The sequence below is a fragment of the Ruegeria marina genome, assembly GCF_900101475.1.
Taxonomy (GTDB): domain Bacteria; phylum Pseudomonadota; class Alphaproteobacteria; order Rhodobacterales; family Rhodobacteraceae; genus Ruegeria_B; species Ruegeria_B marina.
This window is the reverse complement of record NZ_FMZV01000003.1, coordinates 220755-275666: the sequence shown is the minus strand read 5'-3', so window position 1 is coordinate 275666 and position 54912 is coordinate 220755. Positions and strand designations below refer to the sequence as shown.

The following is a 54912-nucleotide window of genomic DNA, read 5'->3' as shown; positions in this document are numbered from 1 at the left end:
GCTGTGCGCCGGCTTCCCACCAGACGATATCGTCCTTGATGCGGTCGAGAACGGCGAACGCGCGGTCGACGCCCTCGTCGGTGTCGAGCACGTCATAGACTTCGTTCGCCGGCACGCCATCGCCCATCAGGGCCATTTCGAGGGTTGCCTTGGCCGACTTGCGCAGGCCGCGCTTGCCCGGGATCTTGTCAGTGTCGAAGAAATCGGCGATCGAGGTCGGCGCCATCGAGACGTTGGCAGTGTTATAGGCAACCGCAGTCGACCACACGATGTTGGCCACGGCACAATCCTGGATCGCGCCTTCGATGAAGTCTTCGGTCGCGGGCGTTCCATCGGGAGCTGCGGACAGGATGGAGGTGTCGATCTCTTCCAGCAGACCTTCGTCGCAAAGGCGAACGGCGTCCGAGAATTCCACGTCGGCCACGTCGACCGACACGTTGCCGGCCTCGACCTGTGCCTTGATCGGGGTTGCCGGGTTGTCGGCGTCGACCGAGTTCACCTTGATGCCGGTCGCGGCGGTGAAGGGCTTGTGATAGGCTTCAACCTGGCTTTTTGTATAGGATCCGCCCCAGGACATGACGGTGACTTCCTGCGCCGAAACGGCAAATGCCGCCGACGTCAGAGCCGTTGCCAGCAATGCTGTCTTAAGTTTCATGTAGTTCTCCCATGTTGACCATTTAGGTTCGGTTTTCCTGGATCGGCCGAGACGATCACTGCGGCCATATCCGATCGTGATGCCCGCAGTTGGACTGGGGGCTTGCGGCGCTGGTTCAGGCGTCCAGCGCGCGGCAATCTTCGGGCAGCCAGCCGATCTCGATCTGGGCGCCGGGCTCCAGCCGCACCTGATCGGGCGCATTCCGCGTCTTGATGATGAATTCGTCGTTGCCGGCAACCCTGAGGCGGGTGCGGAAGATGTCGCCCATGTAGATGAATTCCAGCACCTCGGCCTTGAGCGTGTGCGCGCCCGGCTTGAGGCGGGATTTGTTGAATTCGACCCGTTCCGGGCGGATCGAAACGCGGGTCCGCTCGCCGGGTTTGCTCACGTTGATCGGCTTGCAGTCAATCAGCTCGCCATCGTCCAGCTGCACGACGGCAATACCATCGCGGATTTCCTTGACCTCGCCTTCGAGCGTGTTGTTCTCGCCAATGAACTGGGCCACGAAACTGTTGGCGGGCTGTTCGTACAATTCGTCGGGCGGGGCCAGTTGCTGGATAACGCCATCGTTGAACACTGCAACGCGGTCCGACATCGTCAGTGCTTCGGTCTGGTCATGGGTCACATAGACCACGGTGATGCCCAGATCGTGCGCAAGACGGGTGATTTCGAACTGCATCTTTTCGCGCAACTGCTTGTCGAGCGCGCCGAGCGGTTCGTCCATCAACACGAGTTCGGGTTCGAACACCAGTGCCCGGGCCAGCGCCACGCGCTGCTGCTGTCCGCCGGAGAGCTGCGCCGGACGACGCCCGCCGAACCGCCCCATCTCGACCATTTCCAAAGCACGCTTGATCTTGGCTTCCCGCTCGGACTTGCCGATCTTGCGTACTTCGAGCGGGAAGGCCAGGTTCTCTGCGATCGTCATGTGGGGGAACAGGGCGTAGTTCTGGAACACCATGCCGATGCCGCGCTTGTGCGGCGGAATGTTGTTGATCGGTTGCCCGTCCAGCTTGATTTCGCCATGGGTCGCGGTTTCGAAACCGGCCAGCATCATCAGGCAGGTGGTCTTGCCCGACCCCGAAGGCCCAAGCATCGTCAGAAACTCGCCCTTGGGCATGGTGAGGTTGAGATCCTTGACGACCAGAGTCTCGCCGTCATAGCTCTTTTGAACGCGTTCGAATTCAACGAACGCGTCGTTGCTGGTGCGTGTGGTCAATGCCAGCTCCCCGTCTAGAACTTGTTTGCGATCTGTGTCGCCATTGCCGTCAGGTTAAGCGCGCATGGTCGGGCGTTGCAACCGAATTGCGACAGTTTGGACACGGTTGCGACGGTTTCACGGGCTGTTGCGTCGAACATTGGCAAAAAAACGGGCCGCCGAAAATCCTGGCGGCCCGGTGATTCACTTGTTTGCGATCTGAGTTCAGGCGGCGCTTCTGAACAATCCGCGTTCCAGGATCTCTGCGTGGGCCTCGTCCAGAGACTTGTGGATCCGGACGAACATTTCGTCGATCTCGGCCGGGGTTATGACCAGAGGCGGCGAAATGATCATACGGTCGCCGACGTGACGCATGATCACGTTGTTCTTGAAGCAGCGTTCGCGGCAGATGTAACCGACGGTTCCCGCTTCGGCTGCGAATTTCGCACGGGTGCCCTTGTCCGGTGTCAGGGCGATCGAGCCCATCATGCCGACGATCTTGGCCTCGCCCACCAGCGGATGGACGAGCAGGCTTTCCCATTTCTGCTTGAGATAGGGAGCAGCCACGTCGCGGACATGGTCGATGATCTTTTCTTCCTCGAGAATCCGCAGGTTTTCCAACGCCACCGCCGCAGCTACCGGATGTCCGGAATAGGTGTAACCGTGGTTGAACTCTTCCATGCCGATCACTTCGGCCACCTCGTCGCAGATGATCGAGGCGCCAATCGGCACGTAGCCCGAGCTCATGCCCTTGGCGACGGTCATGATGTGGGGACGGATGCCGAGCGTTTGGGAGCCGAACCAGTTGCCGGTGCGGCCGAATCCGCAGATCACCTCGTCCGCGATCAGCAGGATGCCGAACTTGTCGCAGATGCGTTGGATTTCCGGCCAGTAAGTATCTGGCGCCACGATGACGCCGCCGGCACCCTGCACCGGTTCGGCGATGAAGGCCGCGACGCGGTCCTGGCCAAGCTCCAGAATTGCCTCTTCCAGTTCGCGGGCGCGGGCAAGGCCGAATTCGGCCGGGGTCATGTCACCGCCCTCGGCCCACCAGTTGGGCTGGTTGATGTGGTGGATGTTGGGAATGATGCCGCCCTGCGCGTGCATCCCCGCCATGCCGCCCAGCGAGGACGAGCCCACCGAAGAACCGTGATAGGCATTCTTGCGGCTTATGATGACGTTGCGGTCCGGCTGGCCCTTGTTCTGCCAATAGGTGCGGACAAGGCGGATATTGGTGTCGTTGGCGTCAGACCCGCCCGACGAGAAGAACACGTGGTTCAGGTCGCCCGGTGCGAGTTCAGCCAGCTTCTGCGCCAGCGCGATGACCGGAACATGGGTGGTCTTGAAGAAAGTGTTGTAATAGGGCAGTTCGCGCATCTGGCGGGCGGCAACTTCGGCAAGCTCTTCGCGGCCATAGCCGATGTTGACACACCAAAGGCCGGCCATGCCATCCAGGATCTCTTCACCTTCGCTGTCGGTCAGCCAAACCCCCTTGGCACGGGTAATCACCCGGACGCCTTCGCGGCCGAGTTCGGTATTGGCCGAAAACGGGTGCATGTGGTGGGCGGCGTCCAGCGCCTGCAACTCGGCCGTGGGCATGTGATTGGTAATGGTCACCATCGGGTGAGTCTCCTGCGAATTCCGATTGGCGGCAGAATATGATCAAATTTTTGGCTGTCAAATCGAATCGTGCCGTCCTTCGTTTTCGGACAGTACGCCGGCCATCTGCTCCATGCCCTGTTCGACGTCCTGTTCCATTGCCCGCGCCACGCCTTCGACATCGCCTGCATGCAGCGCTTTCAACATCTCCTTGTGCCTGTCGGGCAGGTTTTGGGTGCCGAACCGACCACAGACAACCCGAAGCGAGGGCCCGAATCGAAGCCACAACCGATCTGCCATCTCGGTCAGAATCGGGGCATCAGCGACCGAATAGAGCAAGGCATGAAAATCGTAGTTGGATCGCAGATACCCCCCCACGTCCCCGGTTTCGATGGCCTGATCCAAGGCCGCATCGAGCTTTTCCAACGCTTCCGCGGCGGTCGGAGTCATCTTCTGGGCCGCGCGGCGCGCCAGTTCGGCTTCGATTGATTTTCTTATGAAAATGACCTGGTGCAGATCGTCCTGGGTCAGGACGGGCACGCTGACGCGGCGATTGCCCTGAAACATCAATGCGCCTTCGGACATCAGGCGGCGGATCGCCTCGCGGACCGGGGTCATGCCTGCACCCAGCGAATCAGTGAGTCCCTGGATGGTCACGGCCTGCCCGGGAGCCAACTCTCCGAACAGAATCATGGCCCTCAGCGTCTGATACACCTGTTCGTGAACAGGTTGTTTTGCGTCCGTTTGGCTCGGCTTCAACGCCTGTTTTTTGATCATATTCAAAGGACTTGCCCCTATTTCAACATCTCGTCTTGTCAGGTGTTCTACTTGATGAATACATAAACGCTGTTGCCGTAGAAGGCAAAACTTGATCAAATCTAGGCAGGTGGGAGAATACCCGCCAGCTTGCAGGGAGACACTCAATGACTTTCAAAGCGCTGACACTCACAGCGGTGATGGCACTGGCCACTTCCGCCGCGTTCGCCGAAGAAGTGCGCGTCTACAACTGGTCGGACTACATCGACGAAGAACTGTTGACCAAGTTCGAGGAAGAAACCGGCATCAAGCTGATCTACGATGTGTTCGACAGCAACGAGGTGCTGGAGACCAAGATGCTGGCCGGCGGATCTGGTTATGACGTCGTGGTGCCGACGGCCGACTTCCTGCAGCGCCAGATCGAGGCCGGTGCCTTCCAGAAGCTCGACAAGTCCAAGCTGCCGAACCTGGTCAACATGTGGGACGTGATCCAGGACCGGACCGCGCAATATGACCCCGGCAACGAATACGCCATCAACTATATGTGGGGCACCACCGGATTGGGCGTAAACGTCGGCAAGGTCAAGGAAGTGCTGGGCGACGATGCGCCGATGAACAGCATGGACCTGGTGTTCAAGCCCGAGAACATGGAAAAGCTGGCCGCCTGTGGTGTGCATTTCCTGGATGCTCCGACCGAGATCATTCCCGCAGCCCTTCGTTACCTGGGTGAAGACCCCGACAGCCAGGACCCGGATGTCATCGGCAAGGTCGAGGAAACCCTGATGGCGGTGCGCCCGTACATTCAGAAATTCCACTCCTCCGAATACATCAACGCGCTCGCCAATGGCGAGATCTGTGTGGCCGTGGGCTGGTCCGGCGACGTTCTTCAGGCACGCGATCGCGCCGCCGAGGCCGACAACGGTGTCGAGATCGCATACAACGCCTTCAAGGAAGGTTCGCTGATGTGGTTCGACATGATGGCCATTCCAGTGGACGCACCGAACCCGGACGCGGCGCACAAGTTCCTGAACTTCATCATGGATGCGCAGAACATGGCGGCGGCGTCGAACTATGTCTATTACGCCAATGGAAACAAGGCCTCGCAGGAGTTCCTGGCCGAGGACGTGATCGGCGATCCGGCAATCTATCCCGATGAGGCGACGGTGCAGAACCTCTACACCAAGTCGCCCTATGACGCCAAGGTTCAGCGGACCGTGACCCGCCTGTGGACCAAGATCAAGTCGGGCACCTGATTTCCGGCTTGAATTGCGGGGCAGGCCGATCGGCCTGCCCCGTTGCGTTTACCCCACTACAGAACAAGACAGACGGGGGCTTGCCTTGCAATCTTCGAAATTTGCGCCTTGGGACGATCCCGACGCGAAACCGCTGATCCGTTTCAGGAACGTGACCAAGCGGTTTGGCGAATTCACCGCCATCGACAATCTCACGCTGGATATCTACGAGCGTGAGTTCTTTGCCCTGCTTGGCCCCTCGGGCTGCGGCAAGACGACGATGATGCGCATGCTGGCCGGGTTTGAAAACCCGACCGAAGGTGTGATCGAACTGGCCGGACAGGACATTGCCCCGGTGCCGCCGAACAAGCGGGCCGTGAACATGATGTTCCAGTCCTATGCGCTGTTTCCGCATCTGTCGGTCTGGGACAACATTGCCTTTGGCCTGCGCCGCGACCGGATGTCGAAACAGGATATCGAAAAGCGGGTGGACGAGATGCTGCGCCTCGTGCGGCTGGAGAAGTTTGCAAAGCGCAAGCCGCACCAGATCTCGGGCGGACAGCGGCAACGGGTGGCGCTGGCACGGTCGCTGGCCAAGGCGCCCAAGTTGCTGCTGCTGGATGAACCGCTTGGCGCGCTGGACAAGAAACTGCGCCAGGACACCCAGTTCGAACTGATGGACATCCAGGAAAAGACCGGCACGACTTTCGTGATCGTGACCCATGACCAGGAAGAGGCGATGACCGTCGCCAGCCGGGTCGCGGTGATGGATCAGGGGCAGCTGATGCAGGTGTCGACCCCCGACCGGATCTACGAGACCCCGAATTCCGTCTACGTGGCCGATTTCATCGGCGATGTGAACATCATCAAAGGCCGCGCCACGCCCGATGGCGAAGAAACCTATCGCATCGACTGGGCCGAGGGCCAGCAGCCCTTGATCGCGAAGTCCTCCAACGGGTTCGCCTCGGGTCAGACCTGCCATCTGGCCATTCGCCCCGAAAAGGTGACGATCAGTTCCGAACGCCCGGCGGACGCCGCCAATGCGCTACAGGGCCGGGTGCATGACATTGCCTATCTGGGCAATCTTTCGACCTATCACGTGGAATTGCCCAACGGCACGATCATCAAGGCGCAGACTTCGAACACGCGCCGGATCTCGCGCCGAACCTTTACATGGGAAGACACCGTCTGGCTGTCCTGGACTGCCACGGCGGGCGTTCTGCTGGCCGACTGATGCGCCGGTTTCTTCTGATCGCCATTCCCTATGCCTGGCTTACGGTGCTGTTCCTGGTGCCGTTTGCCATCGTGTTCAAGATTTCGCTGTCGGACTACGCCGTCTCGATCCCGCCCTACGTGCCCCAGTTCGACTGGGCCGAAGGGATCATGGCCTTTGTCCGGGAACTGGATTTCGAGAACTTCATCTTTCTCACCGAGGACGACCTTTACTGGAAAGCCTACCTCAGCAGTCTCAAGATCGCCATTTCGGCGACCTTCCTGACGCTCTGCGTCGGTTATCCGATCGCCTATGGCATGGCGCGCGCGCCCGAGGAATGGCGTCCGACGCTGATGATGCTGATCATCCTGCCGTTCTGGACTTCGTTCTTGATCCGCGTCTACGCCTGGATGGGCATCCTGTCGAACGAAGGCTACCTGAACCAGATCCTGCTCTGGACCGGGATCATCAACGAGCCCTTGACCATCCTGAACACCAATACGGCCGTCTACATCGGGATCGTCTACACCTATCTGCCGTTCATGATCCTGCCGATCTATTCCGCGCTCGACCGTCTGGACGGATCGCTGATCGAGGCGGCCGAGGACCTGGGCTGTTCCCGGGCACAGGCATTCTGGCTTGTGACCATTCCGCTGTCGCGGCCGGGCATCATCGCGGGCTGTTTCCTGGTGTTCATTCCGACGCTTGGCGAATTCGTCATCCCGTCGTTGCTGGGCGGATCGGGCACGCTGATGATCGGCAAGGTTCTGTGGGAGGAGTTCTTCTCGAACCGCGACTGGCCGGTCGCCTCGGCCGTGGCGGTGATCCTGTTGCTGATCCTGGTGATCCCGATCGTGCTGTTCCAGCGCAACCAACAGAAACAGGCGGAGGCGGATCAATGAACAGGCTGAGCTGGTTCAACACCGTATCCCTGACGCTGGGATTTGCCTTTCTCTACATCCCGATGGTCATCCTGATTGTCTACAGTTTCAACGAAAGCAAGCTGGTGACGGTCTGGGCGGGGTTTTCGACCAAATGGTATGGCGAGTTGCTGGGCAATGACGCGTTTCTGAGCGCGGCCTGGGTGACGCTGAAGGTGGCGGTGCTGTCGTCGACATTCGCCACCGTCCTGGGCACAATGGGGGCCTATGTGCTGGTGCGTGGCGGGCGCTTCATGGGCCGGACGCTGTTTTCCGGCATGATCTATGCGCCGCTTGTCATGCCCGAGGTGATTACCGGCCTGTCGCTTCTGCTGCTGTTCATCGGCATCGGGATCGAACGGGGGGTGATGACCATCGTTCTGGCCCATACGACCTTTTCGATGTGTTACGTGTCGGTGGTGGTGTCGTCACGCTTGGTGACCTTCGACCGCTCGCTGGAGGAGGCGGCACTGGATCTTGGCTGTTCTCCGGCCGAGGCCTTCCGTCTGGTCACCCTGCCCATCATCGCGCCCGCGGTGATCTCTGGCTGGCTCCTGGCTTTCACCCTGTCGCTTGACGATCTGGTCATCGCGTCCTTCACCTCGGGTCCCTCGGCCACCACCCTGCCGATCAAGATCTTCTCGGCGGTGCGTCTGGGCGTCAGCCCGGAAATCAACGCGCTGAGTACGATCATGATCGGGATTGTCACTGTCGGGGTCATATCGGCCTCGTTGATTTCGAAACAGGCGCTGGTGCGCCAGAAGCGTGACGAACAGGCCGCGGCCCGCGCGCAATGAGGCGGATATTCTCCGATTTTGCCTATGGCGCGGGTCCACGCCAGGGCTGCTGGTGGGACGAGACCATCGCTGCCCCGGACTGGCCGATTGCCACTGGCGACATCCAGACAGATGTCGCCATCGTCGGGGCCGGGTTTACCGGTATTTCGGCGGCCCTGCATCTTGCCGAAAGCGGGGTGGCTGTAACCGTTCTGGAAGCCGGGGCGCCCGGTTGGGGGGCCTCGGGGCGCAACGGCGGGTTCTGCTGCCTGGGCGGAATCAAGCTGAATGACGCTCAGAAACGTCGACGTTTTGGCAAGGACGGGGCAAAAGCGTGCGATGAGGCCGAGGTCGAGGCGGTCGACCTGGTCGGCAGCCTGATCGCGCGCCACGGGATCAATGCCGACATGCATTCCAGGGGCGAGACGCGGCTGGCGCATTCCACCCGCGCCATGGATGCGCTGCGGCGCGAGGCCGACAAGGGTCATGGCCGTTTGCACGAGAAACATGACCTGGAGGCCGAGGGGCTGAACGGACAGTTTCTTGGCGGGCTGACAAGCGATGTCGGTTTTGCGCTCAACCCGCGCAAATACCTGTTCGGACTCGCTGATGTGGCCGCTGCAATGGGGGTGCGCCAGTTCCGCGACAGCGCCGTGCTGCGGCTGGAACGCGGTCGGCGTGGCCATGTGCTGCACACAGCGCAGGCCCGGATCGAGGCGGACACCGTGCTGATCTGCACCAACGGCTATTCCAGCGAGGACATGCCGCCCTGGCTAGCCGGTCGTTACATGCCCGCGCAGTCGAGTGTCATGGTGACCCGGCCGATGTCCGACGCGGAACTGCGGGCGCAGGGCTGGACTTCGGACCAGATGGCCTATGACACCCGGCACCTGCTGCATTATTTCCGCCTGATGCCTGACCGGAGGTTTCTGTTCGGAATGCGGGGCGGGCTGTTTTCCTCGCCCCGCGTCGAAGCCAGGATCCACGCCCGCATGCGCCGTCATTTCGACGCGATGTTCCCGGCCTGGGCAGAGATCGAAGCCACCAACTTGTGGTCCGGGATGGTCTGCCTCGGTCGGGACCTGGTGCCCTATGTCGGGCCGGTGCCGGGGACGCCCGGAATGTTTGCGGGGCTTGCCTATCATGGCAACGGGGTTGCGATGGGCACCTACTCGGGCCGGGCGCTGGCGCGATTGGCGCTGGGCGAACCTGCCGGGTTGCCGGTTGCCATGCAGGGTCCGCTGAGGCGGTTTCCGCTGGGCCGTTTCCGTCGGGTTGTGATGCAGCCGGCCTATCTGGCCTACGGGCTTGCCGATCAACTCTGAGCCGCCTTTATCGGGTAAGAGCAGCGGCCTCCAACCTGTAGGCGGGTGCATAATCGGGTGCGCCGTTCTGGGCCCGCCAAAGGCAATAGGCGGCCATGCGCCAGTGAAACCAGGGTTCCAACGCCCTGTACCGGCCCGTGATCTCGGGGTCGGCGTAAGCCGCAAGGAACGCCTGTTCCTCGTCGTGGGTCAGCGCCTTGCCGCGATAGACATGTTGCATGGCCGGAGAAAGAAAGATCGCGATATCCTCTGCCGGGTCTCCGATGGCGGGGCATTGCCAGTCGATGAGCACGACCCCGTCACCGTCAAACAGGAGATTTCCCGGTACCGGATCGCCATGGATCAGGCAGGTTCGCCCCGCTGCGATCGCGGGTCCATCCGGGCGCAAGGCTTCGATCTCGGCGCGTGCCGATGGTGTGCAGGATGACAGGATCTCTTCGGTATGGCAGGTCAGGTCCCGGCTGCCATTGCACCCCTCGGGAAGCTTCAGGCCGGGTTTCAGCGCGTGCAGCATGGCCAGCGCCTCTGCCGCACGCCGCGGGTTGGTCCGCCAGGGCGCACCCGGCGCGTGATCGTAGAGCGCCCAGGCCTGATTGGCGAATTCGCCGGTGGCCCGCAGCCGCGGCGCGAGGCCTGTTTCGGAAAGCCGTTTCAGGCAGGCCATCTCGGAAGCCGGGTCGTTGCGGAACAGGGGATTGTGGAAATCCGTCCGATAAAGTTTCAGGACGAGGTCACTGCCATGCCCATGCAGCCGCCAAACACGGTTGGTGCGGCCCCCATACAGGGTTTCGAACCTGTCGCCGGGACCGGACAGACCGCGCGCGTTCAGGTCGGCGACAAGCTCCGCTGGCGGATTTTGGTCTTGCTGTTCCAGGTCGGGCCTCGGTCATTTCTGTCGGGCCGGATTGCCCTTTGCGACGGCCCGGCGCAAGGCTCAACCGTTGGCGCGCACCCCGGTTACCATCGAGGCCAAGATTGCCTGACCGCCTTCGAGGATCAAGATCACTTCGTTCCCTTCGATCTGAGCCTCGGTAACCGGATGATAGACGGCGCTTGCTTCCTCGAGCAGCAGTTCCTCGGCCTCGTAACTCTGGATCGCGAAGCTGTACAACCCTTCGGGACGCAGGGATCCGGTTTCATCCTGACCCGACCATGTAACCGGTTCCGCGGAAATCGGCACTTCGAAACGATCGACGATCTCGCCCGCGGAATCGCGAACCACGATGAAGGCCTTGTCCGCAGCCGCCAGGGGGGCGGGTGAAATTGTGATCGGCTGTCCCGAGAAATGGGCCGGCGCGATGGCGCGTGCCTCCTTGCCGATCCAGCTCGAGAGTCGGGCCATGTCTGTGGCGCCGAGTTTTTCCACCAGCGCGACGAGCGTGTCGTTGGTCTTTGTCTGCTGCTCGACCATCGAAAACTGCGCCAGCTGCGACGCATATTCCGAGGAATCAAGAGGCTCCAGCGGGTTCTGGTACCGGGCCTGGGTCGTAAGCATACGGATGAACGTGTCGAAATCCGAGACACCGCTTTTCTCTGGGCGCGCGGAAGACGCTGGCATTTGCACTGCGCTGTAGGCGGCGGGGGCAATCGGTGGAGTCATTGTCAGAGCCTTATGTCCAAAGTGCCGGTGGAGATCTTCGAGCGGCCTGCATCCGCTTCACCATGTTCGATATCCGCGCCTGACGAAATGACTTGCGGTCTGTCTTGCGTTTCCTGGCGGGAGGAGCCGGCCCCGGTATCCCTGTTGCCAAAGCTGAACGCCACATCGCTGTAGCCCATGGCGCGGAACTCGGCCGAGAGCTGGTCTATGTGCCGGCGCATCAGGTCCAGTGTTTCCGGCCGTTCGGCGAGAATCGCCAGCGCCAAGCCTCCGTCCTGCGCCTTCAGGGTCATCTGGACCGAGCCGAGTTCCTTCGGATTCAGCCGGACATCAACCGTGCCAGCTTCGCGGCTGTCGACGAATGCCGAAACCATCTGATGTGCAATCCGGTGCGCGGTTTCGTTTGGCGCAGCGGCGGCGGTTGGTGCCACAATCGGCCCGTTCCCCTGAACTGCCTGAGATCCCGGGATGCCGTGCCTTGCGTCATCCCAGGAAAGCGCAAGTTTGTGTTCGGTTGCCGCGCGTTTTGGATCCTGAGCAAGGATGCCCTCAGATTGTACTGTAACAACCGGTATATGTTTCGGCTGTCCCATCGGGACCGCGACCGGCCCATCAGGCCGCCGGGCGGAAACGATGTCCATGTGTTGCGCATTTTCACTGCGGGACTCGGTTACCCGGCCCCGGTCAGCGCGGATCGCGGCTGACGGTTCTTTCAGGCTGCCCGCGATGGTGGCCTGTTGCGGTTGAAAACGGTCCAGCGGGTGCTGTCTTGCCTTTTCGCCGGTCCGGCCATTGACCGCGGTCATTGCGTCGGGCGGCATGGAATTCGCCGGCGATACCGGCGCATCCGCAGCAAACCGGTCTTGTTTTGTGCTTTCCGAATGGCCCGCCGAGGATGTGCCAATCGGCGCGATTTGCCGAAAGGGATCGGCCGGGGATGACGGACGCGCCTGTTGCCCGGCATTCTGCTTGAATTCGGAAGCTGCGGCCGCGACTGCCGCGCGACTGTCACTGTTTCGTCGAGAGAGTTGCGTTGCCACGCCGGGGGCAACGGGTGCAAGCAAATCGTCCGACACGCGTACCCGCCCCGCTTTTTCTGGCGGTCCAACAGGTTGTTCCGGGTCTTGCCGAGCCATTGTCCGGTGGCCGGGCCAGACGGTCGACTGAAGGGTTCGATTGCCGGTCAGTCCCCGTTCATCCCGTGTCGCGCCATTTGGCAATCCGTTCTCTTGCACTTTTACTTCAAAAGGGCCCCCTTCCTCAGGAACGTCCGCCCGAGAATCGGCCTCTGCCTTGGCCTGCGGTTGGCCATGGTCCAGATCGGGGTCCGCTTCGGGCGCGTGGCCGTTCGTCCCCGTGACCTGAACTGCAAAGAAAACCGCGGAAAAATCCGGGCCGATCTGATCAGGGGGCCGTGCCTGATCTTCCGTTTTGCCGTCCAGGACCCTGGTGTTTCCTGTCGCCGGCGAAAGTTGGGAAAAGGTCAGTGAAGTCATGCGAAACCCGTTTGTTCTACCGCTGACCATTGCCCAATTCGGTTACGATTAATTTAACCGATTTTCGATCTGATCAGGACAGTTCGAAATGATTTCGAGGTTACTGATGGAACTTCTTCCCACTATGAAACCATGGGGCCGGGCAAGGCCGGAAACACCCGCCTCGGCAATTCGGGAATCCGCCGTCCAGCTGGAGGCGGTTTTTCTGGCAGAGATGCTCAAGGCTTCGGGCCTGGGGCGTGCGCGCGATGGATTCGGCGGCGGCGGCGGCGAAGAACAGTTCAGCTCGTTCCTCGTCCAGAAACAGGCGGAACAAATGGCACGGGCCGGCGGTGTCGGACTGGCAGAAGCATTTTTCAACGCAATGGCGGAGAGACAGGATGAAACATGATGACTCGGGCGCACTTCTGAGGGCGCTGGACGATTTGCTCGATCAGGAGAAGACGGTTCTGATCAAAGGTGACTTGGAGCGACTCGGGGCATTGAGCCAGGAAAAGGAAAGACTGGTGACGGGGCTCAACGCGATGCCCGACCTGAGCCGCGAACAACTCGAGCCGCTGCATCGCAAAGTCGTGCGCAATCAGGCGTTGCTGAAAAGCGCGCTCGACGGGATTCGCACCGTCGCCAACCGGCTGGCCGAGCTTCGTCGGGTGCGCCAGGGGCTTGAAACCTATGATGGCGCTGGTCAGAAACGCCGGTTCTCTGCCTTGCGCAGTTCGCAGCTGGAAAAAAGGGCCTGAGGTGGAATTGAGTCAAATTCAACGAATGGGGCCGGGGCGTCTTAGCGATCCATTAGGAGATCAGGGGCAATTGTGGCCACGCACCTCGAAGTGAGAGTGGCGCGAGACCGGCTTCGGACTTTCGCAGTTGTCAGAAAGACGTTCCACATCGCCTCAACGGGCGGATCCAAACATGGGCCAAAGGCCCGCTAGATCAAAGGATGATGCTATGTCCAGCATTCTGACGAACAATGGCGCCATGGTGGCGTTGCAGACCCTCAAGTCGGTGAACATGAACCTGGGTCAGACCCAGAACGCGATCTCGACCGGCAAAAACGTGTCCACTGCAAAAGACAACTCTGCCGTCTGGGCCATTTCGAAAGTGATGGAATCCGACGTCAAGGGGTTCAAGGCGATCAAGGACAGTCTGAGCCTTGGGGAATCGACTGTCGCCGTCGCCCGCAATGCGGCGGAAACCGTGACCGACCTTCTTACCCAGATGAAGGGGAAGATCGTTGCGGCTCAGGAAGACAACGTCGACCGCACCAAGATCAACGCCGACGTTACCGCGCTCAAGGACCAGATCGCTGCGGTTGTTGGCGCGGCCCAGTTCAACGGACTCAACCTGGTCAACGGTACCGCCGCGTCTGCCTCGGTCCTCGCCTCGCTCGACCGTGACAATGCGGGCAATGTGACCGCATCTTCGATCACCGTAGCAGGGCAGAACTTGTCCACCGGTGGCTACACCGCCAAAGCCGTGTTCGATGCCACCAATACCAACGGTGTTTCCGCGGACGGGCAGGACAGCTTCGGCTTCTCGCTGGATGCCAACGGGGGGACCGACGACAACGGCCAGATCGAGTTCGAACCGCATGGCACCGCATCTTACGCTGCGGGCGACAGCTTCACAATCCGCCTGGGCGATACAGAGGTGAGCTATACTGTCACCGCTGAAGACATCGCCTCGACCTCTGCGGCAGATGTCATCGCGGTAGGTATGAAGGCGGCGATCGAGGCTTCGGGTGCCAATGTGACGGTGGATTACAACGCCGCGAACTCGGGGCGGCTGGTGATAACAAATGGCGGCACCGACAGCTTGCACGTGTCCGGCCAGTTTACCAATGCCAACTCCGGTGGCTTGGGCGCGCTGGCGGCGATCGACGTGTCGAACTCGGCCGGTGCGGCAGCCGCTCTGGGTTCGATCGAAACCTTGATCGACACCGCGATCGATGCGGCCGCGGCCTTTGGTTCGGTGCAAGGTCGGATCGAGACCCAGAATACCTTCATCTCGAACCTGACCGACTCGTTGAAGTCGGGTATCGGTTCGATGGTGGATGCCGACATGGAAGAGACCTCGGCGCGCCTGCAGGCGCTTCAGGTCCAGCAGCAGCTGGCCGTTCAGTCGCTGTCGATCGCCAACCAGGCACCGCAGTCGATCCTGTCGCTGTTCCGCTAAGCGTTCCGGCCGGGGCGTTCGCGCCCCGGCCCCTGCCCGATATCTCCCAACAGTAAGGACATCACGTGAACGCGCTTTTACAGGCACGCCAGGCCTATTCGGCCGCTTCCGCCCCGATCCGGACGCCGCGGAACATGGAATACCAGGTCTTGTCCAGGATCACGCATCGTATGCACAGCGCCGCAAAGCGCGGCAGTGTCGGGTTCGGCGCCCTGGTTGAGGCTTTGCACGACAACAATCGCTTTTGGAGCGTTCTGGCCGCAGAGGTCGCGGACGGTGCCAACGGCCTGCCAGCCGATCTTCGGGCGCGTCTGTTCTATCTGGCCGAGTTCACCCAGGTGCATACCAGCAAGGTGCTGCGCCGCGAGGCGTCCGTGCGGCCGCTTCTGGAAATCAACACGGCCGTTCTGCGCGGTCTTCGTCACGGAGGGTCAGCGACATGAGCGGCCTTGTTCTCAAACTCGCGCCAAAGGAGCGGGTTCTGATCAACGGTGCGGTGATCGAGAATGGAGACCGCCGCGGGCGGCTCTCGATCATGACGCCCGACGCCAACATCCTGCGTTTGCGGGACGCAATCCATCCCGAGGAAGCGACAACCCCGGTGCGCCGCGTGTGCTATGCGGCACAGCTTGTCCTCTCCGGCGACAGCGACCCGTCCGCCGCCAAACTGTCGCTGTTGCGTCGGATCGAGGAGTTGAGCCAGGTCTTCACCGATCGCGACAGCCGCAAGATTCTGGCCGAGGCGACGGAGGCGTTGCTGGCTGAACATCACTACAAATGCCTCAAGGCCCTGCGCGGACTGCTCCCGCGAGAGGAGCGCATTCTGGCGCTGCGTCCGCTATGAGTTTCCAGCCCGTCCTCGTCGCGAACGGGATCGCGGGCTGGCGATTCCTGCAGCGAACCTATGACAGTCAGCTGCACAATTTCTCGAATTCGACCACAAGAAATCGCGAAACCAGTTATTTCATGGAGAAAATCGGCACGGTGAAAACGGCCGAGGATCTCGTGTCGGACAGGCGGCTGTTGCAGGTGGCGCTGGGGGCGTTCGGGCTTCAGGACGATGTCAACAACATCTATTTCGTCCGCAAGATACTCGAGGACGGCACCGCATCGCCGGATGCGCTGGCCAACAAGCTGTCCGACAAGCGCTACCGCGAGTTCTCCAAGGCGTTCGGCCTGGGACCGGGAGAGATCCGTACCACCGGGTTGGTGACCTTCATGGAGGATATCGTCGCCCGTCATGAGGCTGCGGGCTTTGAAGAGGCGATCGGTACCCAGGACGAGAGCATGCGCATCGCGCTCTATGCCCGGCACGAGCTGAAGGCTCTGGCTCAGGACAGATCGGGCGAGAACGCGAAATGGTTCAGCCTGATGGGGACGCCGCCCTTGCGGCAGATGATGGAAACCGCGTTGGGTCTGCCATCGGGACTGGGCCGGATCGACATCGACAAGCAGCTTGAAATCTTCAAGGACAAGCTGCAGGCACTGACCGGTTCCGCAAACGTGTCCCAGTTCACGGACCCTGACATGGTGGAAAAGGTCACGGTCGCCTATCTGGCGCGGGCGCAGATCAGCAGCCAGTTCCCGGGAACCTCAGCCGCGCAGAATGCCTTGACCCTTCTGGGGGGCTTTTCGTGACGGATGGCAGCATCAGGCACCGGCGTTGACTTCGCTCGCGACCGTTGCCGCCGCGGACGACACTGCGTAACACCTGACCGGTTCGGCCACATTGTGCAGCATTACCGCCCCCAGCGGCAGGCAATCGCGGCAAATCGGCTGGAAATCGTCCGACACGACGACCCGGTGACCGGCTGATTTGCCGTAGTCTCCCAATCGGGCCGCAACATTGGCAGCCTGGCCGATAACAGTGAAATCCAGCCGTTCGCGTGAACCGACGTTGCCGTAGGTCACCTGGCCATAGGCAAGGCCGATGGCGCAATCGAGCTTCGGCCCGTCACCGGCATCGCCACACAGGGTCGCCACGATTTCGGTTGCCGCGGCCAAGGCGTTGCGCTGTGCGGTTGCGGGGGCCTCGGCGCCTGGAAATACGGCCAGCACCGCGTCGCCGATGAATTTCAGGACCTCTCCGTCATGGGCATGTACGATGTCCGAGACGGTTTCGAAAAACCGGTTCAGCAAGCCGATGTAGGGCGCACGGCCCAGCTCCGACTCGAGGCGGGTCGAGCCGCGCAGGTCGCAGAACATGATGGCGGCATCGATTTCGTCGCCATCCCCACGCCGGATGTCGCCACCCAGAACCCGCGCGCCGGTGCGTTTGCCGACATAGGTTTCCAGCAGTGACCGGGCATTCTCGTGCTGCATGAAGACCTCGTAATAGCGTCCGATCACCGCCACGCATTCGAACACCAGACCCAGATTGGCGGTGGAGAACCCGTCCGGCTGATCGCAGGTCAGGGTCAGGACATTGGTGCGGCCATCCGAAAATGGCAGAGGCATTGCGACATAGTCGGTTGCGCCCCGCGCCCTCAGATCTTCCATGATCGGAAAGCTGTTTTCGGGGTTGGTGACGGTCAGTCGCTGGCGCACGCCGCCCAAGCCGTTCGAGACATGCCGCAGCGGGCTGTTTTGATAGGCCGGGCTGTCATGTACCTCATAGGTCGGGGCATAGGTCGAGATCTCGGTCTTGTCCTTTTCCCAGATGTAATGCTTGCCGGCGATCAGGGGATGCAGCGACCAGACCATCACCCCGATGCGAGACACGGGAATGCCCTGTTCGAGCATCTTTTCGGCCAGTGCCATGGTGAACGCCTCGGGACTGCGGATATGCGACGCCCCGCGCAAGAGCCAATCCACCAGCGGGCCGCTGATATGGCCGGGGTCGTCCTGATGCAGTTCGTTCTCACCCAGTTCCATCCGCGTGTAGACGCCCTGCATGAAGCCGACGTGACCGCGAATGCCCTCGCTTTCGGGCAGTGGATTGTCATAGGCCCAGACGGCGTTTGCCACGCGGTCGCCATCGATCAGGATGTCTTGGTAGGTGGCCGTGCCCTTGAAAGGGCAGAAGGTCTGCAACCCGGAACTGTCCTCAAGGCGCACCAACACGTCTTCGCGCGGAACGTAGACGGTCGGGGAAAGCCGGGTTTCGTACATCACCTTTGCGCGGGATGTCGCCGCCAGCAGCGTATTGCCCCGGTAAATCTCGACGCGACCCTTGAGCGGTTCGGTCCGGATGCCGTAACCTTGACCGGGCGGCGTGGCATGGACGTTCATGAGCGGCCTCCTTTTTGCCCGTCCCTACAAAGGATGGGCGACCCGGCTCCGAAATCCAAGGGCCCGCGCGGGGATTTTACCGGCGGATAGTGGATGCGACTTGTACTGATGACATTTATTGGCCTGGTCTTGGCCGGGTCGGCGTCGGCGCAGGGCCGTAAACTGCTGCAACCGACACGTGACCAATGTATCTGTATCGCGGTGTGTCAGGCGCGCGAAAATCCGGGCCGGCTGATCAGCCAGCCGGGCTATGGCTGCCCGCATATCCGGGATGAACTGATTCTCGACAACATGGCGCGCTGCAAGTGCCCGGCCTGGCCGCCGAACACACGGTCATCCCCTGCGCAGGGCCGCCCGTCGCCCAATCACTGAGTGTCAGACCATCTGGATGACGGATTTCTCTATCGCCAGCATATAGCCGCGCTTGGCGATGTTCTTGACCAGAAGGGCGCTGATCATCTGGTTGCCCAGCGTATCGCGCAACCGCTTGATTCGGGTGGCGCCAGCGGCCTCTTCGCAATCGGAGGCATCCCGGCCCGAGATCACGGCCTCGATCTGCGCGCCCGACAGCACTTCGTCGTCCATCCGCGCCTCGGCCAGCACGGCAAGGGTCTCGATGGCGGCTGGGGTCAGCTGAAATTCCATGTTGTTGAGATAAACTGTGTTCTCGTCGCGGCTGATCAGCAGCGATGTGACCTGGATTCCCGTGCGCTCGATCTGGGCCATGCGCCGGTTGATCAGCACCAGCATCGCCAGAAAGACCAGCGCTGCGATCATCATCGCACTGGCAAAGACCAGCAGAACGAAGATCACCATGCGATAGCTTGACAGCGTATCGGCAAAGGCAGTGCCGGACTGGGCGAGAATTTCGAGCAGGCGAACTTCAGCCTGGGTGGTCAGGTCGTTTTCCACGAACACGCGCTCGACCCGCGCGTTGAACGCGTTGGCGTCGGGCAGGGTGAGAAACAGAAAGGTGGCAGCCGTTGCCAGGATCGCCACGATCGCCGCGATCCCCATCCCGATCAGCCGTGTGCCTGAGCGCCGCGCTTCAGAAACGGAGAAAATTGGGTCCGGCATCGGCCTTCCTCTTGTCGAGGCCCTCGGGACCGAAGACCGAAATCACGTTCAGCAGGGTCCAGCCGGCAGCCTGCAGGCGGGTGGCAACCTCTGGCGCTGCCTGTTCGGCCGAACAGGCCGTGACCTGCATGACTCCGTAATGAAGGCGAAGGGGTTGCTCCTGCTTGGCCTTGTAATCGGCATAGCAGTCGGCAGCACGAGCCGGAACCGGCAGCAGGAGCAGGGCCAGCGCGGCCATGGTGGGGATGATGTGTCTCATGGTTGTGATCCTGCGCCTGCAACGCAGGATATTCAATAACAACAGGGCGATGCGCAGCCTGATATCCGATAACAAGGCGGCGATATTGCTTGTCTGGCGGGACCGGCCGCAGGTTGGTGCCATCAGGATCGCCCGTCTCTCGGCGGCTTTCGCAACTCCGCCTCGAAAGGAAACAAACAATGCATCGCAAGTTCATCGCCTTTGTGGTCGCAAGCGCAATCACAGTCACCGGCATATCCGCAAGCCAGGCCCGGGCGGCCGACGCGCACGACATTCTTGGTGGGCTTGCCGCAATCGCCATTCTGGGCGCTGCGATCCATCACTATGACAAGAGAAAGGACCGGCGCGAACAGCAAGAGCAGCACGTCTCGCGCGACCATGGCAAACCTTACCTGGCCCCGTACCAGGGCAAACCCTATCCCTTGCCTCCACGGCCCTTGCCGCAGGATGTGGCGCGCTTCAACCTGCCCTCGCAATGCTTGCGGCAGGAAGACGGATACCGTGGCAACGGCCCTGTGCTGGGGGCCCGCTGCTTGTCGCGTAGCTACGGCCATGCGGACAGCCTGCCGCAACAGTGCAAGGTGTCCTATTGGAACGGCGAACGGACCCGAACCGGGTACGAACCGAACTGCCTGCGCCAGTTTGGCTACCGGATTTCCCATAACCATTGACCCGAGCAGTACGGCGCGCATCGCGCCCGCGGGCAGGGGGGATACCCCCCTGCTCATTTTTTCTTGTCTTGGGCGTTCAATTGCGATTTGCCAATGACATGGAATATCCGGATTTCGAATTGGAAAAGCACCTTGCCGGGCGTGGGTTTCTCCGCATTGCCGGGGTCGACGAGGTGGGGCGCGGTCCGCTGGCCGGCCCGGTGGTGGCCGCCGCTGTCATCCTGAATGTCGATGCCATTCCCGAAGGGTTGAACGATTCCAAGAAGTTGACTGGCAAGCGGCGCACCTTGTTGAATGATCTGCTCAGGCAAGCCGCCGAGGTTGCAGTGGGAGAGGCCACTGTCGAGGAGATCGAACAGTTCAACATCCTGCGTGCCTCGCATCTGGCAATGCGGCGCGCGGTCGAAGCGCTGGATCCGGCGCCCGACTTCCTGCTGATCGACGGTAACATGATTCCCCAGGGTATCGCCATTCCGGCGCAACCTGTAGTCAAGGGCGATACCCGGTCCGTGTCGATCTCTGCGGCTTCAATTGTGGCGAAAACATGGCGCGATCGGCTGATGGTGGATTTGGCGCAACAGCATCCGGGATACGGTTGGGAAAGAAATGCCGGATATCCCACAGCTGAACATCGTGCGGCCCTTCAACATCTTGGCCCAACCCCACACCATAGGCGTTCGTTCGGGCCCGTGCACAAGATATTGTATCAAGAGTAATTTGTAACCCGCTGATTCAAAAAAGAAATTGACCGGGAATCCGGTTTGACTCATCCTGTCGTTAACCAAATGAGCGCAAAAGCGCCGTGGAACCTGAGGCAGAAGATGACGACCACAAAGACACAGGGCGCAACCGCGCTCCCGTTAAACACGATTCTTTCCGGCGATTGCGTCGAGGTGATGAACTCATTGCCGGCGGCGTCCGTCGACCTGATTTTTGCGGACCCGCCGTACAATCTGCAACTCAAGGGGCAGTTGCACCGCCCGGACAACAGCCAGGTCGATGCGGTCGACGACCACTGGGACCAGTTTTCCAGCTTTGCCACCTATGACCGGTTCACCCGAGACTGGCTGAAGGCCGCGCGGCGTCTGCTGAAACCGAACGGCGCGATCTGGGTGATCGGTTCGTACCACAACATCTTCCGGGTCGGATCGGCGCTTCAGGATGCTGGCTACTGGATTCTCAACGACGTAGTCTGGCGCAAGTCGAACCCGATGCCGAATTTCCGCGGCAAGCGGTTCACCAATGCGCATGAGACGATGATCTGGGCCTCGAAATCCGAAGGCGGCAAGTACACGTTCAACTACGAGGCGCTCAAGGCGCTGAACGAAGGTGTGCAGATGCGCAGCGATTGGGTCATGCCGATCTGCACCGGACACGAACGGCTCAAGGATGAAAACGGCGACAAGGCGCATCCGACGCAAAAGCCCGAGGCGCTGCTGCATCGAATTCTGGTGGGATCGACCAACCCGGGCGACGTGGTGCTCGACCCGTTCTTCGGCACCGGTACCACCGGCGCGGTCGCCAAGATGCTGGGACGCGAGTTCATCGGCATCGAGCGCGAGGACGCCTACAGGCAGGTTGCCGAAAAACGCATCGCCAAGGTGCGCAAGTTCGACCGCGAGGCGTTGCAGGTCTCGGCGGGCAAGCGGGCAGAGCCGCGCATTCCCTTCGGCCAGCTGGTCGAGCGTGGCATGCTGCGTCCGGGCGAAGAGCTTTACAGCATGAACCAGCGCCACAAGGCCAAGGTGCGCGCCGATGGCACCCTGATCGGCCAGAATATCAAGGGCTCGATCCATCAGGTCGGCGCTTTTCTGGAAAACGCGCCCTCGTGCAACGGATGGACCTACTGGTGCTTCAAGCGCGACGGCAAGGTCGTGCCGATCGACGTGCTGCGCCAGCAGATCCGGTCGGAACTGGAAAACTGAACTTCTGAAAATTCCAAGAATACCGCCGGTGCCTGTGGCCTGACACAAGGCACTACACCTTGCCCCGCCGTTGTCCGGCGGGGTTTTTTTCTTTGTCGCAAACGGTTTGTGGATAAGGCTATCATGCCTATCTCGACCGCAGGAACGAGGAGCTGCCTCAAATGGCCGACAGCACAGCACCGGCACGCCGACGCGAGCGCTTTTTCTTCACGCAACCGGACGAGTTCGATCTGGACAACCGGTTCACCGAGGCGGCGCTGGAACGGCACAAGCGCGAGGGTCTGGAACTGGCGGTGCGTGCGCGCTGGGTCGCGATGGCGGTCATCGCGGTGCTGCTGGTCTTTGTCAATCCGCAGTGGGAGGTTGTCTATTACCACTGCATCCTTGGCCTGATCGCGCTGAACGGCTGGTTCATCAGGCGCGCCGGCCGGGTGGGCCAATCGCGAACCGAGCTGTTCCTGATTTTTGTCGACCTCTTGATCATGACATTGGGCATGATCGTACCAAACCCGTTTTCCGATGACGTGCAGCCCCTGGCGATGCAGTACCGGTTCGACAATTTCCAGTATTTCTTCGTGATCCTCGCGGCCGGAACACTGGCCTATTCCTGGCGCACGGTCTTTGCCATCGGAAGCTGGACCGCCGGCATGTGGACGCTGGGATGGATCGCGGCCTGGTGGGTTGCCACGCCATTTCCCGACCTGTCCGCCCGCGCGGCAGAGGCGTTTTCAGGATTTCCCGATGTGGCCAAGTTCATGGACCCCGGCAGCTTCATGCCCGCCATGCGGGTTCAGGAAGTGGTTGTGTTCCTCATCGTCGCGGTCACGCTTGGCGTATCTTCGCGCAGGTTCAGCCGCCTGTTGATGACAAACGCCGGACTGGAGCGCGAGCGGGCCAACTTGTCGCGCTATTTCTCGCCCAACGTGGTCGATGCGCTCAGCCAGAACGACGAGCCGCTCAAACAGGTGCGGCAGGCGGATATCGCCGTCCTGTTCATCGATATCGTTGGCTTCACCCGCTTTGCCTCGGGCCGCGATCCTTACGAGGTGATCGAGGTTCTGCGCGGGTTTCATGCCCGGATGGAGGGGCAGGTGTTCCGCCACTACGGGACGCTCGACAAATATCTTGGCGACGGGTTGATGGCGACGTTCGGGACACCCGTGGCGGGTGAGCATGACGCCACCAACGCGCTGGCCTGCGCCCGGGACATGGTGGCCGAGATCGAGACCTGGAACCAGGAGCGGCGACAGGCGGACGAGCCCGAGATCCACATTGGCATCGGCCTGCATTTCGGCCCTGCCGTACTGGGCGACATCGGTGCGAACCGGCTGGAGTTCGCGGTGATCGGCAATACCGTGAATGTCGCGGCCAAGCTTGAGGCGCAGACCCGCATTTGCAGAGCGGATATCGTGATCAGCGACGGGTTGTACGACCGGGTCTTGTTTGAAACCGGCGGCAAGAGCGCCCTGCTGGACGGGTTCCGCAAACACGAGAACGAGTGCCTGCCGGGCATCGCCGAGCCGATGACGGTCTGGACGCTCTGAGGCCGGCGCCTCTCCCGCCCGTCGGTCGGCGCATCGCAGATGCGCCGCCTCCCGTTGGGCCGGGCGGCGCGCGTACCGCGCGCCGAGGGTCAGCGCGGGGCCGGATTCAGCGCCTTGTTATAGGGCTTCCAGTCGGCAATCTCGGGATAGTATTGCCGCCGCCAAGCCCGCACGCGAGGGTTCATCACCCGCCGCCAGAGCGGCGGGATCAGCGCCGCCACCGTCATCACCGGATAGCCATAGGGCAGTTGCGGCGCGTCGGCCTCGGTGTGGTTCTGCAAAAGCGGAAAGCGGCGGTCTGGCTTGTAGTGATGGTCGGAATGGCGTTGCAGGTTGATCAGCAGCCAGTTCGACGCCTTTTGCGCCGAATTCCAGGAATGGCGCGGCTTGACATGTTCATACTTGCCTTCGCCCAGATATTTGCGCGTCAGCCCGTAGTGTTCGACGTAGTTGACCAGTTCCAGTTGCCAGACAGCCACCCCGGCCTGCACCAGGAACAGGCCCACGCCGGCCCAGCCGCCCAGCAGACCGGCCAGCAGGATCATGACAGACTGAAGCGTCCAGTAGCGCCAGAACGGGTTGGATGGGTCGCTCCACCGCCTGTCCCGGCGCGCCAGCATCTCGCGTTCGGCGCGAAAGGCCGAGCGCAGGCATTGCACCAGAACCCGAGGATAGAACCGGTGAAACCCTTCATTGTAGCGCGCGGTCACCGGGTCGCGCGGGGTGCCGACATAGCGGTGATGCACCAGCAGGTGTTCCGACCGGAAATGCGAATAGAGCACCATCGCCAGCAGGATATCGCCCAGCCAGCGTTCGAACCGGTCCTTCTGGTGCATCAACTCGTGGGAATAGTTGATCCCGATGGTCCCAGTGATGACACCGACGCCAAAAAACAACGCAATCCGTTCTCCAGTGGAAAGGTGGTCGGCGCGGGTGGCGTACCAGATCAGGCCGTAGAGTGTGATGAACTGCACCGGCACCCAGAGCCTGGTCAGCAGGATATACCAGCCCAGTGCCTCTTCGCCGGTGTCCGGATCGGCGTTTTCCAGGTTCGGCCCGGTTGCCTGATCGAGGATGGCAAAGGTCCACCAAGTGGCCAGCGGCACGGCCAGCAGCCACCAGCCGCCTTTAAGCGCAGCAAGCCAGACCAGTGGCACCAAAAGGTAAGAGATCCAGAAGGGCAGGGCGCTTTGCCAGCGCGACAGTTTCTCAGGGGCGATCATCGCATGCTCCGCAACGGACTGCCTGAATCCTAGACGTATTTCCGGCCCCTGCCCATCGGTCTATTGGCCGCGCCACAGGTCATATGCCTTGCGCATCACGGTTGGCAGCTCCGAGGGACGAAACGCGTGCTTGCCCACCACATGCAGGCCTTCGGGGGGCGGTCCATCGGGCAATTCAGCGGTGTGAATGCGCAGGATCAGGTGGAAATGGGTAAAGGTATGCCGCACCTCACCCGCCAGTTCGCGCCATTGCGCCGCGAAGGGTGGCGCAGGGTCGGGAGCCTCGGACCAGTCCGACCCGGGCCAGCCGAGCATTCCGCCCAAGAGGCCGCGATCGGGCCGCCGCTGCATCAGCCAGCCGCCATCGGCATGCCGCGCTAGGTAGACATGGCCCAGGCGTACTGGCTTGTCCTTCTTCGGGGCCTTGCGGGGCAGGTCGGGGGCGGTGCCGCGTGCACGCCCAAGGCAGGGGTCACGTAGCGGGCAGATGCCGCAGGCGGGCGATTTCGGGGTGCAGATCGTGGCGCCCAGGTCCATCACCGCCTGCGCATGGTCGCCGGGCCGGTCCAGGGGCGTCAGCGCGGCGGCATGATCCTTCAACACCGGCTTGGACCCCGGCAGCGCATCGTGAATGTCGTAAAGCCGCGCCATGACCCGTTCGACATTGCCGTCGAGCACTGTTTCCGCCCTGTCAAAGGCAATGGCGGCGATCGCGGCGGCGGTATAGGGGCCGATGCCGGGCAGGGCGATCAGCCCCGCGTAAGTGTCGGGGAACTGGCCGCCATGGTCACGCGCCACCACCCGGGCGCATTTCAGCAGGTTGCGGGCGCGGGCGTAATATCCAAGGCCGGCCCATTCGCCCATCACCGCTTCGTCCGGGGCGGCGGCAAGCGCCTCGACCGTGGGCCAGCGGGCAGTGAACCGCCGGAAATAGTCGCGCACCGCCGCCACGGTCGTCTGTTGCAGCATGACCTCGGACAGCCACACGCGATAGGGGGCGGGGCGCACCCCGGCGGCGCGCGCCGCCGGGCCAACCCGCCATGGCATTTCCCGGGCATGCAGGTCGTACCAGGCCAGCAATTGCGCACTCACGCCAATGTGTTGTTCATCGCGCACGGAAATTTCCCCCTGACCGTCCGGTTTCGCTGGCGCCGCCGCGCCCGGGACTTAGAATAGCGCCATCAGAGTCGGATACCAGATGACAGACAGACGTTCCTCGACCCGCGGTTTCAAGCGCACGGCAATCCTGCTGGGCGACCAGATCCGCCGTGCCGGCGAAAGCCGGGGGTTTGCGGTGAGCCGGGTGCTGACCCACTGGCCCGAGATCGTCGGGCAGGATCTGGCCGCCATCGCGCGCCCGGTCAGCATCGGCTATGGCAAGAACGGGTTCGGCGCGACACTCACGGTGCTGACGACAGGCGCGCAGGCTCCTATGCTGGAAATGCAGAAGGAACAATTGCGTGAACGGGTCAACGCCGCCTACGGCTACAATGCCATCAGCCGCGTGCGCATCACCCAGACCGCGCCGACGGGTTTTGCCGAAGGGCAGGCCACATTCGAGCACCGGCCCAAAGCCGCCGCCGCCGGACCTGCGCCGGAAATCGCGACCGAAGCGGCCCGCGTGGCGCAGGGCGCGAAAGATGAAGAATTGCGTGCTGCCCTTGAAAGACTGGCGCAGAGCGTTTTATCGAAGCAGAAATCATAAGAAAGGGGCTGAAATGAGCCGTATGGGAACCGTGATCTGCGCCGCCGTGGCAATTGCCGCCGGCGCCTATTGGCTGAGCCTGCCGTCATCGTCCGGCAACCTGCCGGCCTCGCCGCTGATCGGCAGCGCCGACGCGCAGCAGGCCGAGGTCGATACCTCGAGTATCGCCGACATGGTGCAGGGCGCCGAGGACGCGCCGGTCGAGATCATCGAATACGCCTCCTACACCTGCCCGCATTGCGCCCGCTTTCACGAGGATGGCTACAAGCAGCTCAAGGCCGATTTCATCGACACCGGCAAGGTGCGCTTCATCTATCGCGAGGTGTATTTCGACCGCTACGGCCTGTGGGCCTCGATGGTCGCGCGCTGCGGCGGGCCCGAGAAGTTCTTTGGCATCACCGACCTGATCTTCAAAGGGCAATCCGAGTGGTCGCGTGCGGGCGGCCCGGCCGAGATCGCCGACGAGTTGCGCAAGATCGGGCGTCTGGCGGGGATAGACAACGACAAGCTCGACGCCTGCCTGGGCGATGCGACGATGGCGCAGACCCTTGTCGCCTGGTACCAGGAACACGCCACTCGCGACGAGATCAACTCGACCCCCAGTTTCATCGTCAACGGCAAGAAGGTGGAAAACCAGCCCTATGCTGATTTCAAGGCCCTGATCGAGGCAGAACTGGCGAACTGATGACCAGGGCAGCGCCGCTTGCGGGTCTGAAGGTCGTCGAACTGGCGCGCGTACTGGCCGGCCCTTGGGCCGGCCAGACCCTGTCGGACCTCGGCGCCGAGGTGATCAAGGTCGAAAGCCCCGCAGGCGACGATACCCGCGCCTGGGGGCCGCCCTTTGTCACCCGGGACGACGATGTGTCTGCCGCCTATTTCCATTCCACCAATCGCGGCAAGGCGTCGGTGGTTGCCGATTTCGCGACTGCCGAAGGCCAGGAGAAAGTGCGCACATTGGTGCGCGACGCCGATATCCTGATCGAGAATTTCAAGGTTGGCGGGCTGGCCAAGTACGGGCTGGATTACGCATCCCTGTCGGCGATCAACCCCCGGCTCATCTATTGCTCGATCACCGGGTTCGGGCAGGACGGCCCCTATGCGCATCGTGCCGGATACGATTTCATCATCCAGGGCATGTCCGGGCTGATGTCGATCACGGGCGAGCCCGAAGGCCAGCCGCAGAAATCGGGCGTGGCGATCACCGACATCTTTACCGGCATCTACGCGGTGGCCGGCATTCTTGCCGCCCTGCACCAGCGGGACCGTACCGGTCGCGGGCAGCACGTGGACATGGCGCTGCTGGACGTGGCCGTGGCGGTCACCGCCAATCAGGCGCTGAACTTTCTCACCACCGGCGCGGTGCCGCCGCGCATGGGGAACGCTCATGTCAACCTTGCGCCCTACCAGGTGTTCGACTGCGCCGACGGCCATATCATCATCGCCACCGGAAACGACCGGCAATACCAGCGGCTGTGCCGGGTGCTGGGTCTCGACGACATGGCCGAGGCGCCCGAGTTCCTGAAGAACCGCGACCGACTGGCCAACCGCCGGGTCATGATCGCGCGCCTGAACGGCGCCACCGCCACCCGTGCCAAGGCCGAGTTGCTCGCCGCCTGCGAGGCGCAGGGCATTCCCGCCGGGCCGATCAACGACATGGCCGAGGTGATGGCAGACCCACAGGTGATCGCGCGCGGCATGCAGATCGCGCTTCGGGGCGTGCCGGGTATCCGCGCACCGTTCCGGTTCTCGGATGCCGACCTGGCCCTGCACCGGCCTGCTCCGAAACTGGGCGAGGACGGCTGAGCCTCAGGGCGCGGGCGCAATCGCCAACAGCATCTCGCGCACCCGGTCCGAATCCGCCATTTCCAGCCGAACCGGCAGGGTGATCACCTTGGACCGGAATGCAGGTGGCAATCGCACGGCGTCCTTTTCCGTGGTCACCATCTGCGCGCCGAGTTGCCGCGCCTCGGATTCGAGCCGGGACATCAGCGCCGGGGTCAGCGGCTGATGATCGTCAAGCGCCTCGGCCCGCAGCACTTCGGCCCCTTCCTGCCGGAGTGTGCGAAAGAACTTGGCCGGGTTGCCGATACCGGCAAAGGCCAGCACAGGGGTTGCCGCCCAATCCATGCCTGTTTTCAGCGGCTTCAGTTCCGCCGTGGCATGCGGCAGGTCCACGCGCGCGCCCCATCGGGCAAGGAACGCGGCCTGGGCCGTGGCATCCCCCAGCGACAGCACCAGATCGGCGCGCTTCAACCCGACATCCACCGGTTCGCGCAGCGGCCCGGCCGGAATGCACAACCCGTTGCCGAACCCCTGCGCCGCATCGACCACGATGACCGAGAAATCCTTTACAACGGCCGGGTTCTGAAACCCGTCGTCCAGCACGATGACGGTTGCGCCGGCAGCTTCCGCCGCCCGCACACCGGCGGCACGGTCCTTGGCCACCCAGACTTCGGAAAATGCGGCGAGCAGCAGCGGCTCATCGCCCACCTGTTCGGCCCGGTGGCGTCCCGGATCCACCTGCACCGGTCCCTGTAACGCGCCCCCATAGCCGCGCGTGACGACATGCGGCTCGTGGCCCGCATCGCGCAGCCGCTCGACCACCCAGATGGCGGTCGGCGTCTTGCCGGTGCCGCCCGCGTTCAGGTTTCCGATGCAGATCACCGGCACTCCGGCGCGGATCGGTCGACCGGTTCGCAAGCGGCGGGCCGTCGCCCCTGCGTAAAGCGCTCCCAGCGGCCGCAGCGCGGTGGCGCGCCAACCCGGCTTTGCCGGGTCGTCTTGCCAGAAATCAGGTATGCGCATGTTCGGCTCTCTCTCGGTCGAGCAGGTCCTGGACAAGTTCGATCAGTTGATCGGTCAGATGTGCAGTTTCGGTCACCGCCTGCCACCCGGCAAGCGCCATTGCGGCCGCCGCGTCCGGCGCCAGCAGATGCACGACCTCCGATCCCAGCGCTTCGGCATCGCGGACCGAACGTGCCGCTCCGGCCGAGGCCAGCCGGACATAGGTGTCGATGTGATTGCGCACATTCGGACCGTATAGCAGCGCCGAGCCCAATGCGACGGCAGTCAGCGGATCACGGCCACCGGCGCCCGGTTCCAGGGAACTGCCCATGAAGGTCAAGGGCGATACCCGGTACCACAGACCCAGATCCTCGGGGTCCGCGCTGATCACCACCTGTGCATGGTCGTCGATCGTGGTCCCGTTGTCCCAATCGGTGCACCGCAGGTCCATGCGCTCCAGGCGTTCGCGCAGCGGCGCGGCTTCGTCGCGATCGGCCACATGCACGATCAGCAGTGCCCGGTGCAGCAGCCGAAGGGCGAAGCGGTGGGCCGTCAGAACGGAAATGAATTCCTTGGCCTGGGTCCAGGCCGACAGCCAGACGGGTCTTCCTCCGAGCGCGGCGTTGACGGTGGCCAGTTCGTCCTCGGGCCAGGGTGCAGGATTGGCACTGACCTGCAATGGTTGCGCAACCCGAACCTTGGTTGCGGCGATGCCGGAACGGCGCAGATGCCGGGCGGTCGCTTCGTCGCTGGCGAGAATGACCTCGAAACAGTCCAGCACCGTTCGGGTCAGGTCCGGCAACCAACGGTGCCTCCGCGTGGTCAGGTCGCGCTCGGTCACGTCGATCAGGAGCATGGGCAAACCTGTCTGTTCCGCTTCGTCGATCAGGTTCGGTTGCAATCCCCCCCCCGACCACAGACACATGTCGGGGGTCCAGTGGTTCAGGAAACGTCTTGCCGCTACCGGGTGATCCTCGGGCAGAACCGAAACCAGCCCACTGGGTATCTGCCAGTCATCCGTCCGGGTATCCGCCGGGATGGTGAAAAGCAGGGAAAGTCCGGGTCGAACGGTCGTCAGCCGCTGCGCAAGGTCGCAAAGCGCCGGAAACCGGTTGCGGTTGTTGACATGGATCCAGAGCAACTCGCCTTCGGGTCGCGTCGGCATGTCCTTGCCTGGAGGGTGTGCGCCCCTCCAACTGAGCACGCGATAGGCGGCAAGGCTGAGAGACCGCGCCACGACCTATCTGCCCGCTGCTTCAGCAGGCCCGGTGAACCGATGATGGTCAGGAAAGGCGCGGGACATTGGGTGGTTCCGGTAGTTGGGCATGGAAATTCGCGGCAACCTACGTCTTTCACCGTTCAGGTCAAGGATGGGTTGACCACGCGCCATGCCGTCAAAGGGCCGGAAAGCCCGTGCTTTCCGGGTCGAGCGCCGCGCTCAGGCTTTCGTGCACCATAGTTCCGCCCGCGATGACACCGGCAAGACGTGGCAAGTTGTTGTTGAACCGCAAGGCGGTTCCGAACCGGTCGGTGCACAAGCCGCCCGCTTCGCGCAGGAGCAGGTCGCCAGCAGCGATATCCCATTCCCAGCTGGGCCGCAGCGTCAGCATCCCGTCGAAACGTCCCTGCGCCACCAGCGCCATCCGGTAGGCGAGCGATGGCCTGTATTCGCGCTGAAACACAGGCGCGGCGCGCCCGATCCAGTGATCGGGCAGCAGGTTCGGGCGCGCCGCGAGGATATGTGCGTCAGCCAGCGTTTGCGGTTCCGAAACCCGGATCGGCGTGTCGTTCAGGAAGGCGCCTGTACCGGTGGCGGCCGAGAACAGAAAATCGCGCATGGGAAGGTAGATCACCGCCGCCGTCACCACGCCCCGCTCGGCCACCGCCAGCGAATGGGCCCAGGTAAGTGAACCCTCGGCAAAGCTGCGGGTACCGTCGATCGGGTCGACGATGAACACCCGGTCACGGTCCAGACGGTCCGGGTTGTCCTCGGTCTCCTCGCTCAGCCAGCCGTATCCGGGTCGGGCTGCGGGCAGCATTTGCTCCAGCAGCGCGTTCACTGCCAGATCCGCCTCGGTCACCGGCCCCGCTCCGTCAGGCTTGTCCCAGCGCTGCGCCTCGCGACCCGAATAGCGGGTGGCGATAGCTCCGGCCGCCCTTGCGGCGCGGATCAGCAGTTCCAGGTCAGTTTCCGGCAAGCGTCATCCCCTCGATCAGGATCGATGGAACCACCCGCGACAACCAGGTCCGGGCATCGTTCGCGGGCACCATCCGCAGCAGCATGTCGCGCAGGTTGCCCGCGATGGTGCATTCGTTGACCGGATAGGCGATCTCGCCGTTCTCCACCCAGAACCCCGAGGCCCCGCGTGAATAGTCGCCGGTATTGGGGTTGATGGTCGAGCCGATCATGGATGTCACCAGCAGACCGGTCCCCATGTCGCGCATCAACTCGGCGCGGCTGGCCGTGCCTTGCGTCATGGCGATGTTCCAGTTGCTGGGCGAGGGCGGGCCGGAAATGCCCCGCGCCGCGTTCGCGGTCGAACGCATCCCCAGCTTGCGCGCGCTGGCCAGGTCCAGCGTCCAGCCGGTGAGCACGCCATTTTCCACGATGGCACGGCGGCGGGTCGGCAGCCCTTCGGCGTCGAAAGGGCGCGAGCCCGAGACGCGTGGGCGATGCGGGTCCTCGATCACCGACAGACCGGCGGGCAACACCTGTTCGCCCAGCGCGTCCTTGAGCCAGGATGACCCGCGCGCGATTGCCGCGCCATTGGCCGCACCCAGCAGATGCCCGATCAGCGAGGAAGAGATGCGTTCGTCGAACAGAACCGGAAAACTGCCGGTCGCGGGCTTGCGTGCGCCCTGCGCCGCAACGGCGCGTTCGCCGGCGATGCGCCCGATTTCGGCAGGGTCGCGCAGGTCCGCCTGCCAGGTGCGGCTGTCGCCGTCATATTCACGCTCCATGCCCGTTCCGATTCCCGAAATCGCGACGCAGGAGATCGAGCGCGATGTGCGACGGTAGCCGCCGGAAAACCCGTTTGTGGCGGCGATATGGATGGAATTGGCCCCGTATCCGCCGCCTGCGGCCGAAACCTGGGTGACGCCGGCGACGGCCAGCGCCGCGGCCTCGGCGGCCAGCGCGTCCTGCATCAATGCCTCGGCGGAGGGTTCGGGGGTCGGATCACAAAGCTCCAGCGCGCCCGCATCAAGGCTCTGGCAGATCTCCGACGGGTCAGCCAGCCCGGCATAGGGGTCTTCGGGCGCCTCACGCGCCATGGCCACCGCCCGTTCCGCCATCGCGGCCAGTGTCTCTGGCCGACTGTCGGAACTCGACACTATGGCCTGCCGCTTGCCGATGAACACCCGCAGCCCCAGGTCGGTGCCTTCGGAGCGTTCGGCATGTTCCAGCTTGCCGCTCCGCACCTCGACCGAGACCGATGTGCCTTGCGTGACCATCACGTCGGCGGCTTCGGCCCCCGCTGTGCGGGCAGCATCCAGAAGTGCGTGGCTGATTTCTTCTGCGGTGCGCGGCATGGCCCCTCCTGTCATCCTGTCACCGAGGTAGCCGCCGACCGGGCCTGCTGCAAGCCCCGCGCCGCGAAATGGCAGAACCGGGCAGGTTTCGCGCCCGGTCCCGACCTGTTCAGGTCACTTGATCCGCTGGCCGTTGGCCATGATATGGCCCTGCTCGTTGATCTCGATCGTCGAGTTCAACGTATCCGGCGCATCGCCCGGAACCGCCAGCATGCCCATCATCATCCGCGCGCCCATCGCATCGTCTTCGGATATGAAGCCCATGGCGGTCAGCTTGTCGATCAGGGCATTCGCACCGACCAGCGTCAGATTGGCGACACCCGAGGGCGCTGGCATGCCGTCAAAGCTTTCCAGATCGCCGTTGTCGAATTCGAACTCACCGGTGCCGGACAGCTTGGCGCCCACCAGGGACACCAGCAACTGGTTGATCTTCAGCGTGTTCAATTCGCCCGGCGCAGCGCCTGTCGCCTCCAGTGTCTCGGCGACGGTGGGGTCAAGGAAGTCGACAAACACCCTGGCCGTACCCGACACGTCAAGCGCGATGGTCGCCGGGTCGCGCGGCAGCCCGCCCGCAGGATCGAACATGCCCCAGATCATGTCGGACATGGTAAAATCGGTCAGGTTCATTCCGAACGCAAAAGGCTGTGGCGCATCGCCCGCCTGTACAGGGATATCCAGCTTGAAACCCGACCGCGCCATGGCCAGATCGACCGGGAACGGCAATTCCTGCGTGACCAACGAAATCTCGGCCCCTTCGCTCGACAGGTCATAGACCACGTGCGAGGCATCCATCGCGATGCGGAATTTGCCGCCCTGCGATTTCGAGCTGAAGGCAACGGTTTCACCGTCGCCGGTGCCATTGAGCGTCCCGTTGCCGGCGGTGTAGCTGAGCGTGCCGTCAAAGGCGAAGCCCGATTCCAGCATGTTCGAGAAATTGTCGGCATCGAAATCGGTCGGGATGGTGCCGCTGCCGGCATAGGAAATTCCGCTGAGACTGCCGTTGAACGTGCCGGCGTCCTCGGATTCGGGATCGTCGAAGGACAGTGCATAACTCAGCCCGTCAGCGGTAAAGCCCTGCACCATCTCGCGCATCGCGCTGATCTTCATCTGCGAGGTTCCCGCCACGCCGGTCATGTCCAACACTGCGGCCAGCGCGCCTTCGGGCATCGGCTCGCCATCGGCTTCCAGCGCGGCAAGGCTCACCGTCACCTGATCGGCCGAATAGGTATAGGTCATGTCCTCGGGCGCGCCGGAAACCACCATCGACATGTTGCGGTTGAGGTAGTTCACCGTGCCCTTGACCGTGCCTTCGCCTTCGGGCGTTACCATGAAGCCGATCGGAAATTCTTCGGGCAGGCCAATGCGCACAGTGCCGTCACCCTGATCCGTCAGGCTCATTTCCGGCAGTGTCACGGACAACGCGCCCTCCGCTTCGGGGATCTGCATGGCCATCGACATGCCGGAGATCGTGAGCGTGTCGCCCGACCGGCTTTCGTTGCCCGTGATTTCGTACCCCATTCCGCCAAGATAGGCTTTCCAGTCGGCCCAGACCTGATCGGCGGTCAGATCGGCCCAGGCGCACTGGCTTGCGATGGCATAGGCAATGATGGCGCCTGACGTGCGGCGGAGGAAAACAGACATTCCAAGAACCTCTCTGGTCAAATTTCGCGTCCATCGTCGGTTGCGGGGCGGCAGGCGTCAAGGGGCTACTACTGGACCCTTTTCGCATACCGGAGTAGGACTTGATCGAGATTCAAGGAGATCTGAATGACCGACATGCAGGGAAAAACCGTTCTGATCACCGGCGCAAGCCGCGGGATCGGGGCCGAGGCCGGGCGAATCTTTGCCGCGGCCGGCGCCAATGTCGTGCTGCTCGCCCGAAGCAGCGATGCGGTGGCGACGCTGGCCAGCGAACTGGGCGACCGGGCCATGCCACTTGCTTGCGATGTCGCCGATGCGGGACAGATGGCCGGCGCCGTCAATGCCACAGTCGCCCGGTTCGGCGGTCTCGACGTGTTGATCAACAACGCCGGCGTGATCGAGCCGATCTCGCATCTCGCCACGTCCGACCCGGCAGGGTGGGGCCAGGCGATCGACATCAACCTCAAGGGTGTCTACCACGGCATGCGCGCGGCGCTGCCGGTCATGCGCAAGGCCGGCGGCGGCAGCATCCTGACGGTCAGCTCGGGCGCGGCGCACAACCCGGTCGAGGCCTGGAGTCATTATTGCGCCTCCAAGGCGGGCGCGGCGATGCTGACGGCCTGTCTCCATCTGGAAGAGTCGCACCATGGCATCCGCGCCATGGGCCTGTCGCCGGGCACCGTCGCCACCCAGATGCAGCGCGAGATCAAGAGTTCGGGCATCAACCCGGTCAGCCAGCTCGACTGGTCGGCGCATATCCCCGCCGACTGGCCCGCGCGTGCGCTGCTCTGGATGTGCAGCCCGGATGCGGATGAGTTTCTGGGCACCGAGATCTCCTTGCGGGACGAGATCATTCGCCGTCGGGCGGGCCTGACATGATCGAGCTGGAGCAGGACGGCGGCCTGTGGACCGTCACGTTGAACCGCCCCGACAAGGCCAATTCGCTGACCGCGGACATGCTGGAGCGGCTGGTCGAGATCGCCGAGGCCGCAGGCGAGGCGCGCGCGCTGATCCTGACCGGAAGGGGCAAGGTGTTCAGCGCGGGTGCCGATCTCGACGCCGCGCGCGCTGGCCTGGCGACTTCGGACCTGTGGGAGCGGCTCTCGGGCGCGATTGCGGCGCTGCCCTGCCTGACGGTCGCGGCGCTGAACGGCACGCTTGCGGGTGGGGCCAACGGCATGGCGTTGGCCTGCGACCTGCGGATCGCGGTGCCCGAAGCGAAATTCTTCTACCCGGTGATGAAGCTCGGGTTCCTGCCGCAACCCTCTGATCCGGCGCGCATGGCTGCCCTCATCGGCCCGGCACGGACCCGGCTGATCCTGATGGCGGGTCAGAAGATCACCGCGCAGGAGGCGTATGATTTCGGTCTGGTGGACCGGATCGTGCCTGCTGACGCGCTGATGGACACCGCCCGCGCGCTGGTGGCCGATTCGGTTGCCGCCGATCCCGTGGTCGCGGCCGGTATCGCCGGGCTCTGCCCTTGAAACCTGCCGGGGCGGCCTGATCAGCGGCCCCGCCGATTGCCCGGAACTTTTGATCGGAAACCGGGCGGGCGCTTGCGCACCCAAGCCAGGAATTTCTCCAGCCGGGGATGCGTACGCAGGGCCTCGACCGTGTGAAAGCTGCGCGCCAGTTCCGCCTCGGTCAGGGTTGCATGCACCTCCTTGTGGCAGATCTGGTGCAGCAGGACCGTCGGTCCGCCCTTGCCACCCTTGAGCCGCGGGATCAGGTGATGCAGGCTGCCGCCGCCATCCGGGATCGGACGGTCGCACAGCGGGCAGACGGGCGCGCTCTTGTCTTCGATCTCTGTCATGGGCAAGAGGATGCACCACCATTTGACCGGCGCAAGTAGGGACGGCAGGAAAGGCAACATGCGAATATCGTCACCACCCGCGAGGAGACGCGCAGGATGACACCGGCCCTGGTCATCGGGGGCGGACCCACCGGGTTGATGGCGGCGGGCGAGCTGGCCCGCGCCGGTCTGCCGGTGATCGTGGTCGAGGCGAAACCCTCGGTCGCGCGCAAGTTCCTGATGGCGGGAAAGTCCGGGCTGAACCTGACCAAGGACGAACCGTTCGAACAATTGATCACCGCTTACGGTGGCGCGGCGGACTGGTTGCGCCCGATTCTGGCCGATTTCGATGCAGGGGCGGTGCAGGACTGGGCGCGCGATCTGGGGCAGGATCTGTTCACCGGCTCGACCGGGCGGGTGTTTCCCAGGGTCATGAAAGCCTCGCCGCTCTTGCGCGCCTGGCTGGCGGAACTGGCCGGACGGGGCGTCGCGATCCGAACCCGCTGGCGCTGGACCGGCTGGGACGGGGCCGCGTTCCTGTTCGACACGCCTTCTGGCATTCAGAGAATCGAACCAGCCGTCACGGTGCTGGCACTCGGCGGGGCAAGCTGGGCGCGGCTGGGGTCTGACGGGCAATGGGCCGGTCTGCTGGCAGCGCGCGGGGTGGACCTGTCTCCGTTCGAGCCAGCCAATGCCGGGGTGCTGGTCGACTGGTCGAACCACATGACCCCGTTCATGAGCCAGCCGCTCAAGAGCGTCGCCTGGCATGCGGGCGCTCTGTCCAGCCGGGGCGAGGCGGTGATCTCCGTGCGCGGTCTCGAAGGCGGTGGCATCTATTCAGTTTCGGCCGCCCTGCGCGACGGCGTGGCGTTGACCGTTGATCTTTTCCCCGACCTTGCAGAGACCGAACTGACCCGCAGGCTGGCGAAATCGCGCGGCAAGGCCAGCCAGTCGGCCCATCTGCGCAAGTCACTGAAACTGGCGGGCGCGCGGGCGGCGCTGCTGATGGAATTCGGCCGCCCCCTGCCGCAGGATCCGGCTGCCCTGGCCGCGCTGCTCAAGGCGCTGCCGGTCCGCCATGCAGGCCCGCGTCCGATGGACGAGGCGATCTCGACCGCGGGCGGCGTGGCGCGCGGGGCGCTGGACGACACCCTCATGCTCCGCGCTCTGCCGGGCGTCTTCTGCGCCGGCGAAATGCTGGACTGGGAGGCGCCGACGGGCGGCTACCTGCTGACCGGCTGTTTCGCGACCGGCCGCTGGGCCGGTCGCGCGGCGGCAAGATGGGCTCAGGCCGGCATCAGCGCGCCCATGCGCTGAAACGCCGGACGTGCGCGCATTTCCTTGGCATAATCCTTGATCTTGCGCGATGTGACCGGAAAGCCCGCGCCATGCGCCCAGTTCAGGCAATGGGTCAGCAGGATATCGGCGATCGTCATCTTCCCGCCTTGCAGGAAGGGGCCCTCCAGCCGTTCTTCCAGCCGTGCGAGGTTACGCTCGAACTCCCATTTCGTGCTGTCCACGATGGCCGGAACCCGCTTGTCCTCGGGCAGGATGAACCCATGCCGGGCCGCGACCCACAGCACCGCGTCAATCTCGTCAAGTATGGTATGGAACAGCGCGTCCTGTTTCGCCCGTTCGACCGTGCCGGCGGCATAGGTGAAATCGCCATGCTTGTCGGCAAGATAGGTCATGATCGCCGAACTGTCGGTAATCACATGGTCGCCATCGACCAGAACCGGCACCTTGCCGCTGCCGTTCAGGGCCAGCACCTGGGGATCATGCGGGCCGACATCGACATGCTCGTAGGGCACGCCCATCTCTTCGAGCAACCACAACACCCGCGCCGCGCGGCTGCGGACCCGGCCATAGACCTTGTACATTCGGAACCTCCGTTTTCAATTGTGCTGCAGAATGGCCCGCGCGCTGTCCGCGTCAAGGGCGAGAATACAGGCGTTCACATCAGCGCGGGCGCGCCAGCATCGCCAGCCGGATCATCGCGCGTTCCACCAGCGGCATCTGCGGCGCCGATCGCCCGGCCGAACGCAGGGCAAGGTCGGTATCGGTCAGCACCGTCAGCGCGTTTTCCAGCCGCCGCGCGTCCCAGGCCTGGGCCTGCCCCAGAATGCGGTCGCGGCGCTGGCCATAGACCGGCGGGCGCAACCGGTTGATGCCCTGTCCCGGCCCGCCCGGGTCCGTGGCACAGGCATAGAGCGTGCGAAAATGCCGCGCGGCGGCGATGCACAGTCCGGTGGCGTTGGTCCCTTGCGACTGCAACCGCCTCAGCAAGGGGTCGACCGAGGCCAGTTTGCCCTCGGCCACGGCGTTCAGCAGATCGTCCAGCCCCGCCTCGGTCGAGCGAGGCGCACAGGCGGCGATATCCTCCAGCCCCAGCGGCGCGCTGTCATTCAGCTTGTAAAGCGCCAGCTTTTCCAGCAGCTGCGCAAAATCGCCCGGACCCAGATCGCGGGCCAGATCGGCAAGCAACGACATCGGCTCGGGCGACACGTCGCGGATACCCGCCTGCGCCAGCATCCGTTCGATTTCGGCCCGAGACGGCGGGTTGTCGTAGACGCCGACGGCATAGGCGTTCGGATGGGTCTCGAACGCCTTTCGCAGTTTCGACGTGGGCTTCAGCTGCCCGGCCGTCACCACGACCTGCGCATCGCCCGGCTCCCAATCTTCCAGCGCGGCCAGAACCGCAGGTGCGGAAAGCTCGGGGCAATCCTCGACAAAGGCCACGCGCGGGCCGGGAAAGAACCCCACCGCCTTTATCGCGTCCATCAGTTGCGCAGGATCCTTGCGCAGATCGCCACCCGCCATTCGGGCCAGGCGCATCTCTTCCTCGCCATTGGGGCCCAGCAACGCCGCGATCACCTGCTGGCGTTTCAGCGCGACCCGCATCGCGTCGCCGCCATAGATCAACAGCCCGGTCCGGCTCGCGTCGGGCTTCGCGAAATACCCTTCGGCCTCGCGCGAACTCAGTTTCATGCCGGCAGGTCCAGCGTGGAATAGAGCCTGGTCGTCAGCATGTCGGACAGGATCGCCATCAGGCGCCGTCGCGCATCGCGTTCCCCGGCCAGCGTATCCACCGTCGACCCGGTCGCGGAATAGCCGGTGAAACTCTCGACCTCGCCCGAGGCCAGGACAGCACCGCTTTCCTTGTCGCTCAGCTTGTAGGTCGCGGTGCCCACGATGGCATAGCGCGTGGTCTCGTTCGAGGCGGTGATCGCCTGCCCCTGCGAGACGGTGCTTACCTTGACGTCAAGCTTGTAGTCGGTTCCCGCAGCCGCGCTCCGCCCCAGTGTCTGTTCCAGATCCTGCACCAGCCAGAAGCTTTCGACATCGTCGGGGGCCGAAACCTCGACCCTGCCATAGAGCGCATTGCCAGCCCCGCCGGGGCCATAGACCGGTTGAAAGCCGCAGGCGGCCACCGCCAGCGGCAGCATCAGCAGGAATCTTCGGTTACACCACCACATTGACGATTCGGCCCGGCACGACGATCACCTTCTTCGGCGCGGCGCCGTTCAGCGCCTTTTGCACAGCATCGGTCGCCAGCGCCAGTTTTTCAACCTCGGCCTTGCCCATGTCAACCGGCACGCTGATTTCCGCGCGACGCTTGCCGTTGATCTGGATCGGCAGGATCACGGCGGCATCGACCAGCATCGCCGGGTCGGCCTTGGGCCAGGGCGCGGTTGCAACCAGACCTTCGCCGCCCTGATGCGCCCAGATATCCTCGGCCAGGTGCGGGGTCATCGGCGACATCAGTTGCGCCAGGGTCATGATCGCCTGTTTCTGCGCCGCAGCCCCGGCCGTGGATTTTGCCAGCGTGTTGGTAAAGGCGTAGAGTTTCGCGATAGCCGCGTTGAAGCCGAAGCTTTCGACGCCATTGGTCACGTCGCGGATGCACTTGTGCATCTCGCGCAGCAGGTCCTCGTCACCTTCGCCAGATGCATCCGGCTGCATCGCGCCGATCCGGTCGCTCAGGTTCCACACCCGGTTCAGGTGCTTGTGCGCAGCTTCCGCTCCGGCGGCGGTCCATTCCACGTCACGCTCGGGCGGGCTGTCGGACAGCACGAACCAGCGCGCGGTATCGGCACCGAAGGCCGAGATGATTGACACCGGGTCGACCACGTTCTTCTTCGACTTCGACATCTTGGCCGAGGGGATGATCTCGACCGGCTCGCCGGTGGCCTTGAGCTTGCCGTTCTCGACATCCTCGGGCAGGTGATACACCGGGCGACCGTTCTCGTCGCGGGTCTGGTAGATCTCGTGCGTCACCATGCCTTGCGTAAAGAGCGCGTCGAAAGGCTCCTTGCTCTTGGCGGGCAGGTGCCCGGTGATATGCATCGCGCGCGCGAAAAAGCGCGAATACAACAGGTGCAGGATCGCGTGTTCGATGCCGCCGATATACTGGTCGACATTCATCCAGTACTCGGCATCCTCCATCACCGTGGGCGTTTCGGCGCGCGGCGCGGTGAAGCGCGCGAAATACCACGACGAATCGACGAATGTGTCCATCGTGTCGGTTTCGCGCTTTGCGGGTTTGCCACAGGACGGGCAGGCGCAGTCGCGCCAGGTCGGGTGCCGGTCCAGCGGGTTGCCCGGCCGGTCAAAGCTGACATCGTCGGGCAGGCGGACGGGCAGGTTCTCTTTCTTCTCGGGCACCACGCCGCAGCTGTCGCAATGGACCACGGGAATCGGGCAGCCCCAGTAACGCTGGCGGCTCAGGCCCCAGTCGCGCAGGCGGTACTTGGTCACGCCCTCGCCCCAGCCTGCCGTTTCGGCAAAGCGAATCGTGGCGTCGACCGCCTCTTGCCCGGTGGCCACGTCCAGCCCGGCGAAATGGTTCACCCAGCGCACCTTCTGTTCCTTCGGCGGAACGAAGGCCGTGTTCGCGACCGGTTTCGGATCGTCGAGATCAAGGAAGGTGTCGATCACCGGCAGGTCGTACTTGCGGCAGAAATCCAGATCGCGCTGGTCATGCGCCGGGCAGGCAAAGATTGCGCCGGTGCCGTAGTCCATCAGGATGAAGTTGGCGATCCAGACCGGCAATTCCCAATTGGGATCAAGCGGATGCCTGACGCGGATCCCGGTGTCATAGCCGCGTTTCTCGGCGGTCTCGATGGCTTCCTCGGTGGTGCCGCCCTCGCGCATCCTTGCAACCTCGGCCGCCACTTCGGGGTTCTCGGCCTCCAGCTGCTTGGCGATCGGATGGTCCGGCGAGATGCCGACAAAGGACGCGCCCATCAGCGTGTCGGGCCGGGTGGTGTAGACGGTGATCGGTGCGCCGCCGTCGGTGCGCTCGAAGGAGAATTGCAGGCCCCGGCTCTTGCCGATCCAGTTCTCCTGCATCAACCGCACCTTGGCGGGCCAGTTCTCCAGCGTGTCGAGCGCCGACAGCAGTTCCTCGGACATCGACGAGATCTTGAAGAACCACTGGGTCAGCTCGCGCCGTTCCACCAGCGCGCCCGAGCGCCAGCCGCGGCCGTTCTCGACCTGCTCATTGGCCAGAACGGTCATGTCGACCGGATCCCAGTTCACCACCGCGTTCTTGCGATAGACCAGCCCCGCGTCCAGCATGTCGAGGAACAGCGCCTGCTGCTGGCCATAGTATTCCGGGTCGCAGGTGGCGAATTCGCGGCTCCAGTCGATGCTGAGGCCCAGCGGCTTCATCTGCGCGCGCATGTCGGCGATGTTCTGATAGGTCCAGTCCTTGGGGTGGCCGCCGCTCGCCATTGCGGCGTTCTCGGCGGGCATCCCGAAAGCGTCCCAGCCCATCGGGTGCAGCACGTTATGGCCGGTGGCGATCTTGTAGCGCGCGATCACGTCGCCCATCGTGTAGTTGCGCACATGGCCCATGTGGATGCGCCCCGAGGGGTAGGGGAACATCTCGAGCACGTAATACTTGGGCCGGTCTGCCTGCCGGCTGGCACGGAAGATACCGGCCTTGTCCCAGGCCTCTTGCCATCTGGCTTCGATTTCGGTGGCGGAATAGCGCGACATGGCAGGTCTGGTCCTTGATGAATGCAAACGCCGGGCGTGAACCCGGCGTGGTGATAGATCGAATTGCGGCTGGGTTCTAGAGTTTGTTGTCAGCGATCCGCAGTTGCCGCGCCCGCGACAGAATCGCGTCTTCCACCGCACGCGCGGTCGAAGCGCTGACAGCCGCGCCGCCGCTGCTCTGAAGCGATACCTTCAGCGACCGCGCTTCCAGCGCCGGATCCTTGATATGGACGGTTGCACGGTAAGAGCGGCCGCCGCCCGGCGGTGTACCGTAGCCGGTCACGATCACGCCGGTGAACGGGTCGACCGACTGCACCGGCAGAAAGCTCAAAACATCCAGCGAGGCGGCCCAGAGATACCGGTTCACCTGTACGGTCTGCTCAGCCTTCGAGGGGCCGAACACATCCCAAATCGAGGATTTTTCGTAATTCGTAGGCGCGCTTTCGCGGTTGTTGGCGATATAGGAATCATCCGCTGGCGGGGCATCGGCGACACGGACACCGCCCCGCTGGCTGCCGCAGGCGGCCACACCCAGGCACAAGGCTAGTACAAGGGTGGCTTTGAGCGTATTTTGCAACGTCATCGGACAATCCCGCAGCTTTCTCGTGCTGAATGTCCTACCCAAGCCGCCCCCTAGGGGCAAGCCTCTATAAACGTGAACGCATGTGCGCGTGCGGGAAACCTGCATAATCCCCCGAAGCAGGGAGGGATTTGGCGGCTCGGAGAGCGGGACTGTGGCAAAGCTGCACCATCCGTGACGACTTTGTCGCCCGTTGCCCGGCAAGGCTTGCCAAAAAGGGGGTGAAAGAGCGAAACCCCTGTCCATACCCACGCCGGATTCACTGGTTTGGGCGTATGAATGAAAACCGAGGGAAACACGATGAAAAAAGTTCTCTTCGCAACGACTGCGCTGATCGCTACCGCAAGCGTCGCAGCCGCAGACGTTCGTATCAGCGGCTACGGCCGTTTCGGTCTGGACTACAACGACGCCAACGACCGCGCAGTGAACGGTGTGTCCAAGACCACCATCACCAGCCGTCTGCGTCTGCAGTTCGACATGTCGGCAGAAACCGACTCGGGTGTTGCGTTCGACGCTCGCTTCCGTGCTCAGTCCGAAAGCCGTGACAACGTCAACCAAGGCTCGAACCCGTCGGGCGCAGCCTTCAACGGCGCGCGCTTCGGTGTGTCGTACCAGGGCTTCCGCGTGAACGTCGGCAACATCATCGGCGCAGTTGAAAACATGCCCGGCCTGTACCTCGAAACCCGTACCGCAGGTATCGGCATCGACGGCGCTGGCTTTGTCTCGAACGTCGGCAACGTGAACGGCGAATACTTCAACTGGGATGCATACTCGTCGGCTGGCTTTGGCGTGAACGGCATCGAAGCGCTGTACTCGACCGGCGGCTTCACCGGCCACATCTCGTACTCGACCCGTAACGGCGCTGTTGCTGTTGACCGCTTTGGCGTGATGCTGGCCTACACCTTCGGTGACTGGACCATCGCAGCTGCCAACCAGTCGTCCGACATCATGTGGGAAGACAAGACCCTGGTTTCGGTCGCATGGGACGGCGGTCAGTTCGGCGCACGCGTCGCATATGCTGACAACGACGGCATCTCGAAGTTCGGCATCTATGGCAACATGGACATCGGTTCGGCTTCGAACCTGCTGGTCTTCTACACCGACGAAGACGCAGTTGACGCAGGCGACGTTCTCGCCGGCCGTAACGACAACCGCGACGCAGTCGCCGGTTCGAACCAGCAAGAAGGTGGTTCCTACGGTATCCACTACTCGTACGACCTGGGCGGCGGCGCTTCCTTCGAAGCAGGCTACCGTCGTGCGTCGAACGACAACGACACCTTCCAGGCCGGTGTGTACTTCAGCTTCTAAGCTGTACACCGCTTGACGGTATCGAATGGGGGCAGGTCTTCGGACCTGCCCTTTTCTTTTGCGCCGACATGGTGTTTTCCTGCGGCAAGCCAGACCGGGGGATGCCATGTCGCTGCAAGAGATCAAGAACCGTATCGCAAAGGCCGAACAGGCCGCGGACCGTCCGCAGGGGTCGGTCAGGCTGATCGCCGTGTCCAAGGTGCAGCCCAACGACCGCGTCGAAGCGGTGTTGCAAGAGGGGCACCGCATCTTTGGCGAGAACCGCGTGCAGGAGGCGGCCGGAAAATGGCCCGCGTTCAAGGAGCGCTACAGCGGCGTCGAACTGCACCTGATCGGACCCTTGCAGACCAACAAGGCACGGCAGGCGATGGAACTGGTCGATGCCATCCATTCGGTCGATCGGCCCAAGCTGGCCAATACACTGGCGCGGCTTGCGCAAGAGCTGGGCCATTGCCCGGACCTGTTCATTCAGGTCAACACCGGCGAAGAGGAACAGAAGGCCGGGATCATGCCCACAGAGGCGGACGGTTTCATCGCCGAGTGCCGCACGCTCGATCTGCCGGTGCGCGGGCTCATGTGCATCCCCCCGGTCGAGGAAGAACCCGCACTGCATTTCGCGCTTCTTGCCAAGATCGCCGCGCGCAACGGGCTGTCCGGTCTCAGCATGGGGATGAGCGGAGATTTCGAAAGCGCCATTGCGCTGGGCGCCACCCATGTCCGGGTTGGTTCGGCCATCTTCGGGGAAAGAACTACCGCGGCGGAATGATCATTCGCGCCCCCGGCGCGATCCGCTGTGCGATCCAGCGCAGGTCGGTTCGGGAAAAGGCGATGCAGCCTTCGGTCGGATATCCCGGCCGCCGCCACTGGTGGATGAATATCGCAGACCCGCGCCCCGGCTCCGCATCGGGCCGGTTCCAGTCCGTCACCAGCACCAGATCATAGAGCGGATCGGCACGCCGCAACCTCTCGTGGCTGTGTGGATAGGGCGTGCGCACAAGCTGGTTATAGGCCGCATCGCCCATGTCGTCGGACCACAGGTCACCCGGCCCGATGGGCCGCGCCCAATCCGCAGGCCGCGCGATCCGATCCGCGCGATAGAGCAGGCCGACAATCCGATGCGCACCCACCGGCGTCGCCCCGTCGCCCTCGCGCTTGTCAGCCCGGATGCCGCCCTTGCCGATGGAGCAAGGGAAATACCGGCCAAGAAACCGCACCCCGCGCGGCGTCAGCACCATATCGGCAGGTGTCACAGCATATGCCCCGATTTCGCGGCCTTGGTCGCCAGGTATCCACGGTTATGCGCGGTCTGGCCCACTTTCAGCGGCACCCGCTCGGTCACGGCGATACCGGTGCGCTCCATCATCGCGATCTTGGCGGGGTTGTTGGTCAGCAGGCGCACCGCCTTGAACCCCAGCGATTTCAGGATATCCGAACCCAGCCGGAAATCCCGCTCGTCATCCTCGAACCCCAGACGGTGATTTGCCTCGACCGTGTCGAACCCCTGATCTTGCAGGAAATAGGCCCGCATCTTGTTGGCCAGCCCGATGCCGCGCCCCTCCTGGTTCAGGTAGAGCAACACGCCCGAACCTTCCTCGCCCATCTGTGCCAGCGCCCCGCGCAGCTGCGGGCCGCAATCGCATTTCAGGCTGCCCATCAGGTCGCCGGTGAAACAGGCAGAATGCAGCCGCGCCAGCACCGGTTTGTCCCGGTCTGGGCGGCCGATTTCCACCGCATAGTGTTCTTCGCCGCCGTCCTCGGGGCGGAATACGTGCAGACGCCCGGCCTCGGACACTTCCATCGGCAGGCGCGCGGCGGCCACTTCGCGCAGCGGGCTGCGCTCGCCCAGATGCGGCGCCGCGCGGGCGTGGTCGATGCAGGTCAACCCATGCGTGGCGGCCAGGCCGCGCCCGTCCGTCACCGCAACCACCACTGACGCGGGCAAGAGCCGGGCGGATTTTGTCAGCGCGATCGCAAGCCGGTGCAGCGCCGCGCTGCCCTGCCGCTCTGTCGTCAAGGGCCCTTTCATCGGTCGGTCCAGGTCGTCCGACGGGTCGGCCACCGCCTGCAGCCAGCTCAGATCGGCGAAATCCGGGATCAGGATACGCGCCAGATCGCCGTCATAGGCACGCGCCTTCAGCGTTTCGGCACGCCGCCCGGTGACCGCGATCACCGGCGTGCCAAGAACGCGCAGATCGGCCAGCCGCGCGGGCGACAATGTTTCCGCCGCGACCGCCAGCACGCTTTCGCCCTCCTCGCCCGTCAGCACCACGGGCAAACCCATGCGCAGGTCGGCGCGTGCCCGCGCCAGAAGCTCGGAAATGTCGGGGATCAGGCTCATGCGTCTTGTCCAGTGGCGTCTACAGAACGTACCTAGTGCCTGAAGCTCGAAATGTGAAACATATAGCTGACGAAAAACACGAGGGCGTGAGAGAATTGCAGTAATTCTTGCCGATTGCGTGTGGCGCGCTCAACTGGTTGGAAACGAGATGAGGAGGAAGCAGCGATGGCGCAGCTCAAGAAGATCCTGCTGGTGGATGACGACGACGATCTGCGCGAGGCGCTGAGTGAGCAGCTGGTGATGACCGAGGACTTCGACGTGTTCGAAGCCGAAACAGGCCAGGCCGCCACCGACCGGGTGAAAGAGGCGATCTATGACCTCATCATCCTCGACGTGGGCTTGCCCGATACTGACGGGCGTGAACTCTGCCGCCGGATGCGCAAGCAGGGGATCAAGAGCCCGATCATCATGCTTACCGGCCATGACGGCGATGCGGACACTATCCTGGGGCTTGATGCAGGGGCCAATGACTACGTGACCAAGCCGTTCAAGTTTCCCGTCCTGCTTGCCCGTATCCGCGCCCAGTTGCGCCAGCACGAACAGTCCGAGGACGCGGTTTTCCAGCTTGGGCCCTACACGTTCAAGCCGGCGATGAAGATGCTGATCACCGAGGACGACCGCAAGATCCGCCTGACCGAGAAGGAAACCAATATCCTCAAGTTTCTCTACCGCTCCAGTGACGGCGTCGTCCCGCGCGACGTACTGCTGCACGAGGTCTGGGGCTACAATGCCGGCGTTACCACCCATACGCTGGAAACCCATATCTACCGCCTGCGGCAAAAGATCGAACCCGATCCGTCGAATGCGCGCCTTCTGGTGACGGAATCAGGTGGTTACAGGTTGGTCGCCTGATGGTAGAATTTGATTCAGGTCAAAGAAACACCTCAATGTTATCTTTAGCTTGATATTTAACCCGTTCATGTCCGGGCAATGACATGAACCTCCCTGTTGGACTGGCCGGGCCTGGCGCCCGGCCTTTTTTTGGCCGGGGCATGGACATCGCCGGTCAAGGCGATAGGTTTCGCCGGACCCGATGAAAGCGAGACGCGCCATGTCCTTTACCCTTGCCACCTGGAACATCAACTCGGTCCGCCTGCGCGAACCCATCGTGTGCAAGCTCCTGGCCGAGGAAGGGCCCGACATTCTCTGCCTGCAAGAGATCAAGTCGCCCGTCGACAAGATGCCGGTCGATAGCTTTGCCGCACTGGGCTATACCCATGTCGTGGCGCATGGGCAAAAGGGCTACAATGGCGTCGCCATCCTGTCGCGTTTGCCGATCGAAGAGGTCGGGCGCGAGGATTTCGCCACCCTCGGCCATGCCCGCCACGTCGCCGCCCGACTGGAAAACGGGGTCACCATCCACAATTTCTATGTCCCCGCAGGTGGCGATGTGCCCGACCGCGCGGTGAACGAGAAATTCGGCCAGAAACTCGATTACCTGACCGAGATGCGCGACTGGTTCCACACCAACAGCCCCGAGAAATCCATCCTGGTGGGCGATCTCAACATCGCCCCGCGCGAGGATGACGTCTGGAACCACAAGCAGCTCCTCAAGATCGTGTCGCACACGCCCGTCGAGGTCGATCATCTGGGCCAGGTGATGGAGTCGGGCAAATGGATCGACATCACCCGCCAGGACATCCCCCAGGGGCTCTTGTACTCCTGGTGGTCCTACCGGGCCAAGGACTGGAGCGCCGCCGACAAGGGCCGCCGGCTGGACCATGTCTGGGCCACGCCCGATATCTCGAACGCCGGCCATTCCAGCCGCATCCTGCGCGACGCCCGCGGCTGGGACCAACCCAGCGACCACGCCCCGGTCTTTGCCAGTTTCGATCTGTAACAGGGCCGAATACCACCTTTCGGCCGAACTGAGGTCTTGGTTTCCCCGCGCGCCAGGCGCATATAAGGGCCAAATCCGAACCGGAGAAAAGATACCATGGAACTTCTGAACGGCGCGGGCGCAGTCCCCGCAGGCGATCTGATCAAGGACACGAGCGAAGCCACATTCATGGCCGATGTGGTCGAGGCCAGCCAGACGGTTCCGGTGATCGTCGATTTCTGGGCGCCCTGGTGCGGCCCCTGCAAGACGCTCGGTCCCGCGCTCGAGTCCGCCGTGACCGCTGCCAAGGGCGCGGTGCGCATGGTCAAGATCAATGTCGACGAAAACCAGATGATCGCCACGCAGATGCGCATTCAGTCGATTCCGACCGTCTATGCCTTTTATCAGGGCCAGCCGGTCGACGGGTTTCAGGGCGCGCTGCCCGCGTCCGAGATCAAGGGGTTCATCGACCGTGTGATTGCCGCCGCCGGCGGCGAGGCGCCGGGTGCTGCGCTGGACGAGGCGGTTGCCGCCGCCGAAGAGATGCTGGAGCAGGGCGCGGCCGCCGATGCCGCCGAAACCTTCGCCGCCATCCTCGGCGAAGAGCCCAACCACGCGGCCGCCTATGGCGGCCTGGTCCGTGCCCATATCGCGATCGGCGATCTGGACCATGCCGAGGCGATCCTGAACGGTGCCCCTGCCGAGATTTCGACCAGGCCCGAGCTTGAAGCCGCTCATGCCCAGCTGGAACTTGCCCGTCAGGCCGCAAATGCGGGCCCGGTCGCCGAACTGGCTGCCGCGGTCGAGGCCGACCCGGCGAACCATCAGGCCCGATTCGATCTGGCCAAGGCGCTGCATGCCACCGGTCAGACCGAACAGGCGGTTGCCGAACTGCTTGAACTGTTCCGCCGCGACCGCGAATGGAATGACGGCGCGGCCAAGACCCAGTTGTTCACCATCTTCGACGCGCTCAAGCCGAACGACCCGATCGTACTGAACGGGCGTCGCAAACTCAGCTCTCTGATATTTGCCTAATCGCCGAACCGGACTACAATCGGGTTCATGATGCAATCTGCTGACCTGCCCGAAACATTGGCTGTCTTTCCGCTGCCCGGGGCGCTGTTGCTGCCCCGGTCGCGGTTACCTCTGCATATCTTCGAACCGCGCTATCTCCAGATGCTGAGCGATGCGTTGAAGACACCGCAACGTCTGATCGGCATGGTGCAGCCGAACCCCTCCCGCGGCGACGATGGCAAGCTGCACCAGATCGGCTGTGCCGGTCGCGTGACCCAGTTCTCGGAAACCGAGGACGGGCGATACATGATCACCCTGACCGGTATTTCCCGTTTCCGTGTCAAGTCCGAGGTCGATGGTTTCACCCCCTATCGCCGCTGCAATGTCTGCTGGAAAGGGTTCGAGCGCGATCTCGCACGCCAGTGTGAGGCCGATAACCGCTTTGAACGCGACCGGTTCCTGCAACTGCTCAAGCGATATTTGAAAGCGCGCGATCTGGCGACAGACTGGGAAACGCTGTGCCAGGCCGATGACGAATTGCTGGTCAACTCGCTGTCGATGCTGCTCGATTTCACACCCGAGGACAAACAAGCCTTGCTCGAGGCACCCTGTCTAAAGACCCGGCGCGAAACGCTGGTCACCCTGATCGAATTCGCCCTGCGTGGCGGCCCGGACGAGGATACGCTGCAATGACCGACCCCAACACAGCCTTTGACCGCCGCATGCTCGAAGCGCTGGTCTGCCCGGTGACTCACGGCAGGCTGGAATACGATGCCAAGGCGCAGGAACTGCTTTCCAGATCCGCCCATCTCGCCTTTCCGATCCGCAACGGCATCCCGGTGATGCTGGTGGACGAGGCGCGGCGGCTGGATGACTGACCGGCTGCGTTGACGGCGTCTCATATCGGGCGGCCCTGCAACAACTTCGGCAGATCGCCGGTCAGCCCCGCCGCCTCGCGCACGAAACCCCGCCGCAGGCCGGGCAGCTTGCCGATCAGCCCCATGCCCAGGTCGCGCCCCGCCCGCAGGATCGGGTTGTCGTTGGAAAACAGACGGTTGAACGCATCGGTCGCCAAAGCCAGCGTCGCCGTGTCGAACCGCCGCCACTGCTGATAGCGCTCCAGAACCTGGATTGACCCGATATCCTCGCCCCGCCGCCGCGCCAGGGTCAGCACCTCGGCCAGCGCGCCCACGTCGCGCAGCCCGGCGTTCAGCCCCTGGCCCGCGATCGGGTGCATCCCGTGCGCGGCATCGCCCACCAGCGCCAGCCGCTCGGCGACAAAGGCATTGGCGATGGTCAGGTTCAACGGATAGGTGAAGCGCGCCCCTTCCAGCCGGATCTCGCCCAGGAAATCGCCAAAGCGCGGGCGCAGGATTTCCAGGTATTCCGCCTCGGGCAGCGCGTTGATGCGTTCCGCCGCCTCGCTCCGCTCGCTCCAGACGATGGAACTGCGGTTGCCCGGAAGCGGCAGGATCGCCAGCGGCCCCGGCGGCATGAAGAACTGATGCGCGATGCCGTGATGCGGCAGCTCATGCGCGATGGCGCAGACCAGCGCGGTCTGGCCGTAGTCCCATCCGGTGCGTTTGATGCCCGCGCGCGCGGCGGTGCCGCTCTTGCGCCCGTCACAGCCTACCAGCAGCGCCGCCCGCCGGGTCGAACCGTCGCTCAGCGTCACTGTCACGCCGGTCGCATCCACCGCCTGCGCCACAACCGCCACCCCGTTCAACTGGGTGATGCCCGGTGTTGCGTCCATCGCCTCCAGCAGCGCACGCCGCAGGTAACGGTCCTCGACCATGTAGCCCATCGGGCCTTCCTCGATCTCGGCATGGTCGAAATGCAGGAAGAACGGCGACGGCCCTTCGCCCGCATGGCCGTCGGTCACCTTGATCTCCAGCATCGGCTGAGCGTGGTCCGCAACACGCTCCCACACGCCGATGGCCGCCAGCAGCCGTTGCGAGGCCAGCGCCAGCGCATAGCCGCGCCCGTCGAACCCGGCATCGGCGCGCACCGGTTCGGGCAGCGCGTCGACGATGGTTACCGTATGGCCGTTCCCGGCCAGCGCCAGCGCCAGGGCCGGGCCGTTCAGCCCGCCGCCCACGATCAGAATGTCGGATCTCTGTTCCATGCCGCGCAATATGCGCCTCGTTACGGGATTGTCCATGTGCAGTCCTGTCGCTACCGTCGCCTGCGACTCGCAGCAGGAGGATGACATGGGCGACTGGCTGAAGATGACGGCAAGCGATCTGGGGCGCGGCATCGGCGCGGGGCAGATCGACCCGGTCGAGCTGACCGACTGCTATCTCGACGCCATCGCCGCCCATCCGCATCGCGACGCGATCTATGCCCGAGTCACCGAGACCCGCGCCCGGGCCGAGGCGCTTGCCGCCGCGCAACGGGCCCGGCAGGGGCTCCGCCGATCGCTGCTCGACGGTGTGCCGATCAGCTGGAAAGACCTGTTCGACACCGCCGGAACCGGGACCGAGGCAGGCTCGGCCCTGCTCAAGGGCCGCGTGCCCGAAACCGACGCGCTGGTTCTGCGCAACGCCACCGCCGCAGGCTCCGTCTGCCTGGGCAAGACGCATATGAGCGAACTGGCCTTCTCGGGCCTTGGCCTCAACCCGGTCACCGCCACCTCGCCGAACGTGCACGACCCGAAATGGGCTCCGGGCGGGTCCTCCTCGGGGGCTGCCGCCTCGGTCGCCTTCAACCTTGCCGCCTGCGGCATCGGCTCGGATACCGGCGGTTCGGTGCGCCTGCCTGCCGCCTGGAACGATCTGGTCGGGCTCAAGACCACCTCGGGCCGGCTCAGCCTCGAAGGCGTCGTGCCTCTGTTGCTGAAATTCGACACCATCGGTCCGCTGGCGCGCTCGGTCGAGGATGCCGCCCAGGTGCTGGCGCTTCTGGAAGGCGGCAAACCCATCGACCTGCGGGGGGCCACCCTTGCCGGCAAGCGGTTTGCCGTGCTCGAAACCCTGGCGCTTGACGATTTGCGCACAGAGCCTGCCGAAGCCTTCGACACCGCGCTGCGCCGGCTTGCCGAAGCCGGGGCCGAGATCGTGTCGTTGAAAATCCCGGAACTGGTCGAAGCGATGAGCCATTCCGCCAATCTTTATACGGCAGAGGCTTATGGCCTCTGGCGCGACGTGATCGAGTCCAACCCAGGCGCGATGTTCGACCAGATTCTCGAACGGTTCCGGCACGGGCAGAATTACTCGGCACCGGACTATGTCGCGGCCTGGGCCAAGCTCGATGCATGCCGGGCGGTCTGGGATATGGCCACAGCGGGCTATGACGCCGTGCTGGCCCCCACCGCGCCGATCCTGCCCTCCGACCGTGACCGGCTGTTGCAGGACCATGACTATTACGTCAGCGAGAACCTTCTGGCCATGCGCAACACGCGGATCGGCAACATGATGGGGCTCTGCGCGCTCAGCCTGCCCACCGGCACACCGGGATGCGGCCTGATGCTGATGGGGCGCCCGGATTGCGAAGAGGCGTTGCTGCGCGTCGGCGCCGCCGCCGAAAGCGCCTTGGCCTGAATGCCACAATTCCCTGCCATGGCAACGCTTTGTCTGGACGCAAGCAGGGTTCGTCTGTAATTTGGTCTCGAACGGGGCGCCATGATCCCGAGACGAGGCAGACCAGATGAATTTCCCCGATCGGTTTTCGAACCTACCGGCCTATGCATTCCCGCGCCTTCGTGCGTTGCTCGACCATCATGCGCCGGGCGGCGAAGTCGTGCACATGACCATCGGCGAACCCAAGCACGATTTCCCGGCCTGGGTGACGGATGTCATCGTCGAAAACGCACATCTGTTCCAAAGCTATCCGCCGAACGAAGGCTCGCACGCCCTGCGCGGGGCGATCTGCGACTGGATCGCGCGGCGCTATGGCGTGACGCTCGACCCCGAGCAGAACGTGATGGCGCTGAACGGCACGCGCGAGGGGCTGTACAATGCCGCCATGGCGCTGTGTCCCGAGCAGAAAAACGGCCAGCGGCCCATCGTCCTGTGCCCCAACCCGTTCTATCAGGTCTATATGGTCGCCGCGATCTCGGTCGGGGCCGAGCCGCATTTCGTGCCCGCCACCGCCGCCACCGGTCATCTGCCCGATTACGCCAGCCTGCCGCCCGAGGTGCTGAACCGCACCGCCGTGGCCTATATCTGTTCGCCCGCCAACCCGCAGGGGGCCGTGGCCAGCCGCGACTACTGGGCCGAGCTGATCGGCCTGGCCGAACAATACGATTTCCGCATCTTCGCCGATGAATGCTATTCCGAGATCTACCGCGACGCCGCGCCCACCGGCGCGCTGACCGTGGCGCGGGACATGGGCGCGCATCCCGAACGGGTGGTGCTGTTCAACTCGTTGTCGAAACGGTCGAACCTGGCGGGGTTGCGCTCGGGTCTGATCGCGGGCGGGCCGGAAACGCTCAAGCACGTCAAGCAGTTGCGCAACTATTCCGGCGCGCCGCTGCCCGGCCCGCTTCAGGCCGCCGCCGCGCGGGTCTGGGCCGACGAGACGCATGTCGAGGAAAACCGTGCGCTCTACCAGGCGAAATATGCCGTGGCCGACCAGGTCTTTGCAGGTGTTCAGGGCTACATGCCGCCGGAAGCGGGCTTCTTCCTCTGGCTGCCGGTCGACGATGGCGAGGCCGCCGCGCTGAAGGTCTGGCGCGACACCGGCGTCCGGGTCCTGCCCGGCGCCTATCTGGCACAGGGTAAACCGGGGCAGAACCCGGGCGAGAATTACATCAGGGTCGCGCTGGTGGCCCCAAGAGAAGAATTGCAGCGCGGGCTGATCAGGCTGCGCGACTGCATCTATGGCTGAGGTACGAGGGTAGCATGGCATCATACAACGCACGCAGTCGGGATCCGCTTCTGGACAGCAACCTGCAAGCCGCGATCGAGCGGCGCGGCAAGGAGTTGCTAGGCCTCGCGTTGATCGTTCTGGGTCTGGTCGCTGCTGCCATGGTCGGCTCCTACACGCCGGACGATCCGAACTGGATGGTCTCGACCGACGCACCGGTGCAGAACTGGACCGGCCGCATCGGCGCCTCGATCGCCGCGCCGCTGTTCATGATCGTCGGCTGGGGCAGCTGGGGCCTGCCGCTGGTGCTGATCTCCTGGGGATTGCGTTTTGCCGTGCATGTGGGCGAGGACCGTGCCGTCGCCCGCCTGATCTTCATGCCGATCTGGATCGCCGTCGTGTCGATCTATGCCGCAACCCTGGTTCCGGGTCCGGAATGGCGCGCCACCCACTCATTCGGACTGGGCGGGCTGTTCGGCGACACGGTGATGGGCGCGGTGCTGACGCTCGTCCCTGTCGGCTCGCACCTGATGGTCAAGCTGACCTCGCTTGCCATGGCCGCGGCCATGTTGTCGCTGGGCGTTTTCGTTCTGGGTTTCACCTGGCCCGAAGTCAAGCGCGCCAGCCGTCATGTCATGGTCGGTGTCATTCTTTTGTATGGCGGTCTGATGACGTTGCTGGGGCGCGGCGCCTCGGCTTCTCTGACCGCCATGCGCAGC

Annotated in this window: 58 protein-coding genes (2 of these 58 running past the window's edge); 32 read left to right on the top strand and 26 right to left on the bottom strand. The window is 63.5% G+C overall.

What is annotated here, in order from left to right; all coding sequences use genetic code 11:
* The 4 genes from BLT75_RS06030 to BLT75_RS06015 form a co-directional block, all read right to left on the bottom strand.
* Positions 1-655, bottom strand: partial view of an ABC transporter substrate-binding protein gene (locus tag BLT75_RS06030; protein ID WP_093028726.1) — the 5' portion only. The gene continues 419 nt to the left of window position 1, outside the view; the window shows 655 of its 1074 coding nt (coding positions 1-655); the start codon lies at positions 653-655; the stop codon falls past the left edge of the window.
* Between the two features lie 115 nt (positions 656-770).
* Complete coding sequence (locus BLT75_RS06025) at positions 771-1871, bottom strand: ABC transporter ATP-binding protein (RefSeq protein ID WP_093028724.1); 1101 nt, start codon at positions 1869-1871, stop codon at positions 771-773.
* 204 nt (positions 1872-2075) lie between these two features.
* Positions 2076-3470, bottom strand: a complete 1395-nt coding sequence (locus BLT75_RS06020; RefSeq protein WP_093028722.1) for an aspartate aminotransferase family protein — start codon at positions 3468-3470, stop codon at positions 2076-2078.
* Positions 3471-3527: 57 nt separating this feature from the next.
* Positions 3528-4226: a GntR family transcriptional regulator gene (locus BLT75_RS06015; protein WP_093028720.1), complete on the bottom strand. Its 699-nt coding sequence runs from the start codon at positions 4224-4226 to the stop codon at positions 3528-3530.
* Between the two features lie 146 nt (positions 4227-4372).
* Here BLT75_RS06015 and BLT75_RS06010 point away from each other — a divergent pair, with 146 nt between their 5' ends.
* The 5 genes from BLT75_RS06010 (at position 4373) to BLT75_RS05990 (ending at position 9671) form a co-directional block, all read left to right on the top strand.
* The gene (locus tag BLT75_RS06010) at positions 4373-5458 is read left to right on the top strand and encodes a polyamine ABC transporter substrate-binding protein (protein ID WP_093028718.1); all 1086 of its coding nucleotides are present in this window, start codon (positions 4373-4375) and stop codon (positions 5456-5458) included.
* An 85-nt stretch (positions 5459-5543) separates the two neighbouring features.
* A complete protein-coding gene (locus BLT75_RS06005) occupies positions 5544-6671 on the top strand; it encodes an ABC transporter ATP-binding protein (protein WP_093028716.1) in 1128 nt (375 codons plus the stop codon).
* Positions 6671-7552: an ABC transporter permease subunit gene (locus tag BLT75_RS06000; protein WP_093028714.1), complete on the top strand. Its 882-nt coding sequence runs from the start codon at positions 6671-6673 to the stop codon at positions 7550-7552. Before BLT75_RS06005 ends, BLT75_RS06000 begins: the two co-directional genes overlap by 1 nt.
* A complete protein-coding gene (locus BLT75_RS05995) occupies positions 7549-8367 on the top strand; it encodes an ABC transporter permease (RefSeq protein WP_093028712.1) in 819 nt (272 codons plus the stop codon). The genes BLT75_RS06000 and BLT75_RS05995 overlap by 4 nt, the downstream gene beginning before the upstream one ends.
* Entirely contained in the window at positions 8364-9671 is a 1308-nt protein-coding gene (locus BLT75_RS05990) for an NAD(P)/FAD-dependent oxidoreductase (RefSeq protein WP_093028710.1), read from the top strand. Before BLT75_RS05995 ends, BLT75_RS05990 begins: the two co-directional genes overlap by 4 nt.
* Positions 9672-9678: 7 nt before the next feature.
* Here the strand turns inward: BLT75_RS05990 and BLT75_RS05985 are convergent, their stop codons facing one another.
* The 3 genes from BLT75_RS05985 to fliK all read right to left on the bottom strand — a co-directional run bounded on the left by BLT75_RS05985 (position 9679) and on the right by fliK (position 11645).
* The gene (locus BLT75_RS05985; protein WP_281243127.1) at positions 9679-10455 is read right to left on the bottom strand and encodes a phosphotransferase; all 777 of its coding nucleotides are present in this window, start codon (positions 10453-10455) and stop codon (positions 9679-9681) included.
* 150 nt (positions 10456-10605) lie between these two features.
* On the bottom strand, positions 10606-11229 hold the full coding sequence (locus BLT75_RS05980) for a flagellar hook capping FlgD N-terminal domain-containing protein (RefSeq protein WP_245706382.1): 624 nt from the start codon (positions 11227-11229) through the stop codon (positions 10606-10608).
* Positions 11230-11273: 44 nt separating this feature from the next.
* Complete coding sequence (fliK, locus tag BLT75_RS24310) at positions 11274-11645, bottom strand: flagellar hook-length control protein FliK (RefSeq protein ID WP_176827855.1); 372 nt, start codon at positions 11643-11645, stop codon at positions 11274-11276.
* A gap of 1336 nt (positions 11646-12981) precedes the next feature.
* On the opposite strand from fliK, the gene BLT75_RS05970 reads away from it, so the two are divergent.
* From BLT75_RS05970 to BLT75_RS05945, 6 genes are all read left to right on the top strand, one after another.
* Positions 12982-13158, top strand: a complete 177-nt coding sequence (locus BLT75_RS05970) for a rod-binding protein (RefSeq protein WP_342727003.1) — start codon at positions 12982-12984, stop codon at positions 13156-13158.
* Entirely contained in the window at positions 13148-13507 is a 360-nt protein-coding gene (locus BLT75_RS05965; protein WP_093028700.1) for a flagellar export chaperone FlgN, read from the top strand. The genes BLT75_RS05970 and BLT75_RS05965 overlap by 11 nt, the downstream gene beginning before the upstream one ends.
* A 208-nt stretch (positions 13508-13715) precedes the next feature.
* On the top strand, positions 13716-14942 hold the full coding sequence (locus BLT75_RS05960) for a flagellin N-terminal helical domain-containing protein (protein WP_093028698.1): 1227 nt from the start codon (positions 13716-13718) through the stop codon (positions 14940-14942).
* Between the two features lie 65 nt (positions 14943-15007).
* Positions 15008-15385 (top strand): flagellar biosynthesis regulator FlaF, encoded by a 378-nt coding sequence (gene flaF / locus BLT75_RS05955; protein WP_093028696.1) that lies wholly within the window; start codon positions 15008-15010, stop codon positions 15383-15385.
* A complete protein-coding gene (gene flbT, locus BLT75_RS05950; protein WP_093028694.1) occupies positions 15382-15786 on the top strand; it encodes a flagellar biosynthesis repressor FlbT in 405 nt (134 codons plus the stop codon). Before flaF ends, flbT begins: the two co-directional genes overlap by 4 nt.
* Entirely contained in the window at positions 15783-16580 is a 798-nt protein-coding gene (locus tag BLT75_RS05945; protein ID WP_093028692.1) for a DUF1217 domain-containing protein, read from the top strand. Before flbT ends, BLT75_RS05945 begins: the two co-directional genes overlap by 4 nt.
* 12 nt (positions 16581-16592) lie before the next feature.
* Here BLT75_RS05945 and BLT75_RS05940 read toward each other — a convergent pair whose 3' ends face one another.
* Positions 16593-18173, bottom strand: a complete 1581-nt coding sequence (locus BLT75_RS05940) for a DUF427 domain-containing protein (RefSeq protein ID WP_093028690.1) — start codon at positions 18171-18173, stop codon at positions 16593-16595.
* A gap of 108 nt (positions 18174-18281) precedes the next feature.
* Between BLT75_RS05940 and BLT75_RS05935 the strand changes: the two genes are divergently transcribed.
* Positions 18282-18545 (top strand): hypothetical protein, encoded by a 264-nt coding sequence (locus tag BLT75_RS05935; protein WP_143028520.1) that lies wholly within the window; start codon positions 18282-18284, stop codon positions 18543-18545.
* Positions 18546-18548: 3 nt separating this feature from the next.
* Here the strand turns inward: BLT75_RS05935 and BLT75_RS05930 are convergent, their stop codons facing one another.
* Both BLT75_RS05930 and BLT75_RS05925 read right to left on the bottom strand, forming a co-directional pair.
* Positions 18549-19250, bottom strand: a complete 702-nt coding sequence (locus tag BLT75_RS05930) for a winged helix-turn-helix domain-containing protein (protein WP_093028686.1) — start codon at positions 19248-19250, stop codon at positions 18549-18551.
* Positions 19222-19509 (bottom strand): hypothetical protein, encoded by a 288-nt coding sequence (locus tag BLT75_RS05925; RefSeq protein WP_093029077.1) that lies wholly within the window; start codon positions 19507-19509, stop codon positions 19222-19224. The genes BLT75_RS05930 and BLT75_RS05925 overlap by 29 nt, the downstream gene beginning before the upstream one ends.
* A 179-nt stretch (positions 19510-19688) precedes the next feature.
* Between BLT75_RS05925 and BLT75_RS05920 the strand changes: the two genes are divergently transcribed.
* The 4 genes from BLT75_RS05920 (at position 19689) to BLT75_RS05905 (ending at position 23649) form a co-directional block, all read left to right on the top strand.
* Positions 19689-20180: a DUF3824 domain-containing protein gene (locus BLT75_RS05920; protein WP_093028684.1), complete on the top strand. Its 492-nt coding sequence runs from the start codon at positions 19689-19691 to the stop codon at positions 20178-20180.
* A gap of 98 nt (positions 20181-20278) precedes the next feature.
* On the top strand, positions 20279-20896 hold the full coding sequence (locus tag BLT75_RS05915; RefSeq protein WP_093028682.1) for a ribonuclease HII: 618 nt from the start codon (positions 20279-20281) through the stop codon (positions 20894-20896).
* Between the two features lie 105 nt (positions 20897-21001).
* Positions 21002-22105, top strand: coding sequence for a site-specific DNA-methyltransferase (locus BLT75_RS05910; protein ID WP_093029075.1), 1104 nt, complete (start codon positions 21002-21004; stop codon positions 22103-22105).
* A 161-nt stretch (positions 22106-22266) separates the two neighbouring features.
* Positions 22267-23649: an adenylate/guanylate cyclase domain-containing protein gene (locus tag BLT75_RS05905; RefSeq protein WP_093028680.1), complete on the top strand. Its 1383-nt coding sequence runs from the start codon at positions 22267-22269 to the stop codon at positions 23647-23649.
* An 89-nt stretch (positions 23650-23738) separates the two neighbouring features.
* Here the strand turns inward: BLT75_RS05905 and BLT75_RS05900 are convergent, their stop codons facing one another.
* A complete protein-coding gene (locus BLT75_RS05900; RefSeq protein ID WP_093028678.1) occupies positions 23739-24872 on the bottom strand; it encodes an alkane 1-monooxygenase in 1134 nt (377 codons plus the stop codon).
* Positions 24873-24932: 60 nt separating this feature from the next.
* Positions 24933-25988, bottom strand: a complete 1056-nt coding sequence (gene mutY / locus BLT75_RS05895; RefSeq protein ID WP_093028676.1) for an A/G-specific adenine glycosylase — start codon at positions 25986-25988, stop codon at positions 24933-24935.
* 82 nt (positions 25989-26070) lie between these two features.
* Between mutY and BLT75_RS05890 the strand changes: the two genes are divergently transcribed.
* The 3 genes from BLT75_RS05890 to BLT75_RS05880 are packed head-to-tail and all read left to right on the top strand — an operon-like array spanning position 26071 to position 28380.
* The gene (locus tag BLT75_RS05890; RefSeq protein ID WP_093028674.1) at positions 26071-26577 is read left to right on the top strand and encodes a DUF721 domain-containing protein; all 507 of its coding nucleotides are present in this window, start codon (positions 26071-26073) and stop codon (positions 26575-26577) included.
* A gap of 13 nt (positions 26578-26590) precedes the next feature.
* On the top strand, positions 26591-27262 hold the full coding sequence (locus BLT75_RS05885) for a DsbA family protein (protein WP_093028672.1): 672 nt from the start codon (positions 26591-26593) through the stop codon (positions 27260-27262).
* Complete coding sequence (locus tag BLT75_RS05880; protein ID WP_093028670.1) at positions 27262-28380, top strand: CaiB/BaiF CoA transferase family protein; 1119 nt, start codon at positions 27262-27264, stop codon at positions 28378-28380. The genes BLT75_RS05885 and BLT75_RS05880 overlap by 1 nt, the downstream gene beginning before the upstream one ends.
* Before the next feature lie 3 nt (positions 28381-28383).
* Here the strand turns inward: BLT75_RS05880 and lpxK are convergent, their stop codons facing one another.
* From lpxK to BLT75_RS05855, 5 genes are all read right to left on the bottom strand, one after another.
* Complete coding sequence (lpxK, locus tag BLT75_RS05875) at positions 28384-29382, bottom strand: tetraacyldisaccharide 4'-kinase (protein ID WP_093028668.1); 999 nt, start codon at positions 29380-29382, stop codon at positions 28384-28386.
* A complete protein-coding gene (locus BLT75_RS05870) occupies positions 29369-30598 on the bottom strand; it encodes a 3-deoxy-D-manno-octulosonic acid transferase (protein WP_093028666.1) in 1230 nt (409 codons plus the stop codon). Before BLT75_RS05870 ends, lpxK begins: the two co-directional genes overlap by 14 nt.
* Positions 30599-30755: 157 nt before the next feature.
* Positions 30756-31559 (bottom strand): inositol monophosphatase family protein, encoded by an 804-nt coding sequence (locus BLT75_RS05865; protein ID WP_093028664.1) that lies wholly within the window; start codon positions 31557-31559, stop codon positions 30756-30758.
* Positions 31546-32892 (bottom strand): TldD/PmbA family protein, encoded by a 1347-nt coding sequence (locus tag BLT75_RS05860; RefSeq protein ID WP_093029073.1) that lies wholly within the window; start codon positions 32890-32892, stop codon positions 31546-31548. Before BLT75_RS05860 ends, BLT75_RS05865 begins: the two co-directional genes overlap by 14 nt.
* A gap of 114 nt (positions 32893-33006) precedes the next feature.
* A complete protein-coding gene (locus BLT75_RS05855; RefSeq protein ID WP_093028662.1) occupies positions 33007-34533 on the bottom strand; it encodes a DUF2125 domain-containing protein in 1527 nt (508 codons plus the stop codon).
* Positions 34534-34659: 126 nt separating this feature from the next.
* Here BLT75_RS05855 and BLT75_RS05850 point away from each other — a divergent pair, with 126 nt between their 5' ends.
* Positions 34660-35412 carry an SDR family oxidoreductase gene (locus BLT75_RS05850; RefSeq protein WP_093028660.1) on the top strand — a complete coding sequence of 251 codons (753 nt, stop codon included), beginning with the start codon at positions 34660-34662 and terminating at the stop codon, positions 35410-35412.
* Entirely contained in the window at positions 35409-36017 is a 609-nt protein-coding gene (locus tag BLT75_RS05845) for an enoyl-CoA hydratase/isomerase family protein (protein ID WP_093028658.1), read from the top strand. Before BLT75_RS05850 ends, BLT75_RS05845 begins: the two co-directional genes overlap by 4 nt.
* Before the next feature lie 20 nt (positions 36018-36037).
* On the opposite strand, the gene BLT75_RS05840 is transcribed toward BLT75_RS05845, so the two are convergent.
* Positions 36038-36346: an HNH endonuclease gene (locus tag BLT75_RS05840; RefSeq protein WP_093028656.1), complete on the bottom strand. Its 309-nt coding sequence runs from the start codon at positions 36344-36346 to the stop codon at positions 36038-36040.
* Positions 36347-36442: 96 nt separating this feature from the next.
* On the opposite strand from BLT75_RS05840, the gene BLT75_RS05835 reads away from it, so the two are divergent.
* Positions 36443-37642 carry a TIGR03862 family flavoprotein gene (locus BLT75_RS05835; RefSeq protein WP_093028654.1) on the top strand — a complete coding sequence of 400 codons (1200 nt, stop codon included), beginning with the start codon at positions 36443-36445 and terminating at the stop codon, positions 37640-37642.
* On the opposite strand, the gene BLT75_RS05830 is transcribed toward BLT75_RS05835, so the two are convergent.
* From BLT75_RS05830 to BLT75_RS05810, 5 genes are all read right to left on the bottom strand, one after another.
* A complete protein-coding gene (locus BLT75_RS05830; protein ID WP_093028652.1) occupies positions 37612-38205 on the bottom strand; it encodes a glutathione S-transferase family protein in 594 nt (197 codons plus the stop codon). The two genes, BLT75_RS05835 and BLT75_RS05830, sit on opposite strands and share 31 nt — an antisense overlap.
* Positions 38206-38284: 79 nt before the next feature.
* Positions 38285-39313: a DNA polymerase III subunit delta gene (gene holA / locus BLT75_RS05825; protein WP_093028650.1), complete on the bottom strand. Its 1029-nt coding sequence runs from the start codon at positions 39311-39313 to the stop codon at positions 38285-38287.
* Positions 39310-39801 carry an LPS assembly lipoprotein LptE gene (lptE, locus tag BLT75_RS05820; protein WP_093028648.1) on the bottom strand — a complete coding sequence of 164 codons (492 nt, stop codon included), beginning with the start codon at positions 39799-39801 and terminating at the stop codon, positions 39310-39312. The genes holA and lptE overlap by 4 nt, the downstream gene beginning before the upstream one ends.
* A complete protein-coding gene (leuS, locus tag BLT75_RS05815; protein WP_093028646.1) occupies positions 39788-42328 on the bottom strand; it encodes a leucine--tRNA ligase in 2541 nt (846 codons plus the stop codon). The genes lptE and leuS overlap by 14 nt, the downstream gene beginning before the upstream one ends.
* A gap of 76 nt (positions 42329-42404) precedes the next feature.
* The gene (locus tag BLT75_RS05810) at positions 42405-42911 is read right to left on the bottom strand and encodes a DUF3576 domain-containing protein (RefSeq protein ID WP_093028644.1); all 507 of its coding nucleotides are present in this window, start codon (positions 42909-42911) and stop codon (positions 42405-42407) included.
* Between the two features lie 297 nt (positions 42912-43208).
* Here BLT75_RS05810 and BLT75_RS05805 point away from each other — a divergent pair, with 297 nt between their 5' ends.
* Positions 43209-44216 (top strand): porin, encoded by a 1008-nt coding sequence (locus BLT75_RS05805; RefSeq protein ID WP_245706379.1) that lies wholly within the window; start codon positions 43209-43211, stop codon positions 44214-44216.
* Positions 44217-44322: 106 nt separating this feature from the next.
* On the top strand, positions 44323-44982 hold the full coding sequence (locus BLT75_RS05800; RefSeq protein WP_093028640.1) for a YggS family pyridoxal phosphate-dependent enzyme: 660 nt from the start codon (positions 44323-44325) through the stop codon (positions 44980-44982).
* On the opposite strand, the gene BLT75_RS05795 is transcribed toward BLT75_RS05800, so the two are convergent.
* A complete protein-coding gene (locus BLT75_RS05795; protein ID WP_176827853.1) occupies positions 44966-45466 on the bottom strand; it encodes a L,D-transpeptidase family protein in 501 nt (166 codons plus the stop codon). The two genes, BLT75_RS05800 and BLT75_RS05795, sit on opposite strands and share 17 nt — an antisense overlap.
* On the bottom strand, positions 45463-46554 hold the full coding sequence (gene ribA / locus BLT75_RS05790; protein ID WP_093028636.1) for a GTP cyclohydrolase II: 1092 nt from the start codon (positions 46552-46554) through the stop codon (positions 45463-45465). The genes BLT75_RS05795 and ribA overlap by 4 nt, the downstream gene beginning before the upstream one ends.
* Before the next feature lie 165 nt (positions 46555-46719).
* On the opposite strand from ribA, the gene BLT75_RS05785 reads away from it, so the two are divergent.
* From BLT75_RS05785 to BLT75_RS05765, 5 genes are all read left to right on the top strand, one after another.
* The gene (locus BLT75_RS05785; RefSeq protein WP_093028634.1) at positions 46720-47406 is read left to right on the top strand and encodes a response regulator transcription factor; all 687 of its coding nucleotides are present in this window, start codon (positions 46720-46722) and stop codon (positions 47404-47406) included.
* A gap of 199 nt (positions 47407-47605) precedes the next feature.
* Positions 47606-48394 carry an exodeoxyribonuclease III gene (locus BLT75_RS05780; RefSeq protein WP_093028631.1) on the top strand — a complete coding sequence of 263 codons (789 nt, stop codon included), beginning with the start codon at positions 47606-47608 and terminating at the stop codon, positions 48392-48394.
* Between the two features lie 96 nt (positions 48395-48490).
* Entirely contained in the window at positions 48491-49408 is a 918-nt protein-coding gene (gene trxA / locus BLT75_RS05775; protein WP_093028629.1) for a thioredoxin, read from the top strand.
* 27 nt (positions 49409-49435) lie between these two features.
* Entirely contained in the window at positions 49436-50080 is a 645-nt protein-coding gene (locus BLT75_RS05770; protein WP_093028627.1) for an LON peptidase substrate-binding domain-containing protein, read from the top strand.
* Positions 50077-50265, top strand: a complete 189-nt coding sequence (locus BLT75_RS05765; protein WP_093028625.1) for a Trm112 family protein — start codon at positions 50077-50079, stop codon at positions 50263-50265. The genes BLT75_RS05770 and BLT75_RS05765 overlap by 4 nt, the downstream gene beginning before the upstream one ends.
* A 20-nt stretch (positions 50266-50285) precedes the next feature.
* Here BLT75_RS05765 and BLT75_RS05760 read toward each other — a convergent pair whose 3' ends face one another.
* Positions 50286-51548 carry an FAD-dependent monooxygenase gene (locus tag BLT75_RS05760; RefSeq protein ID WP_245706377.1) on the bottom strand — a complete coding sequence of 421 codons (1263 nt, stop codon included), beginning with the start codon at positions 51546-51548 and terminating at the stop codon, positions 50286-50288.
* 49 nt (positions 51549-51597) lie between these two features.
* Between BLT75_RS05760 and BLT75_RS05755 the strand changes: the two genes are divergently transcribed.
* The 3 genes from BLT75_RS05755 to BLT75_RS05745 all read left to right on the top strand — a co-directional run.
* Positions 51598-52926 (top strand): amidase, encoded by a 1329-nt coding sequence (locus tag BLT75_RS05755; RefSeq protein WP_093029071.1) that lies wholly within the window; start codon positions 51598-51600, stop codon positions 52924-52926.
* A 106-nt stretch (positions 52927-53032) separates the two neighbouring features.
* The gene (locus BLT75_RS05750; RefSeq protein WP_093028621.1) at positions 53033-54214 is read left to right on the top strand and encodes an aminotransferase class I/II-fold pyridoxal phosphate-dependent enzyme; all 1182 of its coding nucleotides are present in this window, start codon (positions 53033-53035) and stop codon (positions 54212-54214) included.
* Positions 54215-54228: 14 nt separating this feature from the next.
* Positions 54229-54912, top strand: the beginning of a protein-coding gene (locus tag BLT75_RS05745; RefSeq protein ID WP_093028619.1) for a DNA translocase FtsK. Its footprint extends 2313 nt past the window's final position; the window shows 684 of its 2997 coding nt (coding positions 1-684); it begins with the start codon at positions 54229-54231; the stop codon falls past the right edge of the window.

What these genes read in the sequence shown, in the direction of transcription:
- lpxK (WP_093028668.1), bottom strand. Translation starts at nt 29,382, where the DNA reads ATGCGCATACCTGATTTCTGGCAAGACGACCCGGCAAAGCCGGGTTGG.
- BLT75_RS05990 (WP_093028710.1), top strand. Translation starts at nt 8,364, where the DNA reads ATGAGGCGGATATTCTCCGATTTTGCCTATGGCGCGGGTCCACGCCAG.
- BLT75_RS06010 (WP_093028718.1), top strand. Translation starts at nt 4,373, where the DNA reads ATGACTTTCAAAGCGCTGACACTCACAGCGGTGATGGCACTGGCCACT.
- BLT75_RS05940 (WP_093028690.1), bottom strand. Translation starts at nt 18,173, where the DNA reads ATGAACGTCCATGCCACGCCGCCCGGTCAAGGTTACGGCATCCGGACC.
- BLT75_RS05920 (WP_093028684.1), top strand. Translation starts at nt 19,689, where the DNA reads ATGCATCGCAAGTTCATCGCCTTTGTGGTCGCAAGCGCAATCACAGTC.
- BLT75_RS05845 (WP_093028658.1), top strand. Translation starts at nt 35,409, where the DNA reads ATGATCGAGCTGGAGCAGGACGGCGGCCTGTGGACCGTCACGTTGAAC.
- BLT75_RS05960 (WP_093028698.1), top strand. Translation starts at nt 13,716, where the DNA reads ATGTCCAGCATTCTGACGAACAATGGCGCCATGGTGGCGTTGCAGACC.
- BLT75_RS05780 (WP_093028631.1), top strand. Translation starts at nt 47,606, where the DNA reads ATGTCCTTTACCCTTGCCACCTGGAACATCAACTCGGTCCGCCTGCGC.
- holA (WP_093028650.1), bottom strand. Translation starts at nt 39,313, where the DNA reads ATGAAACTGAGTTCGCGCGAGGCCGAAGGGTATTTCGCGAAGCCCGAC.
- BLT75_RS05935 (WP_143028520.1), top strand. Translation starts at nt 18,282, where the DNA reads ATGACATTTATTGGCCTGGTCTTGGCCGGGTCGGCGTCGGCGCAGGGC.
- BLT75_RS05880 (WP_093028670.1), top strand. Translation starts at nt 27,262, where the DNA reads ATGACCAGGGCAGCGCCGCTTGCGGGTCTGAAGGTCGTCGAACTGGCG.
- BLT75_RS05995 (WP_093028712.1), top strand. Translation starts at nt 7,549, where the DNA reads ATGAACAGGCTGAGCTGGTTCAACACCGTATCCCTGACGCTGGGATTT.
- leuS (WP_093028646.1), bottom strand. Translation starts at nt 42,328, where the DNA reads ATGTCGCGCTATTCCGCCACCGAAATCGAAGCCAGATGGCAAGAGGCC.
- BLT75_RS05915 (WP_093028682.1), top strand. Translation starts at nt 20,279, where the DNA reads ATGGAATATCCGGATTTCGAATTGGAAAAGCACCTTGCCGGGCGTGGG.
- BLT75_RS06015 (WP_093028720.1), bottom strand. Translation starts at nt 4,226, where the DNA reads ATGATCAAAAAACAGGCGTTGAAGCCGAGCCAAACGGACGCAAAACAA.
- fliK (WP_176827855.1), bottom strand. Translation starts at nt 11,645, where the DNA reads ATGGTTTCGGCATTCGTCGACAGCCGCGAAGCTGGCACGGTTGATGTC.
- BLT75_RS06020 (WP_093028722.1), bottom strand. Translation starts at nt 3,470, where the DNA reads ATGGTGACCATTACCAATCACATGCCCACGGCCGAGTTGCAGGCGCTG.
- BLT75_RS05840 (WP_093028656.1), bottom strand. Translation starts at nt 36,346, where the DNA reads ATGACAGAGATCGAAGACAAGAGCGCGCCCGTCTGCCCGCTGTGCGAC.
- ribA (WP_093028636.1), bottom strand. Translation starts at nt 46,554, where the DNA reads ATGAGCCTGATCCCCGACATTTCCGAGCTTCTGGCGCGGGCACGCGCC.
- BLT75_RS05855 (WP_093028662.1), bottom strand. Translation starts at nt 34,533, where the DNA reads ATGTCTGTTTTCCTCCGCCGCACGTCAGGCGCCATCATTGCCTATGCC.
- BLT75_RS05770 (WP_093028627.1), top strand. Translation starts at nt 49,436, where the DNA reads ATGATGCAATCTGCTGACCTGCCCGAAACATTGGCTGTCTTTCCGCTG.
- BLT75_RS05755 (WP_093029071.1), top strand. Translation starts at nt 51,598, where the DNA reads ATGGGCGACTGGCTGAAGATGACGGCAAGCGATCTGGGGCGCGGCATC.
- BLT75_RS05890 (WP_093028674.1), top strand. Translation starts at nt 26,071, where the DNA reads ATGACAGACAGACGTTCCTCGACCCGCGGTTTCAAGCGCACGGCAATC.
- BLT75_RS05925 (WP_093029077.1), bottom strand. Translation starts at nt 19,509, where the DNA reads ATGAGACACATCATCCCCACCATGGCCGCGCTGGCCCTGCTCCTGCTG.
- BLT75_RS05765 (WP_093028625.1), top strand. Translation starts at nt 50,077, where the DNA reads ATGACCGACCCCAACACAGCCTTTGACCGCCGCATGCTCGAAGCGCTG.
- BLT75_RS06000 (WP_093028714.1), top strand. Translation starts at nt 6,671, where the DNA reads ATGCGCCGGTTTCTTCTGATCGCCATTCCCTATGCCTGGCTTACGGTG.
- BLT75_RS05800 (WP_093028640.1), top strand. Translation starts at nt 44,323, where the DNA reads ATGTCGCTGCAAGAGATCAAGAACCGTATCGCAAAGGCCGAACAGGCC.
- BLT75_RS05835 (WP_093028654.1), top strand. Translation starts at nt 36,443, where the DNA reads ATGACACCGGCCCTGGTCATCGGGGGCGGACCCACCGGGTTGATGGCG.
- BLT75_RS05945 (WP_093028692.1), top strand. Translation starts at nt 15,783, where the DNA reads ATGAGTTTCCAGCCCGTCCTCGTCGCGAACGGGATCGCGGGCTGGCGA.
- BLT75_RS05785 (WP_093028634.1), top strand. Translation starts at nt 46,720, where the DNA reads ATGGCGCAGCTCAAGAAGATCCTGCTGGTGGATGACGACGACGATCTG.
- lptE (WP_093028648.1), bottom strand. Translation starts at nt 39,801, where the DNA reads ATGTGGTGGTGTAACCGAAGATTCCTGCTGATGCTGCCGCTGGCGGTG.
- BLT75_RS05850 (WP_093028660.1), top strand. Translation starts at nt 34,660, where the DNA reads ATGACCGACATGCAGGGAAAAACCGTTCTGATCACCGGCGCAAGCCGC.
- trxA (WP_093028629.1), top strand. Translation starts at nt 48,491, where the DNA reads ATGGAACTTCTGAACGGCGCGGGCGCAGTCCCCGCAGGCGATCTGATC.
- BLT75_RS05750 (WP_093028621.1), top strand. Translation starts at nt 53,033, where the DNA reads ATGAATTTCCCCGATCGGTTTTCGAACCTACCGGCCTATGCATTCCCG.
- BLT75_RS05910 (WP_093029075.1), top strand. Translation starts at nt 21,002, where the DNA reads ATGACGACCACAAAGACACAGGGCGCAACCGCGCTCCCGTTAAACACG.
- BLT75_RS05900 (WP_093028678.1), bottom strand. Translation starts at nt 24,872, where the DNA reads ATGATCGCCCCTGAGAAACTGTCGCGCTGGCAAAGCGCCCTGCCCTTC.
- BLT75_RS05760 (WP_245706377.1), bottom strand. Translation starts at nt 51,548, where the DNA reads ATGGACAATCCCGTAACGAGGCGCATATTGCGCGGCATGGAACAGAGA.
- BLT75_RS05810 (WP_093028644.1), bottom strand. Translation starts at nt 42,911, where the DNA reads ATGACGTTGCAAAATACGCTCAAAGCCACCCTTGTACTAGCCTTGTGC.
- BLT75_RS05860 (WP_093029073.1), bottom strand. Translation starts at nt 32,892, where the DNA reads ATGCCGCGCACCGCAGAAGAAATCAGCCACGCACTTCTGGATGCTGCC.
- BLT75_RS05885 (WP_093028672.1), top strand. Translation starts at nt 26,591, where the DNA reads ATGAGCCGTATGGGAACCGTGATCTGCGCCGCCGTGGCAATTGCCGCC.
- BLT75_RS05965 (WP_093028700.1), top strand. Translation starts at nt 13,148, where the DNA reads ATGAAACATGATGACTCGGGCGCACTTCTGAGGGCGCTGGACGATTTG.
- BLT75_RS05980 (WP_245706382.1), bottom strand. Translation starts at nt 11,229, where the DNA reads ATGCCAGCGTCTTCCGCGCGCCCAGAGAAAAGCGGTGTCTCGGATTTC.
- BLT75_RS05905 (WP_093028680.1), top strand. Translation starts at nt 22,267, where the DNA reads ATGGCCGACAGCACAGCACCGGCACGCCGACGCGAGCGCTTTTTCTTC.
- BLT75_RS05930 (WP_093028686.1), bottom strand. Translation starts at nt 19,250, where the DNA reads ATGCCGGACCCAATTTTCTCCGTTTCTGAAGCGCGGCGCTCAGGCACA.
- flbT (WP_093028694.1), top strand. Translation starts at nt 15,382, where the DNA reads ATGAGCGGCCTTGTTCTCAAACTCGCGCCAAAGGAGCGGGTTCTGATC.
- BLT75_RS05805 (WP_245706379.1), top strand. Translation starts at nt 43,209, where the DNA reads ATGAAAAAAGTTCTCTTCGCAACGACTGCGCTGATCGCTACCGCAAGC.
- BLT75_RS05830 (WP_093028652.1), bottom strand. Translation starts at nt 38,205, where the DNA reads ATGTACAAGGTCTATGGCCGGGTCCGCAGCCGCGCGGCGCGGGTGTTG.
- BLT75_RS05970 (WP_342727003.1), top strand. Translation starts at nt 12,982, where the DNA reads ATGCTCAAGGCTTCGGGCCTGGGGCGTGCGCGCGATGGATTCGGCGGC.